Source organism: Limnohabitans sp. (assembly GCF_017848645.1).
Taxonomy (GTDB): domain Bacteria; phylum Pseudomonadota; class Gammaproteobacteria; order Burkholderiales; family Burkholderiaceae_C; genus Limnohabitans_A.
The window spans coordinates 1-57671 of sequence record NZ_JAFEIF010000044.1 but is presented as its reverse complement, the minus strand read 5'-3'; the positions used below and the strand labels follow the sequence as shown (position 1 = coordinate 57671).

Sequence of the window (57671 nt, the reverse complement as noted above, 5' to 3'; positions counted from 1 at the left end):
CCTACGAGCTGATCGATTGACCAGCGCATCACAAGCGCACAGGAATCCCCCGCTCCCGCATCCGCTCTTTGGCCTGCTGCACCGTGTATTCACCGTAGTGGAAGATGCTCGCCGCCAGCACTGCATCCGCGCCGCCGATGCTCACGCCGTCGGCCAGGTGGTCCAGGTTGCCCACGCCGCCTGACGCGATCACGGGCACGCTCACAGCATCGCTCACGGCTCGGGTCAGTTGCAGGTCAAAGCCGCTTTTGGTGCCGTCGCGGTCCATGCTGGTGAGCAGGATTTCGCCCGCACCGTATTCGGCCATTTGGGTGGCCCAGGCCACGGCGTCCAGGCCCACGTTTTTGCGGCCGCCGTGGCTGTACACGTCCCAGCCGGGGCCCATGGGCAGACCGTGGGTGCCGATGCGCTGCTCGTCTTCCGCGCTGCGGCGTTTGGCGTCGATGGCGACCACGATGCATTGCGCGCCGTATTTGGCAGACGCTTCGCGGATGACCTGCGGGTTGGCGATTGCCGCTGAGTTGAAGCTGGTTTTGTCGGCGCCGGCATTCAGCAATCGGCGCACGTCTTCCACCGTGCGCACACCGCCGCCCACGGTGAGCGGAATGAAGACCTGGCTAGCCACGGCTTCGATGATGTGCAGGATCACGTCGCGCCCGTCGCTGGTGGCGGTGATGTCCAAAAACGTGAGTTCGTCAGCGCCTTGCTCGTTGTAGCGGGCCGCGATTTCGACCGGGTCTCCGGCGTCGCGCAGTTCGACAAAGTTGACGCCCTTGACGACGCGACCGCCGGTCACGTCGAGGCAAGGGATGATGCGTTTGGCGAGCATGTTTCAGTGACCCTCTTGCGGTTCGATAGAGACGGTGATGGGCTTGATGTCGGCTTGTGTGGCCGAGATGTACAGATGCTCTAGAACGCCATTGCGCTCGACCACCACAGCGGTTTGGGTTTGCGCAGCCGTTCGCCGGGCTTGATTGGCCGCCCTGGCCATGGCAGCTACCGATCCTCTCAGGCTGCTGCTGCGTGCCTGTTCAATTGACATCATCTGATTCATTTTTTCCCAATCCAAAGTTGCTTGCATCATGCACGCAAAGCCAAGCGCTGCCAGCCCGCCCAGCGCCCGCCCGCAGGCAAGGTGATGGGCGTGTAGACCTGAGCGGCTTCGACACACAGCATCTGCTGCCAGCCGTCTTCGGGCATGTCGGCCAGGCGCTTGCACAGGTCTTGCGCGGGGTTCCAGACCACGGTGTTGGCCCAGCTCGGGCTTTGGCTGATGTGCAGGGTCTGGTTCAGCGTCAGGGGCTGTGGCCCGGCTTCATACACGCGGTCAAACTCGGCGGTAAAGCGGATCGTATCGGCCGCTTGCGCATGGGTGTCGGTGAGTGAATCCCACTCGGGCTGACCGCCCAGGCCCTGCAGCGTGGCCTGCGTCACGTCGGGCACGGCCAAATAGGTGTGCAGTGCACCAGAGAACGCCAGCGCTTGGGTGTCTGTGTTGTGCACGTCCAGCGTCAGTTGCACGGCACCCGGGCTCAGGTCGATGTGCAGCGCCAAGGCAAAGGCTTGGGGCCACCAGGTGCTGGTCTGAAAGTTGTCGTTCAGACGCAACGTGAGGCGGGCATGCTCGGCTCCCAGTTCGGGCGCATCGGCCTGCCAGGCCACGTTGCGGGCAAAACCGTGTTTGGGCAGGCGCTCGGCCATTGGGCCGCGTTGGTTGAACTGCGGAAAGCACACGGGAACACCGCCACGAATGGCGGCTTTGCCGTCCATCACGCTATGGGGGCTGAGGTACAGGCGCTCTTGCCCGCCCGACACCCAAGACAACAGATGCGCACCGTGCAGCGCGACCCGCAGGCGGTCGCCTTGCGGCAGCGTCAACTCGCAAGTGGGCAGGCCCGCGAACGCGGTGTCGCGACAAGTGGCCTGAGCGCTCATGTGCAATAGCGAGGGAAAGGATCAGCCGTTGAGTTCGTCGGCGCGTTGCTGCGCCAGCGCGAAGTCGAGGTCACCCGAATACACGGCGCGGCCGCAGATCACGCCTTCCACGCCTTCGTCTTCGACAGCGCACAGCTGCTCGATGTCGGCCATGTTGGACAGGCCGCCCGATGCGATCACGGGGATGGTCAGAGCTTGGGCAAGCTTGACGGTGGCATCGATGTTGATGCCGCTGAGCATGCCGTCACGGCCGATGTCGGTGTAGATGATGGACTCGACGCCCCAGTCTTCGAACTTCTTGGCCAAGTCCACCACTTCGTGGCCGGTGAGCTTGCTCCAGCCGTCGGTGGCGACTTTGCCGTCTTTGGCGTCCAGGCCGACGATGATGTGGCCGCCAAAGGCGGTGCAGGCGTCTTTCAAAAAGCCGGGGTTCTTGACGGCGGCGGTGCCGATGATGACGTAGCGCAGGCCGCTGTCGATGTATTTTTCAATCGTGTCCAGATCGCGGATGCCACCACCGAGCTGCACCGGGATGTCGTCGCCCACGGCCTTGAGGATGGACTTGATGGCGCTGAAGTTTTGCGGCTTGCCCGCGAAGGCACCGTTCAGATCCACCAGGTGCAGACGGCGGGCGCCTTTTTCGAGCCAGGTGCGCGCCATGGCGGCGGGGTCTTCGCCAAAAGTCGTGGCTTGGTCCATATCGCCCTGCTTGAGGCGAACGCAATGGCCGTCTTTGAGGTCAATGGCGGGGATCAGAATCATGGCGAATTAAAAAAGGCTGAGGGCTGAAAAACGGCAGTGAAAACTTCTCAAGGCTGCCAGTGGAGGAAATTGCGGAACAAGGCCAAACCTTGGGCCGCGCTTTTTTCGGGGTGAAACTGGGTGGCAAATATGTTGTCACGGGCAATGGCGCAAGCAAAGCGGCCGCCGTAATCGGACTGGGCCGCGCTGTGCGCCGGGTTGGCCACTTGGGTATAAAAGCTGTGCACAAAATAATACCAGCTGCCGTCCTCGACGCCTTGCCACAGGGCATGCGCTGGTTGGTCTTGCCAAACTTGGTTCCAGCCCATTTGCGGCACTTTGTAGCGGGTGCCATCGGGCTGGATGCGTCCGGCCAAATCGAACTTGACCACGCGCCCGGGGATCAAGCCGAGGCCCGGCGTATCGCCTTCGTCGCTGTGGTCCAGCAGCATTTGCATGCCCACACACACACCAAACAGGGGTTTGCTGGCAGCGGCTTCAAGCACTGCTTCCATCAAGCCCGACTCGCGCAGCTCGCGCATGCAGTCGGGCATGGCGCCCTGCCCCGGCAAAACCACGCGGTGCGCGTCGCGCACGACTTGCGGATCGGATGTGACGGTGACTTCGGCATGGTCCACGCTGGAGGCGGCATGCATCACCGCCTGCGCCACGCTGCGCAGATTGCCCATGCCGTAGTCCACCACTGCAACGCGATTGACGCTCATGCTCAGAGACTTCCCTTGGTCGATGGGATCACGCCTGCCGAGCGGGGGTCCAGCTCGAGTGCCGCACGCACGGCGCGGGCGAAGGCCTTGAAGATGGTCTCGCACTGGTGGTGAGCGTTCACTCCCTTGAGGTTGTCGATGTGCAGCGTGCACAGGGCGTGGTTCACAAAGCCCTGGAAGAACTCATAAACCAGTTGCGTGTCCAGCGTACCCAGCGAGCCGGAGGTGAAGTTCACGTCCATGTGCAAACCGGGGCGGCCCGAAAAATCCACCACCACGCGGCTCAAAGCCTCGTCGAGCGGCACGTAAGCGTGGCCATAACGGCGGATGCCTTTTTTGTCGCCAATCGCTTGCGCAAAGGCTTGGCCCAAGGTGATGCCGATGTCTTCCACGGTGTGGTGGCCGTCGATGTGCAGGTCACCCTCGCAAGCGATGTCGAGGTCAATCAGGCCGTGGCGGGCGATCTGGTCGAGCATGTGGTCTAGAAAACCGATGCCGCTGGCCAGCTTGGCTTGACCCGTGCCGTCCAGGTTGATGGCGACGCGGATGTTCGTCTCGGCGGTCTTGCGGGTGACTGCAGCGGTGCGGTTCATAAGGAGGCTTTCAGAGCGGCAAGGAGTTGGTCGTTTTCTGCGGCGGTGCCCACCGTCAGGCGCAGGCAGTTGGCCAGCAATGGGTGCATTTTAGAAATGTTCTTGATCAGCACGCCGTGGGCCTTCAGGCCGTCAAAAGTTTTGGCGGCATCGGGCACGCGGGCCAGAATCATGTTGGCTTCGCTGGGGAAAGGCTTCACGCCCGGCAAAGCCGTCAGTGCTTGCATCAAACGGGTGCGCTCTTGGCGCAGGTCTTGGGCCTGCGCAGCAAAAACCTCGGCATGCTCCAGCGCAAACAAAGCGCACTCGGCATTGAGCACGCTGATGTTGTAGGGCGGGCGCACTTTGTCCACCTCGGCCAACAAAGCCTTGGGGCCAATCATGTAGCCCAGACGCACACCAGCCAGGCCAAACTTGGACAGCGTGCGCATCAAGAGCACATGGGTGTGGCGTGTGATGCGGTTGATGTAGCTGCGGCTGGCAAAGGGCTGGTAGGCCTCGTCCATGACCACCAAGCCGCCTTGCCCGCCCTGGGCCAAGACGATTTTTTCGATCGAGTCGTCGTTCCACAAGTTGCCGGTGGGGTTGTTGGGATACGCCAGGTAAACGATGGACGGCTTGTGCTCGGCAATGGCGGCCAGCATGGCGGCTTCGTCGAGTTCAAAGTCGGCGGTGAGCGGTACGCCGTGGAAGGCCAGGCCTTGCAGCTGGGCACTCATGGCGTACATCACAAAGCCAGGCAATGGCGAGAGGATGCTGGCACCAGGAACGTCACAGGCCATGGCCAGCAAAGAGATCAACTCGTCCGAGCCGTTGCCCAGCATGATGTCAAAGCCTTCGGGCATGCCTGCGTAACTTGCCAGCGCATGGCGCAGTTCGTTCACACGCTCGCCGGGGTAGCGGTTGAGTGCCAAGGCGCCCAAACGCTCGCCCAAAGCCTTTTGCAAATCAGCAGGCAGGCGGTGCGGGTTTTCCATCGCGTCGAGCTTGACCATACCCGCCGAATCCTGGATGGCATAGGCGTGCATGGACTGCACGTCTTGGCGAATGCGTTGCATGAGTTGGGGGCTGACGTTGCTCATTTCGGGTCTCGCATCGGGGGCACAGGGTTCAAACGGAGTTCAGCGGCGCGGGCGTGGGCTTGCAGACCTTCGCCATAAGCCAGCTCGGCGGCGATGCGCCCCAATGTCTGGGCACCGGCTTCACTCACTTCGATCAAGCTGCTGCGTTTTTGGAAGTCGTACACGCCCAGCGGCGACGAAAATCGTGCCGTGCCGCTGGTGGGCAGCACGTGGTTGGGGCCAGCGCAGTAGTCGCCCAGCGACTCGCTGGTAAACGCACCCATAAAGATCGCCCCTGCGTGGCGCAGCAGCGGCTCCCAGCGGTGCGGCTCGCTGCTCGACACCTCCAGGTGCTCGGGCGCGATGCGGTTGCTGATGGCGCAGGCTTCTTCCATGTTGCGCGTGAGGATCAGCGCACCACGGTCGTTCAGGCTCTTGGCGATGATCTCGCGGCGGGGCATGGTGGGCAGCAGGCGGTCAATGGCGGCCTGCACCTCGGCGATGTAGGCCGCATCGGGGCACAGCAAGATGCTTTGCGCCAACTCGTCGTGCTCGGCCTGACTGAACAAATCCATCGCCACCCATTCGGCGGGGGTGGTGCCGTCGGCCAGCACCAAAATTTCAGAGGGGCCCGCGATCATGTCGATGCCCACGGTGCCAAACACGCGCTTTTTGGCGCTGGCCACATAGGCGTTGCCAGGGCCAGTGATCTTGTCCACTTTGGGGATGGTGGCGGTGCCATAGGCCAAAGCCGCCACGGCTTGCGCACCACCCACGGTGAACGCCCGCGTGACGCCCGCCACATAGGCGGCGGCCAAGACGAGTTCATTGCGCTCACCCCGGCTGGAAGCGGCCGCTTCTCCAGAGCCGCCCGTCGCCACGCTGCCGCGCACGGGCGTGGGCACGACCATGATGATGTCCTGCACCCCGGCCACATGGGCGGGGATGGCGTTCATCAACACCGAAGAAGGGTAAGCCGCTTTGCCACCGGGCACATAGATGCCCACACGGTCGAGAGGCGTGACTTTTTGGCCGAGCAAGGTGCCGTCTTCGTCGCGGTAAGACCAGCTCTCGCCAGACGCTTTCTTTTGCGCTTCGTGGTACTTGCGCACCCGGCTTGCTGCGGCTTGCAGGGCTTCGCGTTGTGCGGCGGGCAGGCTGTCGAGTGCCGCCTTCAGTTCGGCCTGGGTGATCTCCAAAGCCTTCACGTCGGGCGCTTGCAGGCCGTCAAAGCGTTGGGTGTACGCCAGCACCGCCGCATCGCCACGCTTTTGCACGTCGGCCAGGATGTCGGCCACACGCTGCTCGATGGCGGCGTCGGTGTCGGCAGACCAATGCAGGCGGGCCGCAAAGGCCGCTTCAAAACCGGCGTCTGCCGTGTTCAGTTGCAAAGGTTTGGCGTGCAATCCCATGTTCAGTCTTTCTTCACCGCGCCCGCGAAGGCATCGATGATGGCGCGGATCGGCGCTTGTTTGAGCTTGAGCGCAGCCTGGTTCACGACCAAGCGCGAGCTGATGTCCATGATGCGTTCGACTTCAACCAAGTGATTGGCCTTGAGCGTGTTGCCCGTTGAAACCAGATCGACGATGGCGTCGGCTAGGCCCGTGAGCGGGGCCAACTCCATGCTGCCGTAGAGCTTGATGAGATCGACGTGTACACCCTTGGTCGCAAAGAAATCGCGGGCGATGGTGGTGTATTTGGTGGCCACTTTCAGGCGCGAACCCGTTCGTACGGCACTGGCGTAGTCGTAGTCAGCGCGCACCGCCACGCTCATGCGGCATTTGGCGATGTTCAGGTCCAGCGGCTGGTACAAGCCCTGGCCGCCGTGTTCGATCAGGGTGTCCAGACCGGTCACGCCCAGATCGGCGCCGCCGTATTCCACATAGGTGGGCACATCGCTGGCCCGCACCAGTACCACGCGCACATTGGCTTGGTTGGTGGGCAAGATCAGCTTGCGCGATTTTTCGGGGTCTTCGAGCACCTCGATGCCAGCGGCCTTGAGCAGCGGCAGGGTTTCGTCAAAGATGCGTCCTTTGGACAGGGCCAGCGTGATCATTTCACTCTTTCAATGTCGGCCCCCAGGCCGCGAAGTTTCAATTCCATGCGGTCGTAGCCACGGTCCAGGTGGTAAATGCGGTCGACGATGGTTTCGCCTTCGGCCACGAGACCTGCAATCACCAAGCTCGCCGATGCGCGCAGGTCAGTCGCCATCACTGTGGCACCGGACAGCTTTTCAACGCCCTCGATCACCGACACTTTGCCGTCGATCTGGATGTGCGCACCCAAGCGCACCAGCTCGTTGACGTGCATGAAGCGGTTTTCAAAAATGGTTTCGGTGACCTTGCTCGCGCCCTGCGCAATGCAGTTGAGCGCCATGAATTGGGCCTGCATGTCGGTCGGAAAACCCGGGTATTCGGTGGTGCGAAAGCTCTGGGCTTTCAGGCGGCCATTGGCCTGGATGCGGATGAAGCCCTCGCCCGCCTCGATGGTGGCTCCGGCATCGCGCAGCTTTTCAATGACCACTTCCAGGTGGTCGGCGCGGCCGTGGCGCAGCACCACATCACCACCTGTAGCGGCTACGGCGCACAAGAAGGTGCCCGCTTCGATGCGGTCGGCCACCACTTGGTGCTCGCAGCCGTGCAAACGGTCCACACCCTGAATGCGGATGCGGCGTGTGCCGTGACCTTCGATCTTCGCGCCCATTTTGATGAGCATCTCGGCCAGGTCGGGAATCTCGGGCTCCTGGGCGGCGTTTTCCAGCACCGTCTCGCCTTCGGCCAAGGCCGCGGCCATCATGAAGTTTTCAGTGCCGGTGACGGTGACCATGTCGGTGGTGATGTGCGCGCCCTTCAGGCGCGTGCGGCCTGCGGGCAGGCTGGCCAGCATGTAGCCATGGTCCACCGTGATGACCGCACCCATGGCCTGCAGGCCTTTGATGTGCTGGTCTACGGGGCGCGAGCCAATGGCGCAACCGCCAGGAAGAGACACTTTGGCGTGGCCAAAGCGGGCCAGCAAGGGGCCCAGCGCCAGCACCGAAGCGCGCATGGTTTTCACCAACTCATAAGGCGCTTCGGGGTTGTTCAGGCCACCGGCATTGAGAGTGACGCGACCGTCTTCGTGGTGCTCGGCCGTCACGCCCATGTTGCGTATCAGCTTGAGCATGGTCGAGACGTCTTGCAGGCGCGGCACATTGGCCAGCGTGACAGGCTCGGCGCTCAGCAAAGCGGCGCACAGCTCGGGCAGGGCGGCGTTTTTGGCACCCGACACATCGAGCGTGCCTTGCAGGCGTTTGCCGCCGCGAATTTTCAGTTTGTCCATGGGTCAGGTCTGTGCGTTGTGGCCCGAGGGCCTTAGGATCATGGGGCTTGCGCAGCCCATTCGGCGGGCGTGAAGGTTTTCATCGACAAGGCGTGCACCTCGTCGGTGTGCATTTTTTGGCCCAGCGTGGCGTACACCCGTTGGTGCCGCGCAATGGGGCGCATGCCAGCAAAGGCTTCGGACACGACCACGGCGCTCCAGTGGCGGCCATCACCCTCCACCGTGAGGTGGGTGCACGAAAGGCCTGCGGCGATGATGGCTTGGAGTTGCTCAGCGTTCATGGGGTTTCAGCTTCGGATTTTGTAGCCGATGCGCAAAAGGTGAAGGGTCAGGCCACTGATGGCGGCCAGGGCGGTGCCCACCACCGCCAGACTGAGCCAGGGAGAGACATCGCTTTGGCCAAAAAAGCCGTAACGGAAACCGTCGATCATGTAGAAGAACGGGTTCAGGTGGCTGAGCTTTTGCCAAAACGGCGGCAGCGAATGGATGGAATAAAACACGCCCGACAAAAACGTCATGGGCATGATGATGAAGTTCTGGAAAGCGGCCATCTGATCGAACTTTTCAGCCCACAGCCCGGCAATCACGCCCAGTGAGCCCATCATGGCCGCGCCCATGACGGCAAAGGTCAAAATCCACAGGGGGTTCACAAACGTGATGTTGACCATCCAGCCGGTGATGACAAACACGCCCAAGCCCACGGCCAGTCCGCGCACCACCGAAGAGCCCACATAGGCCACAAACCAGCTGCGGTGCGACAAGGGGGTGAGCAACAAAAACACCAAGCTGCCCATGATCTTGCTTTGCACCAGGCTCGACGAGCTGTTGGCAAAAGCGTTTTGCAGCACGCCCATCATCATCAGGCCCGGCAGCAAAAACGAGGTGTAGGGCACGTTGTCGTACACCTTGACATGGTCTTCGAGCACATGGCCAAAGATCAGCATGTACAGCACCGAGGTGAGCACAGGAGCGCCCACCGTCTGGAAAGCGACTTTCCAGAAACGCAGCACCTCTTTGTAGAGCAGGGTTTGCCAGCCGGTCATGCCAAGGCTCCCGAAGCGGTTTGTTTGCGGTTCATGACTTCAAGAAACACGTCTTCGAGGTCGGCCTGGCGGATTTCCACGTCTTCCACCACCAGGCCCGCTGTGCGCAGGGTGGCGAGGTGGTTTTCAATCTCGACCGCGTTGTGCACCGGCAACTGCACGATGCGGCCCGTGACACGCGCAATGGCCGCGACGGCAGGCGGCAAGTCGCCGTCGAGCTTGAAGCGCAGCACCTGGCTGGTGGCCGAGCGCAGCAAGTCGGATGTGCGCTCGAGCGCCAGCAACTGCCCGCGCTTGAGCATCGCGATGCGGCCGCACAAGGCTTCGGCCTCTTCCAGGTAATGGGTGGTGAGCAAGACGGTGTGGCCTTGCTTGTTGAGTTTGGCGATGAAAGCCCACAGGGTCTGGCGCAGCTCCACATCAACCCCGGCGGTGGGCTCGTCGAGCACGATCACGCGGGGTTTGTGCACCAGCGCTTGTGCCACCAGCACGCGGCGCTTCATGCCGCCCGAGAGTTGGCGCATGTTGGAGCCCGCCTTGTCGGTCAGGCCCAGACTGTCCAGCAACTCGTCGATCCAGGCGTCGTTGTGCTTGACACCGAAATAACCCGACTGGATGCGCAGCGCCTCGCGCACCGTGAAAAACGGGTCAAACACCAGCTCTTGCGGCACCACGCCGAGCAGGCGGCGGGCAGCGGCGTAATCGGTTTGCACATCGTGGCCATGCACCAACACGCGCCCGGTGGTGGGGCGGCTGAGGCCCGCCAAGGTGCTGATCAGGGTGGTTTTGCCTGCGCCGTTGGGGCCCAGCAGGCCGAAGAATTCGCCCTCCTCCACATCAAAGCTGACTTGGTCGAGCGCTTTGAACGCGGCTGCGCCCGCCTGTTTGGCAGGGTAGATCTTGGAGACGGATTGGAAAGAGAGCGCTGGCATGGGAGAGGGCTATTTTAAGTGCTGACCCGCAGACCCCGGGGTGCACGCTGCAGATCGGCCCTAAAAAGCCTCAAAACCCCACACTCAGGCGGGTTGGAGCAGGTCCATCACCCCGTAAAGACTGGCCAATTCGCGCAAGCGCGGCGTCATGCCCTCGACCCGCAAAGCACTTCCCTTGTGGGTCAACACCCGCCGCAAGCCCAAGAGCACGGCCAGCGCCGAGGAGTCAAACTCTGCCAATCCAGAGGCATCCAGGGCCACCGAAGGCGGCAAGGCTGCCGGCAATTGCGTCACCCATTGCGCCAGGCAGGCTTCGGCCTGGTCATGCAGCAAGGTGGTGGGCAGCTTCAGGGGGTTCATTTCGGACCAGATCAAGTAGCTTTGGCGTTGGACTTGTTGCGGGCGGCCAAGCTGGCAATCAGCGCATCGATGCCACCGGCATTGATCTCTTTGGTGAACTGGTTGCGGTAGTTCTCGATCAGCCACACGCCCAGCACGTTCAGGTCAAAAATCATCCAGCCCGAGCCTTGGCCCGGGGTTTTCTCGAGGCGGTAGTCCAATTGGATCGGATCACCCTTGCCGCGCACTTCGGTGTTGACCACCAGGTTTTTGTCTTCCTGACCAGCCCGCAGGGGCTTGACCACCACCACTTGGTCGGTGATCTGGCTCAGGGCGCCCGAATAGGTGCGCACCAACAGGACCTTGAACTCCTCTTGCAGGCGCTTTTGCTGCTCGGGTGTGGCTTTGCGCCAGGCCGGGCCCGTGGCCAGGGCGGTCATGCGGCGAAAGTTCACATGCGGCATCAGCTGCGTGTCGACCAGTTGCATGACCTTGTTGATGTCGCCGGTGCGCAGGGCCTTGTCGGCCTTGATGGCGTTGAGCGTGTCGTTGGTGATGCGTTGGATGAAGGCCTCGGGTGCCTCATCGGCAGCCATGGCCAGGCCCGAAGTCCCCAGCAAGCTGGCGGCGCAGGCGGCCACGAGCACATGGCGGCGGTTCAGGGAAAGAGCGGTATCGATTTTGGACATGAAATAACTATAGGGCCTGCGGCCACAATGCATGTGAACAACTGTAACGGGCTTATTTCGGGTCGGACTCGCCATCACCGTAGTCGAAGTTGGATGGCGGGTTGCCGTCATAAATGTCGTTGCGGCGCTTTTGCAAGAAGCCGTCGCGCACAAAGGAATACGGGTCGAGAGACGCGGCCTTGACCACATCCACCGTTTGCAGCAAACCCGAGCGGATGTCGAGCACCCGTGTCACGGTCAAGGCGTTGCGGGTGGCCTCGTCAGAGATCTGCCTCGACACATCGCCCTGCATGTCCAGCGGCAAGGCCAGGGTGTCACGCAATGTGGACGGCCCCAGCAGCGGCAGCACCACATAAGGGCCGGGCTTGACGCCCCAGTAGCCCAGGGTCTGTCCGAAATCTTCCCTGCGTTTTTCAAGGCGCATTTCGGTGGCCACGTCCAGCAAGCCACCCAGGCCAAAGAACGTGTTCACGTTGATGCGCATGAAAGTCTCGGCCGTGGCCTGCCCTTTGAGCTGCAGGGCGCTGTTGGCCATGGACCACACATCACCCAAGTTGCCCAAAAAGTTGCTCACGCCCGTGCGCACAAAGCCGGGCAGCACTTTCGCATACAGCTGCGCTGCGGGCTTGATGGCCACGTTGTCCACCACGTCATTGAATTGGTAGACGCTGCGGTTCATCGATTCCCAGGGGTCACGCGCATCGGCGGTTTTCACGGTGGCGCAGCCTTGCAAGGCCAGCACGCCGGCCAGCAGCGCCAGCGATGCGCTGCGTTTCGTCCAGGCGATCATGGTTTTTGACTTTCGGGGGCGGATTTTTCGGCCTGGCTGAACAGGAACTGGCTGATCAGGTTTTCCAGGATGACGGCCGACTGGGTGGAGCCAATGCGGTCTCCGGCGGCCAGGTTTTTCTCGTCAGCGCCGGGCGCGACATCAAGGTATTGCTCGCCCAGCAAACCGCTGGTGAGGATTTTCAGGGAGCTGTCTTGCGGAAAGGCGTGCTGGGTCTGCATGCCCAAAGTGACCTTGGCCTGGAAGGACTCGCCGTCAAATTCGATCTTTTTGACACGCCCGACCACCACCCCGGCGCTCTTGACCGCCGCACCTGGCTTGAGCCCGCCGATGTTGTCGAACTTGGCCGTGACCTCGTAGTCCTTGCTGAAACTCCAGGTCAGCAAGTTGGCGGCCTTGAGGGCCAAAAAGAGCACGGCGACAGCACCGAGCAACACAAACAAACCCACCCACACATCATTTTTTGAACGTTGCATGCCGTCCTCCTCAAATGCTGAACATCATCGCGGTCAGGATGAAGTCCAATCCCAACACCGACAAAGAAGAAACCACCACGCTGCGGGTCGTGGCACTGGCCACGCCTTCGGGTGTGGGCTTGGCCACATAACCTTGCAGCAAGGCGATGAAGGTCACGGCCACGGCAAACACCACGCTTTTGATGATGCCGTTGCCCACGTCCTTGAACACATCCACGCCGCCTTGCATCTGGCTCCAGAAGGAGCCTGCGTCCACGCCAATGAGCAAAACGCCCACCACGTAGCCGCCGAAAATGCCCACCGCGCTGAACACGGCCGCCAGCAAGGGCAAGGCGATGATGCCGCCCCAAAAGCGCGGCGCCAAAATGCGTTGCAGCGGGTCCACCGCCATCATCTCGAGGGCCGTGAGCTGCTCACCGGCCCGCATCAGACCAATCTCGGCCGTCAGCGATGCCCCAGCGCGTCCTGCAAACAACAAAGCTGCAACGACCGGGCCCAACTCGCGCACCAGGCTCAGCGCCACCAGCAGGCCCAGCGCCTCGGCCGAGCCGTAACGTTGCAGCGTGTAGTAGCCCTGCAAACCCAGCACAAAGCCCACAAACAAGCCCGACACGGTGATGATGGCCAGCGAGTAATTGCCCAAGAAATGCACCTGGTCGCGCACCAGGCCAAAACGCTTGAGCGCTGCACCCGACATGCCCAGCAGCTTGAAAAACAGCCGTGCAGCAAAGCCCCAGTCGGCCAGCATCTGACGGGTGGACGCACCCAAAGCCCCCAGCATGGCGGTGATCATGCAGACCTCCCGTCGTAATCTTGCGCAGCCGTGGGGGCCGGGTAATGGAAGGGCACAGGCCCATCGCTCAAGGCGTGCACAAACTGGTGGATCAGCGGATCGGTGCTGGCCCGCAGCTCGGCAGGCGTGCCCTGCGCGGCCACACCACCATGCGCGAGGATGACCACATGGTCGGCGATTTCAAAGGTTTCGGTCACATCGTGCGAGACCACCACGCTGGTGATGCCCAAGCTGTCGTTCAGGCGGCGGATCAGGCGCGCTGCGGTGCCCAGCGAGATCGGGTCGAGGCCGGCAAAGGGCTCGTCGTACATGATGAGGTCCGGGTCCAGCGCGATGGCACGGGCCAAGGCCACACGGCGGCTCATGCCGCCAGATATCTCGGAAGGCTTCAGGTCCCGCGCACCGCGCAAACCCACCGCATCGAGCTTCATGAGCACGATGTCGCGGATCAAGGCTTCGGACAAGCGGGTGTGTTCGCGCAAGGGAAAAGCCACGTTGTCGAACACACTCATGTCGGTGAACAGCGCACCGAACTGGAACAGCATGCCCATGCGGCGACGGGCTGCGTACAGCTCGGCCTGGCGCATGGGCATGCTGTCGGCGCCATCAAACAACAGCTGCCCTTGGCTGGCGCGGATCTGCCCGCCAATGAGGCGCAGCACCGTGGTCTTGCCGCCCCCTGACACCCCCATCAGGGCCGTGACTTGGCCGCGCGGCACATTGAAGCTCAGGTTCTTCAAGATGACACGGTCGCCGTACCCGAAAGTCAGGTCGCGCAGTTCAACAAGTGGCGGTGGTGTGGATGGGGTGTTCATGAAAAACAAAAGCCGGGGGGGCCGGCTCTTGTGATGTTAATGAACCAAGGTATGCGCTTTGCGAACCTTGGTGGTCTAGGGATTTTACCTAGAACCGGGTAGCCTCATCGTGGCAGGTCGCTTTGGCCCATCAGGAATTCGTCGACGGCGCGAGCGGCCTGACGGCCTTCACGAATCGCCCAAACGACCAACGACTGACCCCGGCGCATGTCGCCTGCGGCAAACACCTTGTTCACGTTGGTGGCATAGCCGCCTGTGAAGTCGGTGCTGGCCTTGGCGTTGCCACGGGCGTCCTTGTCGATGCCAAAGGCGTCGAGCACGGTGGCGACCGGGTTGGTGAAACCCATGGCCAGCAAGACCATGTCGGCTTTGTATTCCTTCTCGGTGCCGGGCACTTCAACCATCTTGCCGTCTTTGAACTCGACGTGCACCGTGGTCAATCCGGTGACTTTGCCTTTTTCGCCAGTGAACGCTTTGGTGGAGATGGCGAATTCGCGCTTGAGTAGGCCTTTTTCGGCGCTCTCGTCGTGGCTGGAGCTGGTGCGCAGCTTCATGGGCCAGTAAGGCCAGACCATCGCTTTGTTTTCTTTTTCGGGCGGCTCGGGCATCACCTCGAACTGGGTGACGCTCACGGCACCGTGGCGTGTGCTGGTGCCCACGCAGTCGCTGCCGGTGTCGCCGCCACCGATCACGATGACGTTTTTGCCGTCAGCGCGCAGTTGGCCCTTGAGCTTGTCACCGGCATTGACCTTGTTTTGCTGGGGCAGAAATTCCATCGCAAAGTGGATGCCGTCCAGGTCGCGGCCCGGCACGGGCAGGTCGCGCGACTGTTCTGAACCACCAGTCAACAACACAGCGTCAAAGTCTTTCTTGAGTTGCTCAGCACTGACGGTTTCCTTGGCCCAGTTGGTGACCTTGGAATCCTTGGGCCACTCCCCCACCAGCACGCTGGTGCGGATCTTCACGCCTTCGGCTTCGAGCTGCTGGACGCGGCGATCGATGTGCGTCTTTTCCATCTTGAAGTCAGGAATGCCGTAGCGCAGCAAACCACCCACGCGGTCGTTCTTCTCGAACAAGGTCACGTCGTGACCAGCGCGTGCCAGCTGCTGGGCTGCGGCCAGGCCAGCGGGGCCTGCGCCAATGATGGCCACGGTTTTGCCGGTCTTGACTTTAGCAGGACGAGGTGTGACCCAGCCTTCGGCCCAGGCGCGGTCGATGATGGCGTGCTCGATGGACTTGATGCCCACGGCGTCGTCGTTGAAGTTCACCACGCAGGCGGCTTCGCATGGCGCGGGGCAAATGCGGCCGGTGAACTCGGGGAAGTTGTTGGTGCTGTGCAGCACCTCGATCGCGTTCTTCCAGTCACCCTGGTACACCAGGTCGTTGAAGTCCGGGATGATGTTGTTGACCGGGCAGCCGTTGTTGCAAAACGGCGTGCCGCAATCCATGCAGCGGGCGGCTTGGGTTTTCGACTGCTCGGGTGTCAAGCCGATCACGAACTCGCCGTAGTTCTTCAAGCGCTCGGCAACGGGTTTGTAGCCTTCTTCGATGCGCTCAAATTCCATGAAACCTGTGATTTTTCCCATGATGTTTCCTTCGATTCTTGACGTGGGGCTCAGGCGGCAACAGGCTTGGCGGCCTTGGCCGCATTCGCCGCTTTACGTGCGTTGATCTCGCCCAAGGCGCGCTTGTATTCGTTCGGGAACACCTTCACGAACTTGGCGCGGGCCGTGGCCCAGTTGTCCAGCAACTCGCGGGCGCGCTGGCTGCCCGTCCACTTGTGGTGCTCTTCCAGCAGTTTCTTGAGTTGCGCTTCGTCGGCCTGGTCGCGGTGCCAGACCTTGCGGTCCACTTGCGCTTCCTGCTCGGCCACCGTCAGCACTTTTTCCATGCTGACCATGGCGGTGTTGCAACGCGAGGCAAACTCACCGTCTTCGTCGTACACATAGGCGATACCACCGCTCATGCCCGCGCCGAAGTTGCGGCCGGTCTTGCCCAGCACCGCAACAGTGCCGCCGGTCATGTATTCGCAACCGTGGTCGCCTGTGCCTTCGACCACGGCGGTGGCGCCTGACAGGCGCACTGCAAAGCGCTCACCGGCCACGCCAGCAAAGAAGGCTTCACCCGTGGTTGCACCGTACATGACGGTGTTGCCCACGATGATGTTTTGCGAGGCCACGCCACGGAACTCCAGGCTCGGGCGCACCACGATGCGACCACCCGACAAACCTTTGCCGGTGTAGTCGTTGGCTTCACCGATCAGGTACAGCGTGATGCCCTTGGCCAGGAACGCACCGAATGACTGACCGCCGGTGCCTTCCAGTTGGATGCGCAAGGTGTCGTCCGGCAAACCTTCGGGGTGCACCTTGGTCACCGCACCGGACAACATGGCACCGACCGAGCGGTTCACGTTGCGGGCGACTTCCATGAACTGCACTTTTTCGCCCTTGTCGATGGCGGCGCGGCTCTTGGCAATCAGCACGTTGTCCAGGGCTTTTTCCAGGCCGTGGTCTTGGGTGTCCACATGGCGCACGGCCACGGTGGAGGCCACTTGCGGCACGGCCAGCAGGCGACCGAAGTCCAGGCCCTTGGCTTTCCAGTGTTCCACACCGCTCTTCATGTCGAGCAGGTCGGCGCGGCCCACCAGGTCGTCGAACTTGGCAATGCCCAGCTGGGCCATGATCTGGCGCACTTCTTCGGCGATAAAAAAGAAGTAGTTCACGACATGCTCGGGCTTGCCGGTGAACTTCTTGCGCAGTGTGGGGTCTTGTGTGGCCACGCCCACCGGGCAGGTGTTCAGGTGGCACTTGCGCATCATGATGCAGCCTTCCACCACCAGCGGTGCGGTGGCGAAGCCGAACTCGTCCGCACCGAGCAATGCGCCAATCGCCACGTCACGGCCGGTCTTCATCTGACCGTCGGCCTGCACACGGATGCGACCGCGCAAGCCGTTGAGCACCAAGGTCTGCTGGGTTTCGGCCAAACCGATTTCCCAAGGCGAGCCCGCGTGCTTGACCGACGACCAGGGCGAAGCGCCCGTGCCGCCGTCGTGACCAGCGATCACGACGTGATCGGCCTTGCACTTGGCCACGCCTGCGGCGATGGTGCCGACGCCGATTTCGGACACGAGCTTGACGCTGATGTCGCTGTGGGGGGCCACGTTCTTCAGGTCGTGGATCAGCTGGGCCAAGTCCTCGATGGAGTAGATGTCATGGTGCGGTGGTGGCGAGATCAGGCCGACACCAGGCACCGAATGGCGCAGCTTGCCGATGTAGTCGGACACTTTGCCGCCGGGCAACTGACCGCCTTCACCGGGCTTGGCACCCTGGGCCATCTTGATCTGGATCTGGTCGGCGCTCGACAGGTATTCGGCGGTGACACCGAAGCGGCCTGAAGCGACTTGCTTGATGCGCGAGCGCAGGCTGTCACCGGCGGCCAAAGGCATGTCCACTTCGACGTTCTCTTCGCCGATCACGCTCTTCAAGGAATCGCCCAACTTGATCGGGATGCCCTTGAGTTCGTTGCGGTAACGGTTGGCGTCTTCACCGCCCTCGCCCGTGTTGCTCTTGCCGCCGATGCGGTTCATGGCCACGGCCAAGGTGGCGTGCGCCTCGGTGGAGATCGAACCCAGCGACATCGCGCCGGTGGCGAAACGCTTGACGATCTCGGCGGCTGGCTCGACCTGCTCCAGCGGGATGGCCTTGGACGGATCGATCTTGAACTCGAACAGGCCGCGCAGCGTCATGTGGCGCTTGCTTTGGTCGTTGATGATCTGAGCGTACTCTTTGTAGGTGCTGAAGTTGTTGGCACGGGTGGAGTGCTGCAGCTTGGCGATCGCGTCGGGCGTCCACATGTGCTCTTCACCACGGGCGCGCCAGGCGTATTCGCCACCAGCGTCCAGCATGGTGGCCAGCAATGGGTCATCACCAAAGGCGGCGGTGTGCATGCGCAGCGCCTCTTCGGCGATCTCGAACACACCAATGCCACCCACACGGCTGGAGGTGCCGGTGAAGTACTTGTTGATGGTTTCGGTGTTGATGCCGATGGCCTCAAACAACTGCGCGCCGCAATACGACATGTAGGTCGACACGCCCATCTTGGACATGATCTTGGACAGGCCCTTGCCAATGGCCTTGACGTAGTTGTAGAGCGCCTTGTCGGCCGACAGGTCGCCGGGCAGCTCTTTGTGCAGGGCCACCAGGGTTTCCATGGCCAGGTAGGGGTGTACGGCTTCTGCGCCGTAACCGGCGAGCACCGCAAAGTGGTGCACTTCGCGGGCGGTGCCAGTTTCCACCACCAGGCCGGCCGTTGTGCGCAGGCCCTCAGTCACCAGGTGCTGGTGGATGGCCGAGAGCGCCAACAATGCGGGGATGGCCACTTGGGTGGCGTTCACGCCTCGGTCGCTGATGATCAGGATGTTGTGGCCACCCTTGATGGCATCCACGGCTTCGGCGCACAGCGATGCCAGCTTGGCTTCCACGCCTTCGCGGCCCCACAAGGCGGGGTAAGTGATGTCGAGCGTGGCGCTCTTGAACTTGCCTTTGGTGGCTTGCTCGATGTTGCGCAGCTTGGCCATGTCGTCAAAGTCCAGAATCGGCTGGCTCACTTCGAGGCGCATGGGCGGGTTGACCTGGTTGATGTCCAGCAGGTTCGGCTTGGGGCCGATGAAGGACACCAGCGACATCACGATCGCTTCGCGGATCGGGTCAATCGGTGGGTTGGTCACTTGCGCGAACAACTGCTTGAAGTAGTTGTACAGCGGTTTGTTTTTGTCAGACAGCACGGCCAGCGGGCTGTCGTTGCCCATGGAGCCGATAGCTTCTTCACCGGCAGACGCCATGGGGGCCAACAAGAACTTGATGTCTTCTTGCGTGGTGCCAAAGGCTTGTTGCAGGTCGAGCAAAGGCACGTCGGATGCGGCTGCTTGCACGGGGGCTGCGGCCACGTCGTCCAGCTTGACACGCAAGTTTTCGATCCACTGCTTGTAGGGCTTGGCGCTGGCCAAACCGGCTTTCAACTCTTCGTCGTTGATCATGCGGCCTTGTTCCAGATCGATCAGGAACATCTTGCCGGGTTGCAGACGCCACTTGCGCACGATCTTGCTTTCGGGAATCGGCAGCACGCCGGTTTCCGAACCCATGATGACCATGTCGTCGTCGGTGATGATGTAACGCGAAGGGCGCAGGCCGTTGCGGTCCAGCGTGGCGCCGATCTGGCGGCCGTCGGTGAACACGATCGAAGCGGGGCCGTCCCATGGCTCGAGCATGGCAGCGTGGTACTCGTAGAAGGCCTTGCGGCGCTCGTCCATGGTGGTGTGCTGCTCCCAAGGCTCGGGAATCATCATCATCACCGCCTGGCTGATGGGGTAACCCGCCATCGTCAGCAGTTCCAGGCAGTTGTCAAAGGTGGCGGTATCGGACTGACCGGCGAAGCTGATGGGGTAGAGCTTTTGCAGGTCATTGGCCAGCACGGGCGAAGACATCACGCCTTCGCGGGCCTTCATCCAGTTGTAGTTGCCCTTGACGGTGTTGATCTCGCCGTTGTGCGCCACATAGCGGTAGGGGTGAGCCAAGGGCCACTCGGGGAAGGTGTTGGTGGAGAAACGCTGGTGCACCAGGCCAAGGGCCGAGACGCAGCGCTCATCTTGCAGGTCCAGGTAATAGGTGCCCACTTGGTCGGCCAGCAGCAAGCCCTTGTAGACCGCGGTGCGGCTGGACATGCTGGGGATGTAGTACTCGTTGCTGTGCGTCAGGCGCAGGTTCTGGATGGCGGCGCTGGCGGTCTTGCGGATCACGTACAGCTTGCGCTCCAAGGCGTCTTGAACGATCACGTCGGCACCACGGCCGATGAAGATCTGGCGCATGACCGGCTCTTTTTGGCGCACGGTGGGCGACATGGGCATGTCGCGGTTCACAGGCACATCGCGCCAGCCCAGCACCACTTGGCCTTCGGCCTTGACAGCACGCTCCAGCTCTTGCTCGCAAGCCATGCGCGATGCATGCTCTTTGGGCAAGAACACCATGCCCACGCCGTATTCGCCGAAGGGCGGCAAGGCCACGCCTTGTTTGGCCATCTCGTCGCGGTACAGCGCATCGGGCAACTGGATCAGGATACCGGCACCGTCGCCCATGAGCGCGTCCGCACCCACAGCACCCCGGTGGTCCAGGTTTTCCAGGATCTTGAGCGCCTGCGTCACGATGGCGTGGGTCTTTTGACCTTTGATGTGGGCCACAAAGCCGACACCACAAGCATCGTGCTCGTTGGCGGGGTCATACAGACCGGTTGATTGGAAATGTTCTTTTGCACTGGCCGAAGTCATGGGCGCTCCTAAGGGTTTTCACGCAGACCGGAGAGTGTAGTGCACTGCAGCATCCATGCCAAACTTTTTAATTGGGGTCAGATCCCAATTAATTTGACTTTTGAGTTGGCTTTGAATTAATCGGGGACAGATTCAATCGAGGGGCTTTTTGGCAGGTCGACCCGCCTTGCCCGGCACCAAGCGCCGCTGTGTGGTTTGCTGCAAGCCACCCACAAAATTGGCCGACCCCAGCGCCCAGCCCGACAAGGCGCTTTGCGTGAGCTGGTCCTTTTCACGCTGCGCCAAGCCCGTTTGCACCAACTCGGCATAAGCCGCCTCACGGGCAAAAGGGGTGTTGCCCAAGCCCCAAAACAGGGCGTGCGGCGTCACCAACTTGTCGCTCAACTGACCAATACAGTGCCTGTGGCTGGACCATTTGAAGTCGGCGGCTTGGGCCACCATGCCCGCCCGCACCGGGTTCAGGTCGATGTAGACCATGCAGGCCAAAAGATAGCGCTCACTCTCAATGAGGTTGCTGCGGTAGCGCCCTTCCCACAGCGTGCCGGTGCGCTGGTGCCGCAAATTGAAGTAGCGCACATAGGCCCGCCCCACCGCCTGCATCATCTGCGGCAGGCCCTCATCAGTCTCAGGCGTGAGCAGCAAATGGAAGTGGTTGTCCATGATCACGTAAGCATGGATGGCCACCTTGAAAGTTTGTGCATGCTCTTGCCACAGCGCCAGCAAACGCTCACGGTCCGCATCGTCGCGCACGATGGCCTGGCGGTCATTGCCGCGCTGGATGACGTGGTGCGGGTAAGCGGCAACGGTGAGGCGGGGCTGGCGGGCCATGGGAACTCCCTGAAAGAGACCCGCAGTTTAATTGGGATCTGACCCCAATTAAACAGACGCTCAATGGCAAATATTTAATTCAAAATAACTCACAAAATCAACTTTTTGCGAGCACGCTGTGACCCGACTTTTCATTGCATTGGCTTTTTTTCTGTCCATTGGTTTGACCGCAAAATCGCACGCCATGACCCTGGAGCGCGTGGGCAAGGACCTTTTCGCCACGGGCACCACGGTTGATCAGGACTTTTTACAGTTCAAGGAGGCCTTCGCCCAAGGAGGAATTGAGCGGCTGATTTTGGTCAATGGGCCCGGAGGCGATCTCTGGACCGGCATGCAAGTGGCGCGCATGGTGTATGACGCCAAGATCACCACCGTGGCTTCGGGTTATTGCATGTCGGCATGCTCGTTGATTTTCATGGCCGGCCAAGCGCGCACCTTTGGCACGGGGAGTTTGCCAAGAGTGACCATGGTCGGCATTCACGGCGCACACGACCGGGACACCAAACGAGTCGACCCCAGCTTCATGCCTCAGATGTATGCCTTGTACAAACAGCAGATGGGCGACAAATTTGACGCCCAGGTCATCAACCAAGCGCTGTATGACATCAAGGAAGCATCGGGATTTTTAAAAATTCGCGAACTCCAACGCAACCAGGAAAAAGACCGCACACCGTGGTTTTGCAGCACGGGTCAAACCCCTTTCGAACAATGCCAACAACTTACAGGCAAAGACGCCTTCAGCCTTGGCGTGGTGACACAAACCGAAACCGTGCCGCTGCAATTGCCTGCCAGCATGAAAGCGCAATTGGGCTTTTTTGGCCAGTCCTTGGGCGCGCCCATTGTGGACTTGCATGACCGTACAGACACCCTGATTGAGGGGTTTTGCAAAGGCCAGTTGCTGTGTAAGACCATTGGCCTACGGACCTTCAACAACTACCTTGGCGCCAACCACAACAAAGCCATGGCGATTGGCTGGGGCAAAACGGGATACGGCGTGCGATGGGGCGTGGATGACCCCGGGCAGGCCATATTGAGAGCGCTTTACAACTGCAACCACGCCAAGAACAACCCCAAACTATGCCGCCTGGTTTCTGTCAACGAACACGAGGTTCTGCCACTGTATGACGAGGCGAGCGCCCAGGCAACCACTCTGTTGAGCCAGTTGCAAGTTCCTGCTCCAGCGCACATCCAAGCTGAACGCGAAGAACCGGGCGCACGCACACCGTCCAAGTTGCGCTGGGGGCAGGGACTCACGGGCATGACCCCAAAAGCCCTGGAGGGCATTCAACGCTGGGATACCGCCACCCTGGTCCAAGCCCTTCAGCAACCCGCTCGTCCCATGGTGATTGATGCGGCCAGCTTTGGCCCTGTGATACCCGGTGCCTTGAGCTTCATCAACAGCGGTCTGGCATTCGAAGACGACAAGTTGGAACAGCCCTATGCCGAGCGGTTTGCCCAAATGCTGCGGGCAGCAGTTCCCGACCAGAACAAACCGGTGGTTTTTTACTGCAGCCACTCGGAAAGCTGGTTGTCCGTGAATGCGGCCATGCGTGCGCGTCAACTGGGCTACACCCAGGTCATTTGGTACCGAGGGGGCTTCACAGCATGGACCCAAGCAGGCTTGCCCACCGTGGGGCGGGTGCCTGTGGCTGTGTTGTATTGAGTTCTCCCCATGTGACAGCCAACTGAAGCCGGTGCGCTTAAGCTCGGCGGATGCACAAGACAACCATCCGAATTGGCGCAGGCGCAGGTTACGCGGGTGACCGCATTGCGCCTGCCGTGGAACTGGCCGAAAAGGGCCAGCTTCATTACTTGGTGTTCGAGTGCCTGGCCGAGCGCACGATTGCCTTGGCGCAGCTGGAGCGATCCAAAGACCCGGATGCAGGTTTTGACCTGATGCTGGCGGCCCGCATGCGCGCCGTGCTGCCCGCCTGCCTGGCCCATGGCACACGCATCATCAGCAACATGGGCGCGGCCAACCCGCTGCAGGCCGGGCACGCGGTGCTGGCCGTGGCCCGGGAATTGGGCTTACCGCAGCTCAAAGTGGCGGTCGTGCTGGGCGACGATGTGCTGGCCACCCTGACCCAAACCGGCTTGGCGCTGCCCGTGCTGGAGAGCACGCAAACCCTGGCCGACTTTCAAGCCCAACTGATTTCGGCCAATGCCTATTTAGGGGCCGAAGCCTTGCTGCCCGCGCTGCTCACCGATGCCCAAGTCATCATCACCGGCCGCGTGGCCGATCCAGCCCTGTTTTTGGCACCCTTGATGCACCACTTTGGCTGGGCACCCGACGACTGGCAAAGCCTGGGCAAAGGCGTGCTGGTCGGGCATTTGCTGGAATGCGCGGCGCAGATCACGGGCGGCTACTTTGCCGATCCGGGCTACAAGGACGTGCCCAACATGGCCCGGCTGGGCTTTCCGCTGGCCGAGGTCAGCGCCTCGGGCGATGCCGTCATCACCAAAGTGGCGGGTTCTGGCGGCTGCGTCACAGTGGCCACTTGCACGGAACAACTGCTGTACGAAATCGAGAACCCCGCGCGCTACCTGCAGCCCGATGTGGTGGCCGATTTTTCTCAGGTGCAGCTGACGCAGCTGGGGCCAGACCGCGTGCAAGTCACAGGTGGCAGCGGCAGTGAGCGCACCGACACGTTCAAGGTCACGCTGGGCTACCGCGACGGCTTCATTGGTGAAGGCCAAATCAGCTACGCCGGGCCAGGTGCGCAGGCGCGGGGGCAACTCGCGCTGGAGCTGGTGCGACAACGGCTGGCCGATGCCGGATATGGCGAGTTCGAAGGCCGTTACGACCTGATCGGCGTGAACGCGATCTTCGGGGCCTCCAGCCAAGCACCGTCAGAGCCCGCCGAAGTGCGCGCCCGCGTGGCCCTGCGCGTGCCCACCCAACAACACGCCCAGCATGTGGCGCACGAAGTCGAAGCGCTTTACACCAATGGCCCGGCCGGTGGCGGCGGCGCCACACGCAACGTGCGCGAAGTGATTGCCGCTGCCGCCGTGCTCATGCCGCGCAGCGCCGTACACACCACCACCGTGCTGCTCTCACAGGACCACTGACATGCTGCTGCGCGACATCGCCCACACCCGCACCGGCGACAAAGGCAACCGGTCCACCTTGTCGGTCATCGCCTATGACAAAAAAGACTTTGCCCTGCTGGAACAACACCTGAGCGCCGAACGCGTGCAAGCCCACTTTGCAGGCACTGTGCACGGCCCGGTAGAACGCTACGCGCTGCCCCAATTGGGCGCCCTCAACTTTGTCATGCACCAAGCCCTGGGCGGCGGGGTCACCCGCTCGTTGGCATTGGACGCCCACGGGAAATGCCTGAGTGCGCACCTGCTGACATTTATGATTGAATGATTGTTTGACCTACTGGAGAACCCATGAAACGTTTGCGCATTGCCTCTTTGTTGTCTGCCGCCCTGGGCCTTGGCCTTGTGGCCTCGCAGGCGATGGCACAGGCCTACCCCAACAAACCCATCAAGGCCGTGGTGCCTTTTGCCGCTGGCAGCGCCACCGACCAAATTGGCCGCGCTTTTGCACAAAAAATGTCTGAAGTGCTGGGCCAGCCCGTGGTGGTGGACAACCGCGCTGGCGTGAACGGCATGCTCGGCGCCGACGCGGTGGCCAAATCAGCCCCGGACGGCTACACCATCCTGATCGGCACCAACAGCACCAACGCGGCGCTCAAGAGCCTGATGAAAAAGCTGCCCTATGACCAGGACACCGCCTTTGCGCCTGTGGCCTACATGGGCTCGGTACCGCTGATCGTGGCCGTGAACAACGACGTGCCCGCCAAAACCCTCAAAGAGTTTGTGGATCTGGCCAAATCCAAACCCACACAAATCACCTTTGCCAGCGCCAGCACCTCGCAATTGGTGTCGAGCGAAATGCTCTCCAGCATGGCCGGCATCCAAATGACCAACGTGCCCTACAAAAGCGGCCCAGCCGCCATGACCGACCTGATTGGCGGCCAGGTAAACATGTTCACCGCCGACTTTGCGGTCATGTTGCCCCAGGTCAAAGGCGGCAAGATCCGTGGCTTGGCTGTCACCTCAACCCAGCGCTCCAAAGCCATCCCCGAGCTGCCCACCGTGAACGAAGCACTGGGCCTGAAGGACTATGAACTGATCGCCTACTTTGCTGTCTTTGCCCCGGCTGGCACACCCGCTGACATCGTCAACAAACTCAACGCCGCTGTGAACGCTGCGGCCACCGACAAGACCATTCTGGAACGCTTCTCGGCCCTGGGCTTCGAAACCGCCCCAGCCTCACCCGAGGCATTGGCACAACGCTCCAAAGCCGAAACCGCCAAATGGGCCAAGGCCATTCGCGACGCGAAGATTGAACCGCAATAAGGCGTTTGTTGTCTGCTGAGCGCCAGGTCAGACCGCTTCTGATCTGGCGACCAGCGGGTACCTACTGCCCATCAGCGCCTCCACCCCAAACTCCTGAAGCAGCGCCAGCAGGCGCTCGCCGGAGGCGCGTTTTTTCTGACCAGCACACCTCCTCTTTAGGCTATTTCGGTACGAGGGTATTCTGAGTCACTACATAAATTTTTAGCGCGAGTAGCAAGCTCAACCGTAATTTTGGCTCCATCCAACTTCAAGAGAGTAAGTCGCTTACTCGAACGTCCAACACATTAGCGAGTTTTAGCAGCGTTTCTATTGACGGATTGGTCAGTTGTCTCTCAATTTTGCTAACCATTGTTCTATCCACTCCGGCGATCAGCGCAAGTTTTTCCTGTGCAATTCCTCTTTCAGACCTGAACTTTTTCAAGTTTAGTGCAATGGTGTTCCGAATCTCTTCGATGGTGGTGACTTGCTCTTGAGTTTGCATTGCGAACAGTGTGGTGATGTCCCGCCTATAAAGCCACGCACCATCAGTCCACGGCTTTACAAACCACGGTCCAAAAGCTACAATCAAGTCTCAATTTCAGAATTGAATTGAGAGTCCTACCACCCACATCAAAGGAAAATTCATGAAACTCGGAAAAATTGTTGCTGTTACAGCAACTGTCGTAGCAGCAACCAGCTCGCTCGCTCAAACGACTTGGTCTACCTATGGCAACCACACTTACGGTACAAACAGCAATGGCAACAGCACAACTTGGTCCACATATGGCAATCACAGCTATGGAACAAGCAGCTCTGGTGCTACTCGTACTTGCTCAACATACGGCAGCAACACATATTGCAATTAATGTCTAATTTAGACATTTCTATAGGATGGTGTATCAATAGCGAAAGTTTTGCTATTGCTTTTGATCCACCATCTAAACTTATACCGCCTAAAGACATCACTGCAAACTCCAAAGGATTCTTGAGTTGCCCTGCAGTACGCAAATTCTCTGAAGGAATTTATCAAGTACTTTCCCCATTTTCTTTAAAATTAAGAGTTGTAGAAAATAATGGCCAATTAGCCATAGTCCCCGTATACCCCTTCACATCACTGAGCGAAGAAATTGCCAGAATTTTTGTAAAAATTGAACCTCAAGAAACGTGGAACACAAACACAACTGCAGTGGTGCAAATTCCTTCACCGTATGTTTTTATCTCCGATCATAAAATTTTAATCGAACAATTTAGTCCGGAATTGTCAAAAAAATCCAAAATGAATTGGAGAGTAATTCCAGGAAAATTTGATATATATGCATGGCAAAGGCCACTAAATTGGGCATTTGAATGGGATTTATCTTGTGGCGATTTTGAAATCAGAGCAGGTGAGCCACAATATAATATTCGCTTCATACCGCAAGAACAGCCTATCGAAAAGTGCAAAATCACACTTGAAAAAGTAGAACTCAACAAATCAATTCGTGAAAGATTAGCGCTCACTAGGGATGTAGCAAAGATCAAAAGAGGCACATCACAATTGTTCTCAAAAGCAGCGCAGCTAAGAGAAAACAAAACATTTTTAAAAAATAATGAAGACAATTAATCAAGCAATAGTAGTTGATGAAGTACTTCAAGCATTTCACTCCCATGGCAATTTACATTTAATTTTTGGCGTGGCCAGCGGTGAAACCTCATCTACCGGCGAAGACATCTACAAGCCCACAGTCCACCTAGCAATACCTGAATCGCGTATTACCCACATCTCAAATTTATTAAAAATTGCTCTCAATCAATTAAACGAAGAACCTTCAATTATTGAAAAAATCAACGAGACAAATACAGAAATTTTTGAGCAGTTTGGCACCCCTCTATTCCATATAAAGCCGACCATATGAAATTATCAATTTTTTTATTTGCTGTATACGCAGCACAGGTTAATGCAGAAACATTTGGCAACAAAATATGTGTATATTTTTCAGCATCATCCGAACCAGCAAGATGCTTTAGAAAATTATCGGATTGCGAAAACCATCTGGAAAAAATAAGTGCCTTCGAATCAATAAGAGATGCCACATGCAAAGCAAGATGATTTCGGAAAGAAATTTCTAATTTACTTTAGAAGTTAGGGATTTATTTAGTCGGCCCTGCAAAACCCCTGCAACCCGCATGAAAACGTGTGATGTGGGGTGAATCCGGATGGTCAGAACTCTCAAATAGATATCCAATGGAAGCTGTTTTCTGGGAGTTTTTGAAAGCAGCGCCATGACCGATGACTTTTTCCGCAACCGCCTCGATCAGATGATCGATTTGCGCCACCCTCTGGCGGTGCTGGCCAACCGCATGCCTTGGCAAGAGATCGAAGCATCTCTCGCTCAACGCTGGGCACGTCAGGTCAAGGCTGGCAAGAAGTTCGAAGACTTGGACTTGTTTGGCCCGGTCTCGGCCGTTGCCGGTGGCGGCGTCTCCAATGCTGGCCGGCCTCGTTTGCCCACCCGTCTGATGGTGGCGCTGCTGTACCTCAAGCATGCGTTCAACGAGAGTGATGAGGATGTGATCCAGCGCTGGGGCGAGACACCGACTTGGCAGTACTTTTCTGGCAACGAATACTTTGAGCACCAGTGGCCGTGCGATCCAACCCAACTGGGGCGCTTCCGCAAAGCCCTTGGCGAAGAAGGCGTGGAAGAACTGCTCGCCCGCACCATGGAAGTGGCGGTCACCCTCAAGCTGATCGCCAAGAAAGAATTGACCCGCGTGATCGTGGACTCCACGGTGCAAGAGAAAGCCGTGGCGCACCCCACAGACAGCAAGCTGCTGGAGACCGCCAGGTCCAAGGTGGTGGAGGCGGCCAAGGCCAATGGCATCGAGCTCAAGCAAACTTACGCCAAAGAAGGCCAACTGCTGGGCTACAAGGCTGGGCGCTACGCCCATGCGCGTCAATTCAAACGCATGCGCAAAGTCATCAAACGCCAGCGCACCATCGTTGGCAGGCTGCAGCGCGAGGTGGCTCGCAAGATGACCACGCTCAGCCAAGCCATACAAGACACCTTGGGCCAGACCTTGGGCAAGGCCAAACGCTTGGTCACGCAGACCGGCAGCCGCAAGGCAGTGGACAACCGCGCCAAGCTCTACAGCTGGCATGCACCCGAGGTGGAGTGCATCAGCAAGGGTAAGAGTCGTAACCCGTACGAGTTCGGTGTGAAGGTGGGCCTGGCCATGACGCTCAAGGGCAATCTGATCGTGGGTGCCAGGAGCTTTCCTGGTAACCCGTATGACGGCCACACCATGCACGAGCAGATCGAGCAAAGCGCCATCTTGATGCAAGGCTTGGGCGTCAAGCCCAGTGTGGTGTACGCCGACCTGGGTTACCGGGGCGTGGACAAGGACAACCCGGACATCGAGATCAAACACCGGGGCAAAGACAAGCGGCTGACGGATGAAGAGCGCAGGCTGCTCAAACGACGCCAAGCGATCGAGCCGATCATCGGGCACCTCAAAGCTGATCACCGCATGGACCGCTGCCACCTCAAAGGCTCAGAAGGCGATGCACTGCACGCGGTGCTGTGCGCGGCGGGCTACAACATCCGCTGGCTGCTGCGGATGATCGTCAAGAAAGGCCTGGGCCTTTTGTTGTGCCTGCTGCAGGTGAGCGGTTTGACGGGCTTGTTTGCGAAATGGGCAGAAATCTTCGGCCTCAACCGACTGCAAAACTCAGATCAACCCTGGGCGCTGGCTTGAAATGAATTTTGCAGGGGTGACTATTTAAGCGCAATCTATCAGCCAAAAAAACTAATAAAATTAAAACTTATCGAATTAAAATTAACCCAAACCATTCTGAGCGAAATTTTTTAAACTCAGTTCATAATCTTTATTTGGCATCAAATCGAATGTATATATTTTTCAAAAGTAAAGGATGGTCTGAATAATTAGCCACAGACAATGGCAAATAGCCACTGACTTCCAGAGCTTGAGTTTTCGGTCCAACCAGCCAAGTCGTATGGGAGTTTGGGTACCACTTTGACCCTGGCTGGCCCTCAGTCGCGCCATTTTTCATGGCTCCAGACGCACTCATCCCTGCGCCCCTTGCAACTTTGCCCTCACCATCCACAAATTGGACAGGGCAAACAAGGTGACCAACTGCGCCGTGTTCTTCTTGAGCCCACGGTAACGCGTTTTGACATAGCCAAACTGGCGCTTGATCACTCGAAACGGATGCTCCACCTTGGCTCGAATCCCGGCCTTGGCTTTTTCAACCTGGTCTGTCAGCTGATCAAGCGGATTGCTCTTGTCCAAGGCCCTGCGTTTGCCTGGGCGCATGGCAACGTGCCATGTCACGCCGGGTTTGGCATCGGGACGTTTGTGGATGCCTTGATAGCCCGCATCGCCATACGCGTCCACTTCTTGCCCATGCAGCAAGCTGTTACCTTCGAGCACATCGTGAACATGGCCCGATGTACCCCGCACGGTGTGCACCAAGCCTGAGTCTGCGTCCGCGCCAATGTGGGCCTTCATGCCAAAGTGCCACTGGTTGCCTTTTTGGCTGGAGTGCATCTCCGGGTCGCGGGCTTTGTCGTTGTTTTTGGTGGAGCTGGGAGCCGCAATGAGTGTGGCGTCCACCACGGTGCCGGTCTTGAGCAGCAAACCGCGCTCGATCAGTAAGTCATTGACGGTGGCCAGGATTTGCTCGGCCAGTTTGTGCTTTTCCAGCCGATGACGGAACCTCAAGATGGTGCTCTCGTCGGGCATGCGCGAGAACTCTGGGAGCTGGGCAAATTCCCGGTACAAAGGCACATCAAAGAACGCCTCTTCCATGCCCGGATCCGACAAGGTGAACCACTGCTGCAAAAAGTGCGTTCGCAGCATGGTCGCCAACGAGAAGGGTGGACGCCCCTTCTTGCCTTCGGGGTAGTAAGGCGCGATCAAATCGATCAGCGCCTGCCATGGGACGACTTTGTCCATCTGCTCCAGGAATTCGCGCTTGCGGGTTTTCTTCACGCTCAGGCTCAACTCAAGGCTTGCTTGTTTCATGGGTCAATGATGCCCGGCGGGGCTTACGCCAGGCACACAGGGTCTGGACTTTTGCAGAGTTTCCTAAAGTCAATTGAGTTGAATAGCTTATAAATTCGTACTCAAAGGATACCGCCCACCCATCAGCGCCTCCACCCCAAACTCCTGCAGCAGCGCCAGCAGGCGCTCACCCGAAGTGCGCTTTTTCTGGCCGGTGTACTTGGCCAGGATCAGCTCGTTTTTCATGCTGTGTTCCCAGCCCACCAGTTCGGTCACCGTGACCTGGTAGCCCTGTGACTCCAGATACAGACAGCGCAAAACGTTGGTCAGCTGGCTGCCCACTTCGCGGGTGTGCAGGGGGTGACGCCACAGCTCGGCCAGGGGCGTGCGTTGCAAATTGAGCGCCTTGTTCTGGTTGAGCGCTCGGGCCAATTCGGCCTGACAGCAAGGCACCAGCACCATGTACTTGGCTTTCTTTTGCAGGCCAAAAGCGATGGCGTCGTCGGTGGCGGTGTCGCAGGCGTGCAGTGCGGTGACCACGTCGATTTGCGCGGGCAGCTGATCGCTTTGCGTCGATTCGGCCACGCTCACGTTCAAAAAGCGCATGCGCTCAAAACCCAGTTTCTGGGCCAACGCTTTGGACGACTCGACCAGTTCGCTGCGCGTTTCGATGCCGTAGATCGTGCCTTGACCCAGCGCCTTGAAAAACAGGTCGTAAACGATGAAGCCCAGATACGACTTGCCTGCGCCGTGGTCAGCCAAACTCGGGCCGCTGTCGCTGGCGGGCAGCTCCAGCAGCAGCTTTTCGATGAACTGGAACAGGTGGTAAACCTGCTTGAGCTTGCGGCGCGAGTCCTGGTTGAGCTTGCCCTCGCGGGTCAGGATGTGCAGCTGTTTGAGCAGCTCGACAGACTGGCCGGGGCGTACATCCAGGTCAAGCGGTTTTGGGGCAGAGGTGAGTTTGTGTTTGGGCATGTAGCCATTGAACCTATTATTTTGAGACAGATTGATGCCGTTGCAACCATGTATTTCTTCCACGACTTGGAAAAAAAACATGGTTTACCCCTCGATCGTCATGCAAACGGTGTCCGCATCACTGCAGGCAACATTTGCATTGGGGATAACACCGCAAAATGACACTCTATTCGGGGCCTCAGAATGACCGACTCAATCGTGCGGACCCACATCCAGCTTTTCCCAGCCCTCAGCCCCCAGCTTGTCCATGGTCTCGATGTTGGTTTCGTAAATCATTTCGGCCTCGGGAAAAGCCTCCACCGCCCGGTCGATGCTTTCCTCGCGCAGCAGGTGCAGTGTGGGGTAAGGCGAGCGGTTGGTGAAGTTGCCAATGTCGTCCGGCTCGGTATCGGCAAACTGGAATTGCGGATGGAAACTCGCGACTTGGAACACGCCTTCCATGTCGAGTTCTTGCAGCACCGCATCGGCCTCGTCCAGAAAGTCGTTGAACTCCAGAAAATCGTGCAGCATCTGCGGCACGATCAAGAGAACGGTCTCGCGCTCTTCGGCAGGCGTGGCGGCCAGCGCCTGCAGCTGCTCGATCAGCTCGTCGCGCAAGCCTTCGAAGCCCTTGGCCTCGCTCAGCACGTAATGGATCTGGCCCTTGACGTGCGGGGCTTTGGCAAAAGGGCACAGGTTCAGGCCAATCACGGCGCGTTCGAGCCAACGCACGGTGTCGGCAATTTCGGGGGTGTTCATGTCGGTCATGGGCGAGATTGTGCCTGTTGACACAGGGTCTGATCAGGAAGACTCATCCTTGGGCAGGCAGCCCAGGTGTTGTCGTTTTCAAATGCACGCAGCCCTGCCCGCTGGCAGCGATGACGGTCAGATATTCCGCTGCAGAGGAATGCACAAGGGAGACTTCTGTCTTTTTGCGCCCGGGTTTGCCGTGGCTGGAAGATCGCCCACTCATGCGTCCCCCTCCAATTCGCGTTCGATTTCCTCGATGGTCGGAAGGCTGGACTCCAGACTCTCGGGGAGTGCTCGGGTGAGCTCGAAACTGGAAACACCTATGGGCTTGTCCATGCCGCGCAGCGCATATTCCGCCAGCACTCGGTTAGGTTGCTGGCAAAGAATCAGCACGATGGTAGGTCTGTCGCTTTCATGGCGCAGCCGATCATCCACCACGCTGCAATAGAAATTCATCTTTCCCGCATATTCAGGCTTGAAATCACCGCGCTTGAGGTCAATCACCACATAGCAACGCAACTTCAAGTGATAAAAAAGCAAGTCGACATAAAAATCCTGATCGCCGACATCGAGATGGTATTGACGTCCAACGAAGGCAAAGCCCTGCCCCAGCTCCAGCAAAAACTTTTCGAGGTGCGCGATGAGGCCGGTTTCCAGTTCGCGCTCATGAAAGCCGGACTCCAGCGTCAGAAAGTCAAACAGGTAGGGGTCTTTCAGGGTTTGCTGCACCAGATCTGAATCGGGCAACGGAAGCCGCCTGTCAAAGTTGGTGGTGGCTCGCCCTTGGCGCTGATGCGCGGCCACTTCGATCTGCATGACCAAAATGTTGCGGCTCCAGCCATTGGCCAGGCAGGCCTGCATGTACCAATGGCGGGTGGGCAGGTCCTTGACCTTGGCCATGAGCTCGGTGTGGTGCCCCCAGGGAATGGACTGAACCAAGTCAGCCGGGAAAAGTGCCGCAGCCTGTGGCACTTTTTCCCCGGGATCAATTTGTGCCACAGCTTGTGGCACAAATTCCAAGTACGGATATTCGCGGTAAAAAGCCAGCATCCGTTTGATGTTGCGCTCGGAAAAGCCCTTTTCCTCCGGCAATTCGTTATGCAAATCACGCGCCAAACGCGGAATCACCCCAGCCCCCCAGCCTTCTTGCTGCTGGCGAGCGTGGATCAGAGCGCCGATGTCCCAATACAGGCGAATGAGCTCGGCATTTACGGCCAACACAGCCCGCGTTTGCCCATGGCGCACGCGTTGCTTGATGTCGCCGAGCAAAGTGGCGTAATTGGCGGAGACGAGCGGGACGGATCGGTCGGTCATGTTTTCCTCCATGACGCCAATTCTCGCCCAGCCAGCCAGGCCAACCCCGCCCCCACGACACAACACCCCACCGTGACCAGCGGCGTGAGCTGCCAGCCGCCTGCCCGCGCGGCCACGGCCGCCACCACGGGGGGGCCGACGAACTGGCCCAGGGCCGAGAGTTGCTGCACCCAGCCCACGGTGGTGGCTACTTGCTGCTCGCCCGGAGCCAAACGCACAGCCAGGCTGAACAGCGTGCCCGGCACCAAACCGCCCATACCCGAGAACAACAACACCCCGGCAAAGCGCAACCAAGGCAGGGTTTCGGTGAAGGGCGCAAAGGCCACTGTGCTGCCCAGCGCCATGGCGCCAAAGCCCAGCCACAGCGTGCTGCGGGGTGCCCAGCCGCGCTGCAGCAAACGGCCCGAGGCCATGTTGCCGACGATGTTCACCGCTGCAGCCAAGGCCGTGAGCACGCCCAGCAGCGCACCACTCACGCCTGAAGCGGCGTAAATGGACGGCAAGAACCCCACCACCGCCAGCCACTGGCCCGAGTACATGCCAAAGGTGAGGGCAACGAGCCAAGGGCCACGGGCACTCAAGGTGCGGCGCAAGCGCTGCCAGGCACCTAGCCCCGCTGCGGCTGTGTGGGCCACGGGGTCGGCGGGCACGCTGCGCCACAGCCACGCGGCCATGGCCAGCGATACGGCGGCAAACAGCCACCACCAAGCACCCCAGCCCCAGACCGGAATAAAAAGCGGCCCGGCCAGCAAAGCCAGCGCCGTGCCGGTGGGCATGTAGGCGCCCCACACGCCCAGCATGCCGGGCAGCTTCGAAGGCGGCACCAAGCGGCGGATCAAGGCGGGCGCGGGCAAGGCCACCAGCAAAAAGCCCAGGCCCTCGATGGCCCGCAGAGCCAGCAAGGCGGCAACCGAAGTGGCAAATGCGCCCAAACCACTGGCCAGCGCCAGCAAACACAGACCGCGCACCATGCTGCGCTTGAGCCCCATGCCGTCGGCCAACAGGCCCATGAACACCGCCAAACTCATGCCAGCGAGTTGCACCATGGACAAGAGGAAGCCGGACTGCACCAGCGTGAGGCCCAGCTCGGCCTGCAGCGCGGGCAAGGCGGGCGGCAGCTTGCCCACCTGCAAGGCCGCCACGCCGCCAGCGAGGACGACCAGCCAGGCGGCACGGTGGGCACTCACCTGGCTCACAACAACTTGCGCCCCGTCAGGCGTTCGTGCTCGCGCAGGGCGAAGCGGTCGGTCATGCCGGCGATGTAGTCGGCCACCGAGCGGTGCAGGTCGGCGTTGGCGGCGAAGTCGGCAGACATCTCAGCGGGCTGGGCCACGTAAGCGTCGAACAACTCGCGCACCACCTGCTGCGCCTGACCGGTGGTGTGCATGACCTGCGGGTGGCGGTAGAGCTGCGCGAATAAAAACTTTTTGAGCTCGCCGCTGCGGGCCTTCATGCTGGGGCTGAACGCCACCAGAGGCCCGGCCTGGCGGGCTTCTTCCAACGAGCCAACACCCGCCTGAAACACAGCCTGGCGGGTGGTGTCGATCACGTCGTAGACCTGGTCGCTCAGCATGCGGCGGATGGTTTCGTACAGCAGGCGGCGCGGCTTTTCCGACAAGCCCGGATGCTCGGTCAAAGTCTGCTGGTGGTAATGCGCAAACAGTTCCACCTGCAGCAGTTGCTCGATGCTGATCAGCCCGGAGCGCACGCCGTCGTCGATGTCGTGCGCGTTGTAGGCAATCGCGTCGGCCAGGTTGCACAGCTGCGCCTCCAGACTGGGCTTGGTGCGGTCGATGAAGCGCCGCCCGACTCCACCTGGTTCGGTCTGCTCCAGGTGCTCGGCATTGGTGCGGGAGCAATGTTTGAGCACACCCTCGCGTGTTTCAAAGCTCAAGTTCAGCCCGTCAAATGCGGGGTAGCGTTCTTCGAGTCGGTCGACCACGCGCAGGCTTTGCAGGTTGTGCTCAAAGCCGCCGTGCTCGGCCATGCATTCGTTGAGGGTGTCTTGCCCCGCATGGCCAAAAGGCGTGTGGCCCAGGTCGTGCGCCAGCGCCACGGCTTCGACCAAATCTTCGTTCAGGCCCAGAGCCCGGGCAATCGAGCGGCCCAGCTGCGCGACTTCGAGCGAGTGCGTGAGCCGCGTGCGGAACAAATCGCCTTCGTGGTTCAGAAAGACTTGCGTTTTGTAAACCAGCCGCCGAAACGCGGTGGAGTGCACGATGCGGTCGCGGTCGCGCTGGAAAGCGTTGCGCGTGGGTGCTGGGGCTTCAGCAAACCGTCGGCCCCGGCTGTGTGCCGGGTCGCAGGCCAGCGCCGACAAGCTGGCCAGTGGCTGGCTTGAACCCACAGGCAAATCCAATGACTCGGCAAACATGGGTCAGGCGCAGCAGGCGTTGATCACCTCGCGCACCATCGCGTCGGGCGCACCACACACAGAGGCTTTGCCGGGGCCGTCGATCACCACAAACTGGATGTCGCCGCCGATGGCTTTTTTGTCAAGGCGCATGTGCTCGATGTAATGGCCTGCGTTGTCGGCCGCGTCAATCACAGGGCCGCGCACCGGTAAACCCGCACGCTCGATGATGGCGCGCAGGCGCGCCACAAAGGCCGCATCGACCTTGCCCAGGCGCTGCGAGAGTTCAGCCGCCATGACCATGCCGCAGCCCACGGCTTCGCCGTGCAGCCACACGCCAAAACCCAAACCTGCCTCGATGGCGTGGCCAAAAGTGTGGCCAAAATTCAGGATGGCGCGCAGGCCCGCTTCGCGTTCGTCCTGCCCCACCACCCAAGCCTTGATCTCGCAGCTGCGTTGGACGGCGTGCGCCATTGCGGCCGGGTCTTGTGCCATCAAGGCGTCGATGTTCGCCTCGATCCAGCCCAAGAAATCCATGTCGGCAATCGGGCCGTATTTGATGACTTCGGCCAGGCCCGCGCTCAGCTCACGCGGGGGCAAGGTGGTCAGGGTGTTCAGGTCGCACACCACGCGCATGGGTTGGTAGAACGCGCCGATCATGTTTTTGCCCAGCGGGTGGTTGATGGCCGTCTTGCCGCCCACCGACGAATCGACCTGCGACAGCAGCGTGGTCGGCACCTGCACAAAGGGCACGCCGCGCATGTAGCTGGCCGCCGCAAAGCCGGTCATGTCACCCACCACGCCGCCACCCAATGCAAAGAGCACCGTCTTGCGGTCACAACCTTGGCCCAGCAGGGCGTCAAAAATCAGGTTCAGGGTGGGCCAGTCTTTGTGCGCCTCGCCATCGGGCAGCACCACGGTGTGGACTTGCTTGTAATGCGGGGCGATGGCGCTGCGCAAAGCGGCCTCGTACAGCGGAGCAATCGTGTCGTTGGTCACGATCATCGCCGTTGTCGCCTTGGGCAGGCCAGCCCAGGTGTCGGGGCGGCTCAGCAGGCCTTGGCCAATCTGGATGTCGTAACTGCGGTCGTCCAGCGAAATGGCGACCGTTTGGATGGGTGTGGTTTGGGGTGTGGATGTGGACTCGGACATGCCCCCAAGTGTAGGGGTTTGGAGCTGCGAGTGGACACATGGCAGAGCTCGTCGCCCTGGCCATGTGTCCAAACGGGTGCATCAGAGTTTGAAGGCCACCACTTTTTGGGTCTGCTCACCCAGGCCGTCGATGCCCAAACGCATCACGTCGCCGCGCTTCAAATACACAGGCGCAGGCTTGCCGTCCACCTTGACGCCCATGCCCACACCGGGTGGCGTGCCGGTGGTGATGATGTCGCCCGGCTCCAGCGTCATGAACTGGCTCACGTAACTGACCAGCTTGGCCACGCCAAAAATCATGGTCTTGGTGTTGCCGGTTTGAAAGCGCACGCCGTTCACATCGAGCCACATGCCCAGGGCTTGTGGGTTGGGCACTTCGTCGCGCGTGACCAGCCAAGGGCCCACGGGGCCGAAGGTGTCGCAACCCTTGCCCTTGTCCCAGGTGGCGCCGCGCTCGAGCTGGTATTCACGCTCGCTCACGTCGTTGACCACGCAGTAGCCCGCCACATGGTTGAGCGCATCTTTTTGCGTGACATAACGGGTGCGTGTGCCGATGACGATGCCCAGCTCGACTTCCCAGTCGGTTTTTTTCGAGCCTTTGGGCAGCATCACGTCGTCGTTCGCGCCCTGAATGCAGGAGATGGTTTTGGTGAACACGATCGGTTCGGCCGGAATGGGCATGCCCGCTTCTGCAGCGTGGTCGGCATAGTTCAAGCCGATGGCAATGAACTTGCTGGTGTACGAGATGGGCGTGCCAAAACGCTTTTTACCGCGCACCAGGGGCAGCTTGTCGGTCTTGACTTTGGCCAGCTTGGCCAGGGCTTTGTCGTTCAGTTGGTCCGGCGAGATGTCTTTGACCACACCGCTCAGGTCGCGCAAACGGCCTTCGGCGTCGATCAGACCGGGTTTTTCTTTGCCGGGTTGGCCATAACGAACGAGTTTCATAAATACCTTTCAGTGCTTGAACAAAATCAATAAGTGGAACGGCCACCCGACAGGTCAAAGACCGCGCCGGTGGAGAAGGAACATTCTTCGGTGCTCAGCCAAGTCACCATGGCGGCGACTTCTTCGGGCTCGCCAAAGCGGGCCATCGGAATCTTGGAGAGCATGAACTGGATGTGCTCGGGCGTCATTTGATCAAAAATCGCCGTCTTCACAGCCGCCGGGGTGACACAGTTCACGCGCACACCCGTATCGGCCAGTTCTTTGCCCAGCGATTTGGTGAGGCCTATGACGGCCGCTTTGCTCGCACTGTAAGCGCTGGCGTTGGGGTTGCCGTCCTTGCCCGCCACCGAGGCGATGTTGACGATGCGGCCGTAGTTGCGCGCCTTCATATGGGCGCTGAGTTCACGGCAGCAATGGAACAGGCCATGCACGTTCACATCGAACACCTGCTTCCAGGCGTCCACCGGGTAGTCCCACACCTTGACATTGGGGCCGGTGATGCCCGCGCTGTTGACCAGCACATCGACGCCTGCCAGCGCCGTGGTTTGTGCGGTGGCGCTTACAACAGAAGCATGGTCGGCCACATCGACCTGCACGGTATTGACCACCGCGCCCAGCTGCCCTTGGCGCAGTTGCTCGGCGGCTTGGGCCATGCCTGCGGCATCGCGGTCCCAAATGGTGACGCGTGCGCCCGAGGCCAGCATGCGCTGCGCAATCGCAAAACCCAGGCCAGTGGCCCCACCGGTGATGACCGCGTGGCGGCCTTTCATGTCGAGCAAATTCATGTGTGGCTTTCAGTCATTCAATGGGGTGTTTCAGATGGTCATGCCACCGTCCACCATGTAGGCATTGCCCGTGGCGAAGATGGATTCGTCGGAAGCGAGGAAGGTGACGATGGGCGCGATCTCGTGCGCCTGCGCCAAACGGCCCATGGGCTGGCGGTTGATGAAGTCTTGCCTGGCCTGCACCGGGTCGGCATAGCTGTTGATACGGTCCTGCAGCGAGGGCGTGTCCACGGTGCCGGGGCAGATGCAATTGCACCGCACCCCTTGGCGCACATAGTCAGCCGCCACGCTTTTGGTCAGGCCAATCACCGCCGCCTTGCTGGTGCCGTAAATGAATCGGTTGGGCAAGCCGCGCACGCTGGAACACACACTGGCCATGTTGATGATGCTGCCGCCGTGGCCGGTTTGTGCGAACTGCGCCACCATTTTGGGAATGACCGCCTGGATCATCCAGAACTGCGAGCGCACGTTCAGATTGAAGGCGAATTCCCAGTCCTCGTCGGTGGCCAATTCAATGTTGCCGTTGTGCACAAAGCCTGCGCAATTGAAGACGATGTCGATGCGCGGCAGGCTGGCCACCTGCGCGGCAATGGCGGCTTTGTCGAGCACATTGAGCACGGCGGTGTGCACATTGGCCACGCCTTGGTAAGACTTGAGCAGCTCGGCGTTCACATCGGTGGCATAGACCGTTGCGCCCTCGGCGGCCATGGCCAATGCGGCGGCCTGGCCAATGCCTTGGCCAGCGGCGGTGACCAGTGCGATTTTTCCTTTGAGTCTCATGGTGCTTGGATCTCCAGTTGGGTGACTTGTCTTGCAGTGATGGCGGCCCAGTCCCAGGCGATGCCCAAGCCGGGGGCATCCGGTGGGATGGCAAAACCGTCCTGCACCTGCATGCGCGAGGTGGTGATGTCGTCGAGCTGAGGGATGTATTCCACCCAGGTGGCATTGGGCACGGCAGCGCACAGGCTCACATGCAGCTCCATCAAGAAGTGCGGGCACACCGCCACGTCAAAGGTTTCGGCCAGGTGCGCGGTTTTGATCCAGGGCGTGATACCGCCGATGCGCGCCACATCGGGCTGCACGATCGAACACGCGCCCTGCTCCAGATATTCGCGGAATTGCATGGGGTGGTACATCGACTCGCCCACCGCCACGGGAATGGGGGTCTGCTCGCGCAGCTGGCGGTGGCCCGACACGTCTTCGGCGGGCAGGGGCTCCTCCATCCACGCCAAGCCCAGGCCGTCAAAAGCCCGTGCCCGGCGCACGGCCTCGGCGCGGTTGAAGCCTTGGTTGGCATCGGTCATCAAGTCAAAGCCCGGCCCCACCGCATCGCGCACAGCACTCAAGCGCGCCACGTCTTCGCTCACATGGGGCCTGCCGATCTTGATCTTGGCCCCTTTGAAGCCTTGGGCTTGCGCCTCCAGGGTCTGATCCACCAAGGCCTCGGGCGACAGGTGCAGCCAACCGCCTTCGGTGGTGTAGAGCGGCACACGCGCTTGCGCACCGCCGAGCAACTGCCACAGCGGCAGGCCCTGGCTTTGGGCACGCCAGTCCCACAAAGCCGTGTCCACACAGGCCAGCGCCAGGCTGGTCATGGCCCCGACAGCGGTGGCATGGGTGTGAAAAAACAAATCCTTCCAGATCGCCTCCACCAGGACCGGGTTGCGACCAATCAAGCGCGGAGCCAGGTGGTCCTTGAGCAAGGCGATGACCGACGAGCCGCCGGTGCCAATGGTGTAGGCGTAGCCCGTGGCTGCGATGCCGTCGCTGCAGTGCAGCGTGAGCAAAATCGTCTCTTGCGTCACAAAGGACTGGATCGCGTCGGTGCGCAAAACCTTGGGCGGCAAGTTCACTTGCCGAAGGCTCACGCGTTCAATGGTGACGGGGGGCATGTGGGGCGACAGGATCAGGTGAAGTAGAAAAAATCGGCAGCCGCGACACAAGGTGCAGCAAGTGCTTCAAGGCATTGCAGCATGCGACACACCTGCTGCGCCGCACGTCGTTTGTGTGACAGCCGCCATGCGGGTTTGTGCGGAGTTGCAATGGCTTTTGAACATGTGATGATTCTGCAACTGGTCTGACCACTTGTCCAATTCACGTTATCCCTGATCACCCCCATGCCCTTGCAAACCGTGGCCCCGCAACGCCTGTACCGCCAGATTGCCGAACAAGTTCGGCAATTGATGGCGTCCGGCGAGTTCGCGTTGGGCTCGCGTTTGCCGGCCGAACGTGACCTGGCGGTGCAACTGGGCGTGAGCCGCCCTTCGGTGCGCGAAGCCCTCATTGCGCTGGAGGTCGAGGGCATGATCGAGGTGCGCACGGGCTCCGGCATTTACGTGCAACGCACCGAGCTGCCGAACAAGTCGACCCCCACTGAAACCGATGCCAACACCCCGGCCGACTGGGGCCCGCTGGAGGTGATGAGTGCCCGCTTGTTGGTGGAGGCCGAAGTGGCCGCGCTGGCAGCCACGCACGCCCAAAAAGCCGACCTCAAAGCCATCAAATCCGGCTTGCAACAAATGAAGCTCGAAGCCGCCCGCGACCAGGTGCCGCGCGAAGGCGACGAAGCTTTTCATGAAGCCATTGCCCAGGCCTGCGGGAACAGCGTGTTGCTCGACACCGTGCAGCGCTACTGGCAAGCGCGCAACGGCCCGCTGTTCGAGCGGCTGGGCGACTATTTTGAACACCCCGAATCCTGGCAAGCGGCCATTGGCGAGCACCAGCAGGTGCTGCTGGCCATTGAGGCGCATGACGCCAGCGCCGCACGCAAGGCCATGCAAAAACACCTGCGACAAGCCCATAAAAGATACAGCGCGAGCTGGCGCCGCGCGCCTGCCCGTTAGCGCACCCCTGAGATGGTCCGCTAAAGGCATGCAGTTTTCCCGCGTCAGCATTTTTTCAATACCAACGAGGAGACTTTGATGAGCAAGCGATTGACCCTGAAAACCCTGGCCACCGTCGGCGCTTTTGCCGTGGGCGCCATGACCGTGCTCGGCAGCACTGCGGTGCAGGCCCAGCAAAAACTCAAGTGGGCCCACGTCTACGAGACCTCCGAGCCCTTCCACACCGAGTCGGTGTGGGCCGCCGAAGAAATCAAAAAACGCAGCAACGGCAAGTTCGACATCCAGGTCTTTCCGGCCTCCACTCTCGGCAAGGAAACTGACATCAACCAAGGGTTGACCTTGGGCACAGTGGACATGATCATCAGCGGCCCCTCATTTGCGGCACGCACCTACCCCCGTTTTGGCATCGCCTACTACCCCTTCATCTTCCGCGATGGCGACCACCTGATTGCCTACTCCAAGAGCCACGTGTTCCAGGAAATGGTGAGTGAATTCCGCACCCGCACCGGCATCCAGGTCACGGCTTACACCTACTACGGTGCACGCCACACCACCGCGCAAAAAGCCTTCACCAACTGCGCGGGCATGAAGGGCATCAAGATCCGTGTGCCCGATGTGCCGGCCTACCGCGCCACACCTGAGGCTTGCGGTGCCAACCCCACGCCCATTGCTTTTGCCGAGGTCTACCTGGCCCTGCAAAACGGCACCGTGGAAGCGCAAGAGAACCCCTTGACCACGATCGAAGCCAAGAAGTTCTTTGAAGTGCAAAAAGCCATCATGCTCACCGGTCATATCGTCGACGGCCTGACCACCCAGATCGCCCCGCATGTCTGGAACAAGCTGAGCGAGGCCGAAAAGAAAATCTTCACCGATGTGACCCAGGAAGCCGCTGTGCGCGCATCGGCCAAAGTCAAGGCCCGCGAAGCCGAGTTGGTGGACGAGTTCAAGAAAAAAGGCCTGCAAGTGGTGCAGGTGGACCGCAAGTCTTTCCAGGATGCCGTCCTGAAAAACAAGCCCCTGACCGGCATGGGCTTCACGCAGTCTGACTTCGACAAGATCCAGGCGGCCAAGTAAGCCGCTGCATCTTGCGGTCTGAAACTTCAGCCGCCCAACGCAGACCGGACGGAACCCGTTCGGTCTGCGGACATTAGCAGCCTTCCTCGTCACCCAGGACACCCCATGAGCAATCTTCCCGACCTCGACGCCATGCCCAAAGTCATGGGCGACGATGGCCAGTTTCACGCGACCGATGACGACGTCGATCTGTCGGGTACACCCATCGAAGCCTGGGTGGCCCTGGCCTTCTTCTGGGCCTTGGGCTTGACGGTTTTTTACCAATTTTTCACACGCTACGTGCTGAACAACTCGGCCTCGTGGACCGAAGAGATTGCGCGTTATTTGCTCATTGCCACCGTCTTCACGGGGGCCACGATGGGTGTGGCCAAAAACAACCACATCCAGGTGGACTTTTTCTTTCGATTCATGCCCGACTGGATGGGTCGCGCCATGGGCACTTTGGTCGATGTGGTGCGCATCGCCTTCTTTGCGGCCGCCACCTTCCTCACCGGCCAGATGATGCAAAAGCTGGGCAGCTACAAGATGACCATCATCGACTTGCCCATGAACCTCGTTTATGGCGTGGTGATGGCCGGTTTTGCCGCCATGTGCTTGCGCTCCATTTGGGTGGCCAAGGTGCATTGGCAACGCGGCTACACCGTGCTGCAACGCCCCGAATCCGAAATGACCGACCGCTGAAATCGCCCCTCCTGAAAGTTTTCCCATGTTGAAAATTATTTTTCTCTTTCTCATGAGTGGCGGTATCCCGGTGGCCATTGCCATGGCGGGCGCGTCTTTGATTTACATCTTGTTCACCCAAAGCTCGCCCCCCTTTGTGGTCATTCACCGCATGGTCTCGGGCATCGACAGCTTTCCGCTGCTGGCCGTGCCCTTTTTCATTCTGGCGGGCAACCTGATGAACAACGCGGGCATCACCAACCGCATCTACAACTACGCGCTGGCCTTGGTGGGCTGGCTCAAAGGGGGCCTGGGCCACGTCAACGTGGTGGGCTCAGTGGTGTTTGCGGGCATGAGCGGCACGGCCATTGCCGACGCGGCAGGCCTCGGTACCATCGAGATCAAAGCCATGAAAGACCATGGCTACAGCACCGAATTTGCCGTGGGTGTCACGGCCGCTTCGGCCACGCTGGGCCCCATCATTCCACCCAGCCTGCCCTTTGTGATCTACGGCATGATGGCCAACGTCTCGGTGGGTGCGCTGTTCCTCGCGGGCATCTTGCCCGGCATCTTGATGGCGCTGCTCATGATGCTGACAGTGGCCTATTTCGCGCACAAAAACGGCTGGGGCGCCGATGTGAAATTTGAGTGGCCCAAGGTCATCAAAGCCTTGGCCGAAACCGCTGTGGTGGTGGGCTGGCCACTGTCCATCTGGTGGCTGGTCACGGCCATGGGCACGCCGCCGCAACTCACCGTGTTGGTAGCCCTGATCGTTTTGTTTGCTGCCGACAAGTTTTTCAACTTTCAGGCCGTGTTGCCCATCATGACCCCCGTGATCCTGATTGGCGGCATGACGACTGGCGTGTTCACCCCCACCGAAGGCGCGATTGCCGCTTGTGTCTGGGCGATTGCACTGGGCTTTTTTTGGTACCGCACACTCAACTTCAAGATGTTCGTGAAGATCTGCCTGGACACGGTGGAGACGACCGCCACGGTGCTGTTCATCGTGGCCGCTGCCAGCATTTTTGGCTGGATGCTGACTGCCACAGGCGTGACCACCGCCATCTCCGCTTGGGTACTGGGCTTCACCCAAGAGCCATGGGTATTTTTGTTACTGGCCAATGCGCTGATGCTGTTTGTGGGTTGCTTCCTGGAGCCTACTGCCGCCATCACCATCCTCGTGCCCATCCTGGTGCCGATTTGCCAGCAGCTGGGCATTGACCTGGTGCACTTCGGTCTGATCATGGTGCTCAACCTCATGATCGGCTTGCTGCACCCGCCCATGGGCATGGTGCTGTTTGTGCTGGCCCGCGTGGCCAAGCTCAGTGTGGAGCGCACCACCATGGCCATCTTGCCTTGGCTGTTCCCTTTGCTGGGCAGCCTGGCCGTCATCACCTACATGCCCAGCCTGGTGCTGTGGTTGCCCAAGCAGTTTTATTGAGGACTTTTCATGAGCAGTTTCATCCGCCTGCACCCGTCTGATGACGTGGTGATTGCCCGCAGCCAACTCATGAGCGGCAGCGCCGTCGAAGGCGTGCCCGTGCGCGGCCTGATCCCGCCGGGCCACAAGGTGGCCACCCGCGCCATCGCCGTGGGTGAGCCGGTGCGCCGCTACAACCAGATCATTGGCTTTGCGCACCAGGCCATTGCGCCGGGCGAGCATGTGCACACCCACAACCTGAACATGGGCGCAGAAAAAGGCAACTTTGAGCGCGACTACGCCATCGGCCAAGACGTGAAACCCGAGCCCGCCCGCCAACAAGCCAGCTTCATGGGTTACAAGCGCAGCGATGGTCGCGTGGCCACACGCAACTACATCGGCGTGTTGTCGAGCGTGAACTGCTCGGCCACCGCCGCACGCGCCATTGCCGACCACTTTTCCAAGCGCAACAACCCTCAAGCACTCGCCAGCTTTCCGAATGTCGACGGCGTGGTGGCGTTGACGCATGGCACCGGTTGCGGCATGGACACCGAAGGTCTGGGTATCCAGCTGCTCGAGCGCACGCTGGCCGGCTACGCCACACACGCCAACTTCTGGGGCGTGGTGGTGGTGGGCCTGGGCTGCGAGGCCAACCAGCTCAGCACCTGGCTGGCGCACAGCAGCTTGCGCGTGGGAGAAACGCTCAAGGTCTTCAACATCCAGGACTCGGGCGGCACGCGCCTCACGGTCGAAAAAGGCATCGCCTTGATCGAAGAGATGCTGCCCCGCGCCAACGCCATCACCCGCGAGCCTTGCAGCGCCGAGCACATCACCGTGGGCCTGCAATGCGGCGGCTCGGACGGTTACTCGGGCATCAGCGCCAACCCGGCTTTGGGCGTGGCGGTGGACTTGCTGGTACAGCACGGCGGCACCGCGATCCTGAGCGAAACGCCTGAGATTTATGGCGCCGAGCATCTGCTCACGCGCCGCGCTGTCAAGCCCGAAGTGGCCCACAAACTGATCGAGCGCATCAAGTGGTGGGAGAACTACACCGCCATCAATGGCGGCGAAATGAACAACAACCCCTCTCCTGGCAACAAAGCGGGTGGCCTGACCACCATTTTGGAGAAATCTTTGGGTGCGGTGGCCAAAGGCGGCACCAGCAACCTGCAGGCGGTTTACGAATACGCCGAGCCGGTCACCGCCAAAGGCTTTGTTTACATGGACACGCCCGGCTACGACCCGGTCAGCGCCACGGGCCAGGTGGCGGGTGGTGCCAACTTGATTTGCTTCACCACCGGGCGCGGCAGCGCTTATGGCTGTGCCCCTTCACCCAGCCTCAAGTTTTCGACCAACACCGCCCTTTGGAAAAAGCAGGAAGAGGACATGGACCTGAACTGCGGCGAGATCGTGGACGGCGGCGTGAGCATTGCCGAGATGGGTCAGCGCATTTTCGAGATGATCCTCGCTGCCGCATCGGGCGAACCCACCAAGAGCGAGCGCCATGGCTACGGGCAAAACGAGTTTGTGCCATGGCAAGTGGGCGCGGTGATGTGAGCCCATTGACCCGCCTCGCGGCTCACCCCACATCGCGCACGGGGTGCGCACCTACAAACTCACCTTCTTGAAAGAACTCGCATGAGCCAACGCATCCAAGCCGCAGCGCTGCGCGCCAAAGTCGCCCGCATCATTGAACAAGCGGGCAGCGCCCCCGCCGAGGCCGCACAGGTGGCCGACAACCTGGTCATGGCCAACCTGAGTGGCCACGACTCGCACGGCGTGGGCATGGTGCCGCGCTATGTGGACGCGGTGCTCGAAGGTGGCCTGAGCCCCAACACGGGCGTGAAGGTATTGCTCGACACCGGGCCCCTTTTGAACCTGGACGGCCAGCGCGGCTACGGCCAGATCACCGGCGTGCAGGCCATGCAGATGGGCATTGAGCGCGCCAAGCAGCACGGTGTGTGCACCGTAGCGCTGAGCCGCTCGCACCACCTGGGCCGCATCGGCCACTTTGCCGAGATGGCCGTGGCGCAAAGCCTCGTGTCGGTGTATTTTGTGAACGTGCTCTCACGCCCCGTGGTCGCGCCCTTTGGCGGTGGCGACGGCCGATTTGGCACCAACCCCTGCTGCATTGGCGTGCCCATGGGCAGCCGCGCGCCCTTTGTGCTGGACTTTGCCACCAGCCGCGTGGCACAAGGCAAGATGCGCGTGGCCCACAACAAGGGCGAGCAAGTGCCCCCCGGTTATTTGATCGACGAACACGGCCACCCCACCACCGACCCGGGCGTGGTGGTGGTGCCGCAGTCCAATGGTTTGTTTGGCGCACTCATGACCTTTGGTGACCACAAAGGCTTTGGCATGGCCGTGGCTTGTGAACTGTTGGGCGGCGCGCTCACCGGCAGCGGCACCTGGCACCGAGAAGCCGACCACCAACGCGCGGTGCTCAACGGCATGTTGACCATGCTGATCGACCCGGTGCGCCTGGGCACACAAGCCATGTTCGAGCAGGAAGCCTTGGCCTTTGCCGACTGGCTGCGCCAAAGCCCCGATGCCCCCGGCAGCGACGGCGTGCGGATGGCGGGCGAGCCCGAACGCACTGCCCGCGCCGAACGCGAGCAATCGGGCATCTGGATCGACGACACGACCTGGGCCGAGATTGAAGACTCTGAGAAAAAGCTGGCAGGGCGATGAACTTTGACTGACCGCGACCTTCCCCGTTGAGACGCCCCCCTTAGACACCCATGCACCTCTCAGCCCTCACCCTGGCATCGCTGCCTGCTGACATCCACACCCCCACCTACGACCGAGGCCGCTACGCCCCTGGCGTGGTGCACCTGGGTCTGGGCGCTTTTCACCGGGCCCACCAGGCCATGGTGTTTGACCATCTGCTGGCCGCGGGCGACACACGCTGGGGCATTCACGGCATCGGCATGACGCGGCCCGACTTGGTGAACCAGCTGCGTGCGCAGGACGGCCTGTACGCCGTGCGCGTGGCCGATGGCACTGGTGTGAAGTGGCAAGTGCCCGGAGCCCTGTGGCGCATGAATGTGGCCGCCACCGAGCGTGATGCCGTGGTGCAAGCCATCGCCGCGCCCAGCACCCGTTGGGTCACGCTCACCGTCACAGAAAAAGGCTACACCCCCGCTTTAGGCCAGCTGCTGCTGGACGGCTTGCGCCTGCGCCAGCAAGGCGGTTTGCCGGGCATCACCGTGGCCTCGTGCGACAACCTGCAAGGCAACGGCCACAAGTTGTTGGCCTTGGTCAAGGCCGCCGCCACGCCTCAGGACGCAGAGTTGCTGCGCTGGCTGGACACGCATTGCGCCTTCCCGTGCAGCATGGTCGACCGCATCGTGCCCGCCGCCACCGCCGAAGTGCTGGCCGCCGCCAGCCAGGCGCTGGGCCTGCGCGACGACGCATCCCTCAGCACCGAAGGCTTTTGGGAATGGGTGATCGAAGACCGCTTTGCCGACCCGTCTGACGCCGCCCTGATTCAAAGCGCGGGCGTGCGCGTCACGCCCGATGTGCACAGCTACGAAGAGGCCAAGCTGCGCATGCTCAACGGCAGCCACACGGCCATGGCCCTCATGGGTGCCATCACGGGCAAGCCCTTCATTGCCAGCTGCATTGGTGTGCCGCACATCCGCACTTTCGTGCAACTCCTCATGAGCCAAGAAGTCGCGCCCCACCTGAGTCGCAGCGATTGGGCCGATTACCGGGACGCTCTGATTGCGCGCTTTGGCAACCCGTACTTGAAGCACAGCGTGCACCAGATCGCCACCGACAGCTCACAAAAAATTCCGCAGCGTTGGCCGCCCTCGGTGCTGGGCCAGATCGCGCAAGGCGCTTCGTTTGAACACCACGCGCTGGCGGCGGCTGTGTTCGTTCGCTACACGCTGGCCGAGGACGAGCAAGGCCAGGCCTACGCCCTGAACGACCCGCAAGCGACCAGCCTGATGGCCCTGGGCGCTGCCCAGCGCACCGAGCCCGAGGCCTGCATGCGCGCCCTGCTGGGCCGCGAAGACCTGTGGGGCAGCGCCCTGCCCCACCACGCAGGCTGGATCGCCCGCGTCACGCACTGGCACCAACACATCCTGCAGCACGGCGTGGACCATGCGGTCCAGCAACTGACCGAGGCCTGAGCCATGAAAATCACTGCCGCACGCGTCATCGTTTGTTGCCCCGGCCGCAACTTCGTCACCCTCAAAGTTGAAACCGACCAAGGCGTTTATGGCGTGGGCGACGCCACGCTCAACGGTCGCGAACTGGCCGTGGTCAGCTACCTCGAAGACCACGTCATCCCCTGCCTGATCGGGCGCGACCCGCAGCAGATCGAAGACATCTGGCAATACCTTTACAAAGGCGCCTATTGGCGGCGCGGCCCGGTGACCATGAGCGCCATTGCCGCCGTGGACACCGCCCTGTGGGACATCAAGGCCAAGATGGCGAACATGCCGCTGTACCAGCTGCTGGGCGGGCGCAGCCGCACCGGGGTCATGGTCTACGGCCACGCCAACGGCCGCGACACAGTAGAAACGGTGGACGAAGTCTTGCGTCACAAAGAAGAAGGCTACTTGGCCATCCGCGCCCAAAGCGGCGTGCCAGGTCTGAACAAGGTTTATGGTGTGAGCGGCACCAACCGCCTGTACGAGCCCGCTGATGGCAACTTGCCCAGCGAGCACGACTGGAGCACCGAAAAGTATTTGCGCCACACGCCCGGCCTGTTTGAAGCCGTGCGCGAAGCCGTCGGCCCCGACATCCATTTGCTGCACGACGTGCACCACCGCCTGACGCCCATCGAAGCGGGCCAGCTGGGCAAAGCGCTGGAGCCCATGCGCCTGTTCTGGATGGAAGACCCAACGCCCGCCGAAAACCAGGACGCCTTCCAGTGGATACGCCACCACACCACCACGCCGATTGCGGTGGGCGAGATTTTCAACAGCATCTGGGACTGCAAGTCGCTGATCGAAAAACAGCTGATTGATTACATCCGCACCACCGTGGTCCACGCAGGCGGCATCACCCACCTGCGCCGCATCGCCGACTTGGCAAGCCTGTACCAGGTGCGCACCGGCTGCCACGGCGCAACCGACTTGTCACCCGTGTGCATGGGCGCGGCCCTGCACTTCGACACTTGGGTGCCCAACTTTGGCGTGCAAGAGTTCATGCCGCACAGCGAAGAAATGCTCTCGGTCTTCCCGCACGCCTGGCGCTTTGAACGCGGCATGATGCACTGCGGCGAGTCACCCGGCCACGGGGTGGACATCGATGAGAAGCTGGCTGCCAAGTACCCGTATCAAAGGGCTTATTTGCCGGTGAATCGGCTGCAACATGACGGGACTTTGTGGAGTTGGTGAGGACCTTTGAATAAAGGGGGCTGCTTTGCAGCGGTAGGAGTCTTATATAGAGGTACGGGGCGTGCCTTCCGGACTTCGGCCTGCAACAGGCATGGTCGCAGAGATAAAGTGCAAAAGGAGAGTAAAACCTACCGGTTGGTTGCAGAAATAGCTCACCCCGAAGTCCGAAAGAATCCGCGCAAACACGCGGTAGCAAGCAGAAAAGCCAACCAATTAGGGTTGACTTTCAATGTATCGGGGTGTGGGGTGTAACCAATGCGCAAACAGCCTCACAGTAGCCCCTTCGGGCCTGATCTAGTTCCTGCGAACAATACCCAATTTAGTGTCGTCTCTCAATGGGAACTCCTCCATCAAGTACGTTTAGTTCTGAAGAATTGCGGTCGACGGTTCAAATCCGTAAACGGAAATTGAAACCCCTTCCACATGCATGCGCCTATGTCTGTAAACAAGTGATTTAGACCGTTTTTATTGACAGTTGTCTTATACAGTTTTAGTGTAATAATATGCCGTAACAAAACCGATCAATTGCCATGAGCGAAAAAACCTTCACCCTTGACGAGCTGTGCACGCTCACCGACCTGACAAAAAGGACGGTGCGGTACTACATGCAGTTGGGCTTGGTCGAGCGCCCCATTGGCGAGACTCGCGCCGCCCACTACACCATCCACCACCTTGACCAGTTGCTGCGCGTAAAGCAGCTCACGGAAGCTGGCGTGTCGCTGGAACGGATCCGGGAAGTGATGGCGGGCGGCGATGCCCCAGTTCCTACACGACAGCGGCGACCAGGCTCCATTGAAGTGCGAAGTCACCTCTTCGTCGCGCCAGGATTAGAGATCCAAATTTCACCAGAGGAAGCAGGTATGACACCAGAACAAGTTCGCGCTTTTGTTCGCGAGGTCATGCAGGCCGCCGAGCGGGTGATGAGAAAAGACAACGATGGGGTTTGAGAGGGTCGAAGTCATGATGCGCAGAGCGGGACAAGCCTTGTAGATGCGAAACCGCTTTGTGGGCCGTGTTTGATCGACCTAAACGAACAACTGCGAACACAGCCATCCGCTAGCGCGAAACAAGGGGACGCGCAATCTACATCTCCCCTTACCCAATTTTTTCGACGGTACGTTCCGTCGGCCAGCAGCAAGCTATTCAGGAGTAGCCCAAATGACACAAGAAACCAGCTTTAAAAGCGCAACCGGTGAAACCGTCGCGCTCAAATCCGTTCACCTCAGCGGAAACCTCGAAGGATTGTTGCTGAGCATGAAGGTCCAGCAGCAGTACCGCAATGACACGGGTAAAAATCTGGAGACCGTTTACACGTTCCCCCTCGCCTGGGGAGCCACGCTTTTGGGCTTGAACGTTGAGATCGCTGGCAAACGGCTACAAGCCACCGTCATTGAAAAGAAAAAAGCCACCAAGAAATATGAAAAAGCCATCAATGACGGTGACACGCCAGTGATGGTTGAACAGTCTGCTTCGGGGCTCTACACCGCTAACCTGGGCAACCTCAAGGACAAAGAAGAAGTCGCCATTGAGATCGAATACGCTCAGCTTCTGAGATTTGAGCAAGGCCAGGTGCGCTTGTGCATTCCCACTGTCATAGCGCCAAGATTCGGAGAATCACATCAGTCAGGTGGACTTGCAGTGCATGAGACGGACTCGGTCAACCCCATGGCAGAGTACCCACTCACCCTCAAGTTAGACATCTTGGGGCAAATTGCCAAGGCCAAGCTAACGTGCCCCAGCCATAAGGTCAGTACCACGGCAATTGAACATGGGCTTGCAGTGTTACTTGAAAGCGGTGGCATGTTGGACCGAGACTTCATTCTGAACCTCGAAGGACTGGCTGGTCATTCGTTTGCTGTAACCGCACCAGATGGTGATCAAAAGATGGTGCTGGCAAGTTTCTGCCCACAACTACCCGTGCACGAAGCAACACCGTTGATGATGAAAATTCTGGTGGATTGCTCGGGCTCAATGCAAGGCGACAGTATTGAAGCGGCCAAGTCCGCGATCCACAGCATCTTGCAAGAACTTAACTCTGACGACCTGATTTCATACAGTCGCTTTGGCGATGATGTGAGTCACGATCTAAGCAGCCTTCGAACATGTACTCCGGCAACAGTCCACTTCGTGGCGTCTGCCATTTCGAAGACAGAAGCAAATTTGGGTGGCACTGAATTGAACGATGCCCTCATTTCAACTTTCAACGATATCGAAGGACCGAGTCTCGCGATCCACAAGCCCAGCGTGCTGCTGATCACGGACGGCGACGTTTGGGACGTCGAGGCCGTGGTTAAAGCGAGCGCAGAGGCTGGTCAGCGAGTCTTCGCAATCGGTGTGGGCAGCTCACCAGCGGAGAGCCTGCTGCGGGACTTGGCAGAAAAAACCGGTGGAGCCTGTGAGCTCGTATCCCCCAACGAAGATATTTCAGCAGCGATCATGCGAATGTTCCGCAGAATGCGTGGCGCACAGGCTGCACAACTGAAGGTTGAGTGGAATGGCAATCCTGATTGGCAGTCGCCGTTACCTGCACAAATTTACGACGGCGAGACCGTGCATATATTTGCCAGATTCTCTGAAGCGCCCCAAAGCGCCCCAAAGCTGACATGGGCAATTGACGGACAATTTACCAGCTCAACCCCTGAATCCATCAGCGAAGTTCAAGATCTAGCCTTGGCTCGGCTGGGCGCAGCCAAGCAAATGGCGTCGGCGACTTCGCCTGAAGAATCGCTGGCCATTGCACTGAAGTACCAACTGGTGAGCAAACAAAGCAATCTGTTCCTGGTTCACATTCGTGCAGAAAAAGACAAGGCAAACGGATTGCCATCGCAACAACAAATCGAACAAATGCAAGCGGCAGGGCACAGCGGATTTGGAAGTGTTGGATCGATTCCAACCGCATACCGAATCAAAAGGTCTTCGATGATTCAAGAGTCAGTCAGCTATGAAAGCTTGTCAACGTCAGTGCTTTGGCGAACCAGCCGCACCCGCGCATCAAAAGTTGACTCACTGGCCTCGGGCGGCATGGATGATTTCGAAATTCCAGCCTTCCTGAGAAAGCAACCAGACGACGAAAAAACCTCTCCAACGCCTGAAGCTTTGCTCAATTGCTTTAACGGCTCAGCAGTCACAAGCGCAGATTTTTCTGCCGCGATTGCATTCGTATCAAGCCTTGCGAAGAACACTGATATTGAGAAGCTGGTGGCATTGATCGTCGATGACTCAATAAACAACGAGCAGGCATGGGCCCTTTTGTTGGATTGGCTCGTTACTCAACTTGGCGGAAAGTTCACGCTTGAGCGACATGCCCAAAGAATGCTAAAAGGTCAAATCGCGGCAATCGACGAAGACACAAAGGCGGCCGCTAGTGACAAGATTGCAGCCCTTTTGCCTTCCTTGGGACTGACTGACTGGGGTCAGATAAATGGCTGGTCAATACTTACACGAATCGCATCGAAAGTGAAAGGCATCCTTGGTAGCCCCAAGAATTCAAGCTGATGCCTTATGGGTGGCTCACACGGTGAGCCCCATGCAAGTTAAACCTCAGCGTTCCGGCAAAGATGATATGCCTGATAAACGAACGACAAATTTAGGAGAAGGAAAAACTATGGTGTTGCGAACAACTAAATTTCTGATGCTGGTCAGCATTGCCCTAGCCTCAACTCTAGCCAGTGCTCAAAACTGTTATCAATCAACTGTTTTATCTCCTTCGCCATTCATGGGAAATAACGGAGAAATCTTCAAACTCTCCGACGGATCAGTTTGGGAGGTGAAATACGAGTACGAATACATGTACGAATACAGCCCATCGGTCATCATTTGCCCAAGCAGAGGCAAATTAATTGTTGGCAAAAAATCACTGAATGTCCAATCCATTTCCGGATCATCGAAGCGACAAAGCGCCCCTTTGTCAAGTGCAACCGCTGGTGGGAAATGGGAGGTTTTCGAGGAAACCAGTCTTCAGGGCAGTATCAGTGGAACAGTACAAATGGGGAGGATTTTCAAGACTACGTCAGGCAACATCTATGAGGTGACAGGACTGACTCTCCAGCTAGTACTAGAACTTCAACCAGACGTATTGGTATTGCGTAATGGCGATACGTACAAGTTAGTTGTGAAGGGCTTCGATGAGCCTTTGATTTGTAGAAAACTAAATTGATGGAATTTAAAAATGAATAATTTCAAATGGACAAAAATTCTTGGCGCAGGTGGCCTCATCATTGGAGGCATTTCTGCAGCCAACTACAAGATCACTTATCCGACCGAAATATTAGGGTACGCATTGCCTTACCTTGTTTTGTTTTTGATCATTGGTTTCGTCGTTGACCTGATCGCCTCCAAAACCAAATGATGTCTGACATATGAAAAAAGTTTTACTGTCACTACTGCTATCACTTCCGCTGATTGCCTTCGCCACTTTTGAAGATGGTGTGGATGCGTTTAACCGTGGGGATTACTCTAGAGCGGCAAGGGAATGGCAACCGCTAGCAAATGCTGGTGATCCTGATGCGGCTAGAAATTTGGGTAGGCTATACCAGCAGGGCTTAGGCGTCAAAACGGATTTGATCAAAGCGAGGCAGCTCTACCGACTTGCTGCAGCTAAGTGCAACGCTACGGCCCAAAATAATTTGGGTCTAATGATGCTTAACGGTCACGGCGGCGAAAAAGACCTTGTTGGTGCCTTTAGATTATTTGAAAAAGCCGCAATGCAAGGTTTGCATGCAGATGCCGATGCTATGGGCAATCTTGCTGGGATGTACTTCTCAGGTGTGGGTACACAGACAAATGTCATTGAGGCTTACAAGTGGTACGTACTTTATGGCGAGTACACCACTGATGTGAAAAATAAGCAGCAACTGCTTTCCCTGCTGCCACAAGTTGAAAAGTCATTAACGCACACCCAGAAGGCTGAAGCCATCAAGCGTGCTAATTCTTTTCAAAAGACACGGTGCATACCGTAGTGGATTAAGGGCGGTCCGCAAGGGGAAATTAAATTACCCTCCATTTCCAGATCAAATAAATGCTGGAAAGATACGCTTCAATTGAAGGAGAAATGAATGGGCTTACTGGATGACTTTTTTGGGAAAGACGAAATCAATCAACTGAAGAAGCAGCTGATTGAGAAAACCAATGAAGTCACCCGCCTTGAGTACTCACTCTCAACGCTCACCAATAGCCAGCTAGCTTTCGAACAACAGGTGGCACAGCTGAATAAAGCTGTCGCTGATGGCTCTGTTTCCCACAACGCCTTGAATATGGAGCTTGCACAGAGCCAGGCTGAAATTGCTCGGCAAGCGACAGAGTTCGAATCCTTCAAGCGTACAGCCTCAGATCAGAAGTCTCAAACTTCCACCACGATTGCAGAACTGCAAAAAACCGCAGCGGCTTTCGCTCTAGAAATTGCAGCTGCTAAATCAGAGCGTGATGCTAAGGCCAATGAGCTCCAGCGCTTGCGCGCAATTTACGATGAAAAGGACCGTGGATACCTAGATCGGGAAGCTAAGCTGTCTGAAAAATCCGAAAAGCTTCTTCAAGAGAGGCAAAAGTTTCAGCAGCAGGCCATGGATTTGCATACCCGGGAGCAGAACTGGAAGCACGTCATCAAGCCGCAAATCTCAAAATATGAATCGCATGTATCGCTTGACATACGGCAAAAGCAAATCGAAGATCGCCAGGCTCATTTGGAACAGCTTGAAAGAGCCTTAAGCGAGCGTGAGGCTGACATGGTTCGAAGGCAATGCGTGGACGAGACATTGAAGTCACGCGAAGCTGAAATCTCAGAATGGGATCAGCTGCTCTCAGAGCGCGCAACCGAGCTAGATGCTAAAGCTGCCGCATTGACCCAGAAGCAAAGTGACCTAGAAGCGCTGACCTCTAAATTGGATGAGGTATCGCTGGAACTTGCTGCATTTCGCGAGCGCGCAGCACAACTTGATGATGAAGCTGCACAAATTGAAGTTCATGCCGAAAACATCCAGGCGAAGGAAGATGAGCAACAAGCCAAGCATGCAGAGCGACTGACTGAACTGCGCCAGCAACGCACAGAGCTACACAAAACGACCAAAGAATTGAACCTGCGTGAGGTCGATCTCAAGGAGCGTGAAAAAACCGTGAAGCGCGATGAGGCTCTGATACTTAGTCTGAAGAACAAGAACTTTGAATTACGCAAAGAAGAAAAACGTTTGAACGCCCTACTTGAGGAGTGCGAGGGTGAAAAGCAGGAAGAATCCAGCAGCAAGGACTTTCTGCTCAAGGAAAATGCAACCCTTAAGTCCAGAATTGGCGAGCTGGTCCAATCTGCTGGCAAACGCAAAGCTGTCAAAGAATCTGACGAAATTGAAATTGGCGAATATGACCCGGCCAAACATGGCGGAGAAATCGCGCCACCACCGCCCGCTTTTCGATCCAACACTCCATTGACGGCCCTGCACTATCACGTCGGCTTGAGCGGTATCGACGATGCTGACGAGCGGCGTGAGTTACTGCGCAGCATCATCAGTTGCTCTTTTAAGCAATTGCCAAAGGTTGGCTCGCCGGATTACATGCGCCAATGGGGTGAAGGCAAAAGCCCTCAGCGAGTAAGATGCATGGCGTATCACCTCAGCTGGAACATCGGCTTCCAGGGTGCGAAAGAGACCAACGAGCTAGCGCGGCAGCACTGGGTAGAAGACCTCAAATGGTTGACAAAGAATTACAAGGCGAAAATCCCCGCATCTAGATGGCCCAAAGTACCAGCGTTATGAGCTTGATCAGTTCTCCACGATTATCGAAGACATCCTGGACGGGAAGTACCTGGCGCACCAGACAATGAAAGACCTGATGGAGCGGCTCCCCATGGATTGAGAGTGCAGGCTGAACATTTCCTTACTTAAAAACCTGCATAGCGGGCTGACGTGCAACAGAGAATATTCAAGGTGACCTCTTGTTAGCGGTATCAGCTCGTCATGTCAAAAGCCTCGAGGACCGCTCTCAGCCTCTATGCTCAGGTGACAACTATGCGCAGTTGGTTTTCCTGTTATGGCCATCAGGCCCGCAGGATGCGGGTCACGGTTAGATGGCCAACTGAATGTCTGGACATAGTTATTCCGTAGAGTTTCACTGGTGATCCCACTTCAGGAGATCACCATGGGAATCACTCAACACCCTCTTCACCTTGACGCCGACTCAAGAAACGCATCTCACCCCATACCCTGAGGCACACCTGCGCAATGCACATGCTCCGTAAGCGTCCGGCCATCCCATCTGGCAAGTCGGTCCCAGATCTAAGAGCATCGTGTCCACGTAACAGATCGTGGACACATGTACTCCAACAACCAACT

General features: G+C 59.2%; 54 protein-coding genes and 2 pseudogenes. 22 read left to right on the top strand and 34 right to left on the bottom strand.

All coding sequences use genetic code 11. The features are described 5' to 3' along the window. Positions 1-28: 28 nt before the first annotated feature. From hisF to QZ190_RS10230, 22 genes are all read right to left on the bottom strand, one after another. Entirely contained in the window at positions 29-829 is an 801-nt protein-coding gene (gene hisF / locus QZ190_RS10335; protein ID WP_090141676.1) for an imidazole glycerol phosphate synthase subunit HisF, read from the bottom strand. A gap of 3 nt (positions 830-832) precedes the next feature. Further along, a complete protein-coding gene (locus QZ190_RS10330) occupies positions 833-1042 on the bottom strand; it encodes a hypothetical protein (RefSeq protein WP_146186340.1) in 210 nt (69 codons plus the stop codon). 38 nt (positions 1043-1080) lie between these two features. After that, positions 1081-1935: a D-hexose-6-phosphate mutarotase gene (locus QZ190_RS10325; RefSeq protein WP_291915795.1), complete on the bottom strand. Its 855-nt coding sequence runs from the start codon at positions 1933-1935 to the stop codon at positions 1081-1083. Between the two features lie 21 nt (positions 1936-1956). Then, the gene (gene hisA, locus QZ190_RS10320; protein ID WP_053172214.1) at positions 1957-2697 is read right to left on the bottom strand and encodes a 1-(5-phosphoribosyl)-5-[(5-phosphoribosylamino)methylideneamino]imidazole-4-carboxamide isomerase; all 741 of its coding nucleotides are present in this window, start codon (positions 2695-2697) and stop codon (positions 1957-1959) included. A gap of 47 nt (positions 2698-2744) precedes the next feature. Next, positions 2745-3401 carry an imidazole glycerol phosphate synthase subunit HisH gene (hisH, locus tag QZ190_RS10315; RefSeq protein ID WP_291915786.1) on the bottom strand — a complete coding sequence of 219 codons (657 nt, stop codon included), beginning with the start codon at positions 3399-3401 and terminating at the stop codon, positions 2745-2747. 2 nt (positions 3402-3403) lie between these two features. Further along, a complete protein-coding gene (hisB, locus tag QZ190_RS10310; protein ID WP_291915783.1) occupies positions 3404-3994 on the bottom strand; it encodes an imidazoleglycerol-phosphate dehydratase HisB in 591 nt (196 codons plus the stop codon). Then, positions 3991-5076, bottom strand: a complete 1086-nt coding sequence (gene hisC / locus QZ190_RS10305; RefSeq protein ID WP_291915781.1) for a histidinol-phosphate transaminase — start codon at positions 5074-5076, stop codon at positions 3991-3993. Before hisC ends, hisB begins: the two co-directional genes overlap by 4 nt. Continuing rightward, complete coding sequence (hisD, locus tag QZ190_RS10300; RefSeq protein WP_291915779.1) at positions 5073-6467, bottom strand: histidinol dehydrogenase; 1395 nt, start codon at positions 6465-6467, stop codon at positions 5073-5075. Before hisD ends, hisC begins: the two co-directional genes overlap by 4 nt. A gap of 2 nt (positions 6468-6469) precedes the next feature. Beyond that, positions 6470-7111: an ATP phosphoribosyltransferase gene (gene hisG / locus QZ190_RS10295; protein ID WP_291915776.1), complete on the bottom strand. Its 642-nt coding sequence runs from the start codon at positions 7109-7111 to the stop codon at positions 6470-6472. Further along, the gene (murA, locus tag QZ190_RS10290; RefSeq protein WP_291915773.1) at positions 7108-8373 is read right to left on the bottom strand and encodes a UDP-N-acetylglucosamine 1-carboxyvinyltransferase; all 1266 of its coding nucleotides are present in this window, start codon (positions 8371-8373) and stop codon (positions 7108-7110) included. The genes hisG and murA overlap by 4 nt, the downstream gene beginning before the upstream one ends. 38 nt (positions 8374-8411) lie before the next feature. Then, a complete protein-coding gene (locus tag QZ190_RS10285; protein WP_108380415.1) occupies positions 8412-8654 on the bottom strand; it encodes a BolA family protein in 243 nt (80 codons plus the stop codon). A 6-nt stretch (positions 8655-8660) separates the two neighbouring features. After that, complete coding sequence (locus QZ190_RS10280; protein ID WP_291915763.1) at positions 8661-9416, bottom strand: ABC transporter permease; 756 nt, start codon at positions 9414-9416, stop codon at positions 8661-8663. After that, entirely contained in the window at positions 9413-10348 is a 936-nt protein-coding gene (locus QZ190_RS10275) for an ABC transporter ATP-binding protein (RefSeq protein WP_291915760.1), read from the bottom strand. Before QZ190_RS10275 ends, QZ190_RS10280 begins: the two co-directional genes overlap by 4 nt. Positions 10349-10432: 84 nt before the next feature. Then, positions 10433-10708 (bottom strand): STAS domain-containing protein, encoded by a 276-nt coding sequence (locus tag QZ190_RS10270; RefSeq protein WP_291915756.1) that lies wholly within the window; start codon positions 10706-10708, stop codon positions 10433-10435. Positions 10709-10719: 11 nt separating this feature from the next. Continuing rightward, positions 10720-11376, bottom strand: coding sequence for a phospholipid-binding protein MlaC (locus QZ190_RS10265; protein WP_291915753.1), 657 nt, complete (start codon positions 11374-11376; stop codon positions 10720-10722). 52 nt (positions 11377-11428) lie between these two features. Beyond that, on the bottom strand, positions 11429-12166 hold the full coding sequence (locus tag QZ190_RS10260; RefSeq protein ID WP_291915751.1) for a VacJ family lipoprotein: 738 nt from the start codon (positions 12164-12166) through the stop codon (positions 11429-11431). Continuing rightward, the gene (mlaD, locus tag QZ190_RS10255) at positions 12163-12642 is read right to left on the bottom strand and encodes an outer membrane lipid asymmetry maintenance protein MlaD (RefSeq protein ID WP_291915748.1); all 480 of its coding nucleotides are present in this window, start codon (positions 12640-12642) and stop codon (positions 12163-12165) included. The genes QZ190_RS10260 and mlaD overlap by 4 nt, the downstream gene beginning before the upstream one ends. A gap of 10 nt (positions 12643-12652) precedes the next feature. Then, positions 12653-13435: a lipid asymmetry maintenance ABC transporter permease subunit MlaE gene (gene mlaE, locus QZ190_RS10250; protein WP_291915746.1), complete on the bottom strand. Its 783-nt coding sequence runs from the start codon at positions 13433-13435 to the stop codon at positions 12653-12655. Next, positions 13432-14250 carry an ABC transporter ATP-binding protein gene (locus QZ190_RS10245; RefSeq protein WP_291915745.1) on the bottom strand — a complete coding sequence of 273 codons (819 nt, stop codon included), beginning with the start codon at positions 14248-14250 and terminating at the stop codon, positions 13432-13434. Before QZ190_RS10245 ends, mlaE begins: the two co-directional genes overlap by 4 nt. Positions 14251-14354: 104 nt before the next feature. Beyond that, the gene (locus tag QZ190_RS10240) at positions 14355-15836 is read right to left on the bottom strand and encodes a glutamate synthase subunit beta (RefSeq protein WP_291915742.1); all 1482 of its coding nucleotides are present in this window, start codon (positions 15834-15836) and stop codon (positions 14355-14357) included. Positions 15837-15865: 29 nt separating this feature from the next. Next, positions 15866-20569, bottom strand: coding sequence for a glutamate synthase-related protein (locus QZ190_RS10235; protein ID WP_291915740.1), 4704 nt, complete (start codon positions 20567-20569; stop codon positions 15866-15868). A gap of 132 nt (positions 20570-20701) precedes the next feature. Beyond that, the gene (locus QZ190_RS10230; protein WP_291915738.1) at positions 20702-21397 is read right to left on the bottom strand and encodes a transposase; all 696 of its coding nucleotides are present in this window, start codon (positions 21395-21397) and stop codon (positions 20702-20704) included. Positions 21398-21515: 118 nt separating this feature from the next. Here QZ190_RS10230 and QZ190_RS10225 point away from each other — a divergent pair, with 118 nt between their 5' ends. The 4 genes from QZ190_RS10225 to QZ190_RS10210 are packed head-to-tail and all read left to right on the top strand — an operon-like array spanning position 21516 to position 25768. Next, on the top strand, positions 21516-23060 hold the full coding sequence (locus QZ190_RS10225; RefSeq protein ID WP_291915735.1) for a rhodanese-like domain-containing protein: 1545 nt from the start codon (positions 21516-21518) through the stop codon (positions 23058-23060). Positions 23061-23110: 50 nt separating this feature from the next. Then, entirely contained in the window at positions 23111-24466 is a 1356-nt protein-coding gene (locus tag QZ190_RS10220; protein WP_291915732.1) for an acyclic terpene utilization AtuA family protein, read from the top strand. A 1-nt stretch (position 24467) separates the two neighbouring features. Beyond that, positions 24468-24770 carry a hypothetical protein gene (locus QZ190_RS10215; RefSeq protein WP_291915729.1) on the top strand — a complete coding sequence of 101 codons (303 nt, stop codon included), beginning with the start codon at positions 24468-24470 and terminating at the stop codon, positions 24768-24770. Positions 24771-24793: 23 nt separating this feature from the next. After that, positions 24794-25768 carry a tripartite tricarboxylate transporter substrate binding protein gene (locus QZ190_RS10210; protein ID WP_291915726.1) on the top strand — a complete coding sequence of 325 codons (975 nt, stop codon included), beginning with the start codon at positions 24794-24796 and terminating at the stop codon, positions 25766-25768. A gap of 247 nt (positions 25769-26015) precedes the next feature. Here the strand turns inward: QZ190_RS10210 and QZ190_RS10205 are convergent, their stop codons facing one another. After that, the gene (locus QZ190_RS10205; protein WP_291915723.1) at positions 26016-26336 is read right to left on the bottom strand and encodes a helix-turn-helix transcriptional regulator; all 321 of its coding nucleotides are present in this window, start codon (positions 26334-26336) and stop codon (positions 26016-26018) included. Positions 26337-26612: 276 nt separating this feature from the next. Between QZ190_RS10205 and QZ190_RS10200 the strand changes: the two genes are divergently transcribed. From QZ190_RS10200 to QZ190_RS10190, 3 genes are all read left to right on the top strand, one after another. After that, complete coding sequence (locus tag QZ190_RS10200) at positions 26613-27350, top strand: hypothetical protein (protein WP_291915720.1); 738 nt, start codon at positions 26613-26615, stop codon at positions 27348-27350. Beyond that, a complete protein-coding gene (locus QZ190_RS10195; protein ID WP_291915719.1) occupies positions 27337-27642 on the top strand; it encodes a hypothetical protein in 306 nt (101 codons plus the stop codon). Before QZ190_RS10200 ends, QZ190_RS10195 begins: the two co-directional genes overlap by 14 nt. A gap of 367 nt (positions 27643-28009) precedes the next feature. Beyond that, a complete protein-coding gene (locus QZ190_RS10190; RefSeq protein ID WP_291915717.1) occupies positions 28010-29482 on the top strand; it encodes an IS5 family transposase in 1473 nt (490 codons plus the stop codon). A 330-nt stretch (positions 29483-29812) separates the two neighbouring features. On the opposite strand, the gene QZ190_RS10185 is transcribed toward QZ190_RS10190, so the two are convergent. The 11 genes from QZ190_RS10185 to QZ190_RS10135 all read right to left on the bottom strand — a co-directional run bounded on the left by QZ190_RS10185 (position 29813) and on the right by QZ190_RS10135 (position 40896). Beyond that, positions 29813-30772: an IS5 family transposase gene (locus QZ190_RS10185; protein ID WP_291915714.1), complete on the bottom strand. Its 960-nt coding sequence runs from the start codon at positions 30770-30772 to the stop codon at positions 29813-29815. Positions 30773-30859: 87 nt separating this feature from the next. Continuing rightward, complete coding sequence (locus QZ190_RS10180) at positions 30860-31726, bottom strand: SAM-dependent methyltransferase (RefSeq protein WP_291915711.1); 867 nt, start codon at positions 31724-31726, stop codon at positions 30860-30862. A 192-nt stretch (positions 31727-31918) separates the two neighbouring features. Continuing rightward, positions 31919-32473, bottom strand: coding sequence for a DUF1415 domain-containing protein (locus QZ190_RS10175; protein WP_291915709.1), 555 nt, complete (start codon positions 32471-32473; stop codon positions 31919-31921). Between the two features lie 201 nt (positions 32474-32674). Beyond that, positions 32675-33781, bottom strand: coding sequence for a PDDEXK nuclease domain-containing protein (locus QZ190_RS10170; RefSeq protein WP_291915708.1), 1107 nt, complete (start codon positions 33779-33781; stop codon positions 32675-32677). Continuing rightward, a complete protein-coding gene (locus QZ190_RS10165; RefSeq protein ID WP_291915705.1) occupies positions 33766-34956 on the bottom strand; it encodes a CynX/NimT family MFS transporter in 1191 nt (396 codons plus the stop codon). Before QZ190_RS10165 ends, QZ190_RS10170 begins: the two co-directional genes overlap by 16 nt. Positions 34957-34961: 5 nt before the next feature. After that, on the bottom strand, positions 34962-36143 hold the full coding sequence (locus tag QZ190_RS10160) for a deoxyguanosinetriphosphate triphosphohydrolase (protein ID WP_291915702.1): 1182 nt from the start codon (positions 36141-36143) through the stop codon (positions 34962-34964). A 3-nt stretch (positions 36144-36146) separates the two neighbouring features. After that, entirely contained in the window at positions 36147-37274 is a 1128-nt protein-coding gene (gene aroB / locus QZ190_RS10155) for a 3-dehydroquinate synthase (protein ID WP_291915698.1), read from the bottom strand. A gap of 81 nt (positions 37275-37355) precedes the next feature. Next, positions 37356-38219 (bottom strand): fumarylacetoacetate hydrolase family protein, encoded by an 864-nt coding sequence (locus QZ190_RS10150; protein WP_291915695.1) that lies wholly within the window; start codon positions 38217-38219, stop codon positions 37356-37358. Positions 38220-38245: 26 nt separating this feature from the next. Beyond that, a complete protein-coding gene (locus QZ190_RS10145; protein ID WP_291915693.1) occupies positions 38246-39004 on the bottom strand; it encodes an SDR family NAD(P)-dependent oxidoreductase in 759 nt (252 codons plus the stop codon). Positions 39005-39034: 30 nt separating this feature from the next. Beyond that, positions 39035-39784 carry an SDR family oxidoreductase gene (locus tag QZ190_RS10140; protein ID WP_291915690.1) on the bottom strand — a complete coding sequence of 250 codons (750 nt, stop codon included), beginning with the start codon at positions 39782-39784 and terminating at the stop codon, positions 39035-39037. Next, positions 39781-40896 carry a mandelate racemase/muconate lactonizing enzyme family protein gene (locus tag QZ190_RS10135; protein WP_291915688.1) on the bottom strand — a complete coding sequence of 372 codons (1116 nt, stop codon included), beginning with the start codon at positions 40894-40896 and terminating at the stop codon, positions 39781-39783. The genes QZ190_RS10140 and QZ190_RS10135 overlap by 4 nt, the downstream gene beginning before the upstream one ends. Positions 40897-41121: 225 nt before the next feature. Between QZ190_RS10135 and QZ190_RS10130 the strand changes: the two genes are divergently transcribed. From QZ190_RS10130 to QZ190_RS10060, 15 genes and pseudogenes are all read left to right on the top strand, one after another. Further along, positions 41122-41847 (top strand): FadR/GntR family transcriptional regulator, encoded by a 726-nt coding sequence (locus QZ190_RS10130; RefSeq protein WP_291915686.1) that lies wholly within the window; start codon positions 41122-41124, stop codon positions 41845-41847. 78 nt (positions 41848-41925) lie between these two features. Then, the gene (locus tag QZ190_RS10125) at positions 41926-42921 is read left to right on the top strand and encodes a sialic acid TRAP transporter substrate-binding protein SiaP (protein ID WP_291915683.1); all 996 of its coding nucleotides are present in this window, start codon (positions 41926-41928) and stop codon (positions 42919-42921) included. A 105-nt stretch (positions 42922-43026) separates the two neighbouring features. Next, complete coding sequence (locus tag QZ190_RS10120) at positions 43027-43602, top strand: TRAP transporter small permease (RefSeq protein ID WP_291915681.1); 576 nt, start codon at positions 43027-43029, stop codon at positions 43600-43602. Between the two features lie 25 nt (positions 43603-43627). Beyond that, on the top strand, positions 43628-45022 hold the full coding sequence (locus QZ190_RS10115; protein WP_291915677.1) for a TRAP transporter large permease: 1395 nt from the start codon (positions 43628-43630) through the stop codon (positions 45020-45022). Positions 45023-45031: 9 nt separating this feature from the next. After that, positions 45032-46558 (top strand): UxaA family hydrolase, encoded by a 1527-nt coding sequence (locus tag QZ190_RS10110; protein ID WP_291915675.1) that lies wholly within the window; start codon positions 45032-45034, stop codon positions 46556-46558. Positions 46559-46639: 81 nt separating this feature from the next. Next, positions 46640-47692, top strand: coding sequence for a malate/lactate/ureidoglycolate dehydrogenase (locus QZ190_RS10105; protein ID WP_291915673.1), 1053 nt, complete (start codon positions 46640-46642; stop codon positions 47690-47692). A 50-nt stretch (positions 47693-47742) separates the two neighbouring features. Further along, the gene (locus tag QZ190_RS10100) at positions 47743-49140 is read left to right on the top strand and encodes a mannitol dehydrogenase family protein (RefSeq protein WP_291915671.1); all 1398 of its coding nucleotides are present in this window, start codon (positions 47743-47745) and stop codon (positions 49138-49140) included. Between the two features lie 3 nt (positions 49141-49143). Then, the gene (gene manD, locus QZ190_RS10095; protein ID WP_291915670.1) at positions 49144-50355 is read left to right on the top strand and encodes a D-mannonate dehydratase ManD; all 1212 of its coding nucleotides are present in this window, start codon (positions 49144-49146) and stop codon (positions 50353-50355) included. Positions 50356-50885: 530 nt separating this feature from the next. Next, entirely contained in the window at positions 50886-51302 is a 417-nt protein-coding gene (locus QZ190_RS10090) for a helix-turn-helix domain-containing protein (protein WP_291915668.1), read from the top strand. 211 nt (positions 51303-51513) lie between these two features. Continuing rightward, positions 51514-52740 (top strand): annotated as a pseudogene (locus tag QZ190_RS10085) (VIT domain-containing protein); the annotation flags it as partial. 555 nt (positions 52741-53295) lie between these two features. Continuing rightward, a pseudogene (locus tag QZ190_RS10080) lies at positions 53296-53421 on the top strand (cell division protein FtsZ); the annotation flags it as partial. Between the two features lie 460 nt (positions 53422-53881). After that, a complete protein-coding gene (locus QZ190_RS10075; protein ID WP_291915667.1) occupies positions 53882-54511 on the top strand; it encodes a hypothetical protein in 630 nt (209 codons plus the stop codon). A 12-nt stretch (positions 54512-54523) separates the two neighbouring features. Then, positions 54524-54703, top strand: coding sequence for a hypothetical protein (locus tag QZ190_RS10070; protein WP_291915665.1), 180 nt, complete (start codon positions 54524-54526; stop codon positions 54701-54703). A 10-nt stretch (positions 54704-54713) separates the two neighbouring features. Continuing rightward, entirely contained in the window at positions 54714-55313 is a 600-nt protein-coding gene (locus QZ190_RS10065; protein ID WP_291915663.1) for a tetratricopeptide repeat protein, read from the top strand. Between the two features lie 96 nt (positions 55314-55409). Next, the gene (locus QZ190_RS10060; RefSeq protein WP_291915661.1) at positions 55410-57095 is read left to right on the top strand and encodes a hypothetical protein; all 1686 of its coding nucleotides are present in this window, start codon (positions 55410-55412) and stop codon (positions 57093-57095) included. Positions 57096-57671 lie beyond the last annotated feature (576 nt).

Coding starts and splice junctions, on each gene's coding strand:
- QZ190_RS10075 (WP_291915667.1), top strand. CDS start 53,882: ATGCAAGTTAAACCTCAGCGTTCCGGCAAAGATGATATGCCTGATAAA.
- QZ190_RS10125 (WP_291915683.1), top strand. CDS start 41,926: ATGAGCAAGCGATTGACCCTGAAAACCCTGGCCACCGTCGGCGCTTTT.
- QZ190_RS10135 (WP_291915688.1), bottom strand. CDS start 40,896: ATGCCCCCCGTCACCATTGAACGCGTGAGCCTTCGGCAAGTGAACTTG.
- QZ190_RS10235 (WP_291915740.1), bottom strand. CDS start 20,569: ATGACTTCGGCCAGTGCAAAAGAACATTTCCAATCAACCGGTCTGTAT.
- QZ190_RS10215 (WP_291915729.1), top strand. CDS start 24,468: ATGCTGCTGCGCGACATCGCCCACACCCGCACCGGCGACAAAGGCAAC.
- QZ190_RS10180 (WP_291915711.1), bottom strand. CDS start 31,726: ATGCCCAAACACAAACTCACCTCTGCCCCAAAACCGCTTGACCTGGAT.
- murA (WP_291915773.1), bottom strand. CDS start 8,373: ATGGACAAACTGAAAATTCGCGGCGGCAAACGCCTGCAAGGCACGCTC.
- QZ190_RS10285 (WP_108380415.1), bottom strand. CDS start 8,654: ATGAACGCTGAGCAACTCCAAGCCATCATCGCCGCAGGCCTTTCGTGC.
- QZ190_RS10220 (WP_291915732.1), top strand. CDS start 23,111: ATGCACAAGACAACCATCCGAATTGGCGCAGGCGCAGGTTACGCGGGT.
- QZ190_RS10065 (WP_291915663.1), top strand. CDS start 54,714: ATGAAAAAAGTTTTACTGTCACTACTGCTATCACTTCCGCTGATTGCC.
- manD (WP_291915670.1), top strand. CDS start 49,144: ATGAAAATCACTGCCGCACGCGTCATCGTTTGTTGCCCCGGCCGCAAC.
- hisH (WP_291915786.1), bottom strand. CDS start 3,401: ATGAGCGTCAATCGCGTTGCAGTGGTGGACTACGGCATGGGCAATCTG.
- hisC (WP_291915781.1), bottom strand. CDS start 5,076: ATGAGCAACGTCAGCCCCCAACTCATGCAACGCATTCGCCAAGACGTG.
- QZ190_RS10275 (WP_291915760.1), bottom strand. CDS start 10,348: ATGCCAGCGCTCTCTTTCCAATCCGTCTCCAAGATCTACCCTGCCAAA.
- QZ190_RS10190 (WP_291915717.1), top strand. CDS start 28,010: ATGACCGATGACTTTTTCCGCAACCGCCTCGATCAGATGATCGATTTG.
- QZ190_RS10160 (WP_291915702.1), bottom strand. CDS start 36,143: ATGTTTGCCGAGTCATTGGATTTGCCTGTGGGTTCAAGCCAGCCACTG.
- QZ190_RS10280 (WP_291915763.1), bottom strand. CDS start 9,416: ATGACCGGCTGGCAAACCCTGCTCTACAAAGAGGTGCTGCGTTTCTGG.
- QZ190_RS10210 (WP_291915726.1), top strand. CDS start 24,794: ATGAAACGTTTGCGCATTGCCTCTTTGTTGTCTGCCGCCCTGGGCCTT.
- aroB (WP_291915698.1), bottom strand. CDS start 37,274: ATGTCCGAGTCCACATCCACACCCCAAACCACACCCATCCAAACGGTC.
- QZ190_RS10070 (WP_291915665.1), top strand. CDS start 54,524: ATGAATAATTTCAAATGGACAAAAATTCTTGGCGCAGGTGGCCTCATC.
- QZ190_RS10270 (WP_291915756.1), bottom strand. CDS start 10,708: ATGAACCCCCTGAAGCTGCCCACCACCTTGCTGCATGACCAGGCCGAA.
- QZ190_RS10200 (WP_291915720.1), top strand. CDS start 26,613: ATGTCTAATTTAGACATTTCTATAGGATGGTGTATCAATAGCGAAAGT.
- hisF (WP_090141676.1), bottom strand. CDS start 829: ATGCTCGCCAAACGCATCATCCCTTGCCTCGACGTGACCGGCGGTCGC.
- QZ190_RS10230 (WP_291915738.1), bottom strand. CDS start 21,397: ATGGCCCGCCAGCCCCGCCTCACCGTTGCCGCTTACCCGCACCACGTC.
- QZ190_RS10150 (WP_291915695.1), bottom strand. CDS start 38,219: ATGAAACTCGTTCGTTATGGCCAACCCGGCAAAGAAAAACCCGGTCTG.
- QZ190_RS10260 (WP_291915751.1), bottom strand. CDS start 12,166: ATGATCGCCTGGACGAAACGCAGCGCATCGCTGGCGCTGCTGGCCGGC.
- QZ190_RS10185 (WP_291915714.1), bottom strand. CDS start 30,772: ATGAAACAAGCAAGCCTTGAGTTGAGCCTGAGCGTGAAGAAAACCCGC.
- QZ190_RS10170 (WP_291915708.1), bottom strand. CDS start 33,781: ATGGAGGAAAACATGACCGACCGATCCGTCCCGCTCGTCTCCGCCAAT.
- mlaD (WP_291915748.1), bottom strand. CDS start 12,642: ATGCAACGTTCAAAAAATGATGTGTGGGTGGGTTTGTTTGTGTTGCTC.
- QZ190_RS10175 (WP_291915709.1), bottom strand. CDS start 32,473: ATGACCGACATGAACACCCCCGAAATTGCCGACACCGTGCGTTGGCTC.
- QZ190_RS10130 (WP_291915686.1), top strand. CDS start 41,122: ATGCCCTTGCAAACCGTGGCCCCGCAACGCCTGTACCGCCAGATTGCC.
- QZ190_RS10120 (WP_291915681.1), top strand. CDS start 43,027: ATGAGCAATCTTCCCGACCTCGACGCCATGCCCAAAGTCATGGGCGAC.
- mlaE (WP_291915746.1), bottom strand. CDS start 13,435: ATGATCACCGCCATGCTGGGGGCTTTGGGTGCGTCCACCCGTCAGATG.
- QZ190_RS10145 (WP_291915693.1), bottom strand. CDS start 39,004: ATGAATTTGCTCGACATGAAAGGCCGCCACGCGGTCATCACCGGTGGG.
- hisG (WP_291915776.1), bottom strand. CDS start 7,111: ATGATCACGCTGGCCCTGTCCAAAGGACGCATCTTTGACGAAACCCTG.
- QZ190_RS10100 (WP_291915671.1), top strand. CDS start 47,743: ATGCACCTCTCAGCCCTCACCCTGGCATCGCTGCCTGCTGACATCCAC.
- QZ190_RS10110 (WP_291915675.1), top strand. CDS start 45,032: ATGAGCAGTTTCATCCGCCTGCACCCGTCTGATGACGTGGTGATTGCC.
- QZ190_RS10195 (WP_291915719.1), top strand. CDS start 27,337: ATGAAGACAATTAATCAAGCAATAGTAGTTGATGAAGTACTTCAAGCA.
- QZ190_RS10090 (WP_291915668.1), top strand. CDS start 50,886: ATGAGCGAAAAAACCTTCACCCTTGACGAGCTGTGCACGCTCACCGAC.
- hisD (WP_291915779.1), bottom strand. CDS start 6,467: ATGGGATTGCACGCCAAACCTTTGCAACTGAACACGGCAGACGCCGGT.
- QZ190_RS10265 (WP_291915753.1), bottom strand. CDS start 11,376: ATGTCCAAAATCGATACCGCTCTTTCCCTGAACCGCCGCCATGTGCTC.
- QZ190_RS10140 (WP_291915690.1), bottom strand. CDS start 39,784: ATGAGACTCAAAGGAAAAATCGCACTGGTCACCGCCGCTGGCCAAGGC.
- QZ190_RS10240 (WP_291915742.1), bottom strand. CDS start 15,836: ATGGGAAAAATCACAGGTTTCATGGAATTTGAGCGCATCGAAGAAGGC.
- hisA (WP_053172214.1), bottom strand. CDS start 2,697: ATGATTCTGATCCCCGCCATTGACCTCAAAGACGGCCATTGCGTTCGC.
- QZ190_RS10245 (WP_291915745.1), bottom strand. CDS start 14,250: ATGAACACCCCATCCACACCACCGCCACTTGTTGAACTGCGCGACCTG.
- QZ190_RS10325 (WP_291915795.1), bottom strand. CDS start 1,935: ATGAGCGCTCAGGCCACTTGTCGCGACACCGCGTTCGCGGGCCTGCCC.
- QZ190_RS10330 (WP_146186340.1), bottom strand. CDS start 1,042: ATGTCAATTGAACAGGCACGCAGCAGCAGCCTGAGAGGATCGGTAGCT.
- hisB (WP_291915783.1), bottom strand. CDS start 3,994: ATGAACCGCACCGCTGCAGTCACCCGCAAGACCGCCGAGACGAACATC.
- QZ190_RS10105 (WP_291915673.1), top strand. CDS start 46,640: ATGAGCCAACGCATCCAAGCCGCAGCGCTGCGCGCCAAAGTCGCCCGC.
- QZ190_RS10060 (WP_291915661.1), top strand. CDS start 55,410: ATGGGCTTACTGGATGACTTTTTTGGGAAAGACGAAATCAATCAACTG.
- QZ190_RS10115 (WP_291915677.1), top strand. CDS start 43,628: ATGTTGAAAATTATTTTTCTCTTTCTCATGAGTGGCGGTATCCCGGTG.